This is a genomic window from Streptomyces sp. SP17BM10, from assembly GCF_036322405.1.
In the GTDB taxonomy this organism is placed as follows: domain Bacteria; phylum Actinomycetota; class Actinomycetes; order Streptomycetales; family Streptomycetaceae; genus Kitasatospora.
In genome coordinates, this window is the sequence record NZ_JAQYXB010000424.1 from 57,284 (window position 1) to 114,652 (window position 57,369).

The 57,369-nt window shown below is 73.9% G+C and carries 51 protein-coding genes and 2 pseudogenes (2 of these 53 only partly in view); 25 read left to right on the forward strand and 28 right to left on the reverse strand.

The features are described 5' to 3' along the window. The 3 genes and pseudogenes from PUR71_RS04255 to PUR71_RS04265 all read right to left on the reverse strand — a co-directional run. Window positions 1–21, reverse strand: a pseudogene (locus PUR71_RS04255) (phosphotyrosine protein phosphatase); its annotated part reaches 165 nt to the left of the window's first position; the annotation flags it as partial. Between the two features lie 150 nt (window positions 22–171). Next, window positions 172–2,811 carry a fibronectin type III domain-containing protein gene (locus PUR71_RS04260; protein ID WP_329924953.1) on the reverse strand — a complete coding sequence of 880 codons (2,640 nt, stop codon included), beginning with the start codon at window positions 2,809–2,811 and terminating at the stop codon, window positions 172–174. 611 nt (window positions 2,812–3,422) lie between these two features. Continuing rightward, a complete protein-coding gene (locus PUR71_RS04265; protein ID WP_329924954.1) occupies window positions 3,423–3,689 on the reverse strand; it encodes a hypothetical protein in 267 nt (88 codons plus the stop codon). Between the two features lie 96 nt (window positions 3,690–3,785). Between PUR71_RS04265 and PUR71_RS04270 the strand changes: the two genes are divergently transcribed. Both PUR71_RS04270 and PUR71_RS04275 read left to right on the forward strand, forming a co-directional pair. Then, window positions 3,786–4,082 carry a hypothetical protein gene (locus tag PUR71_RS04270; RefSeq protein WP_329924955.1) on the forward strand — a complete coding sequence of 99 codons (297 nt, stop codon included), beginning with the start codon at window positions 3,786–3,788 and terminating at the stop codon, window positions 4,080–4,082. A gap of 238 nt (window positions 4,083–4,320) precedes the next feature. Then, window positions 4,321–5,607: a pyroglutamyl peptidase gene (locus PUR71_RS04275; RefSeq protein WP_329924956.1), complete on the forward strand. Its 1,287-nt coding sequence runs from the start codon at window positions 4,321–4,323 to the stop codon at window positions 5,605–5,607. A gap of 57 nt (window positions 5,608–5,664) precedes the next feature. On the opposite strand, the gene PUR71_RS04280 is transcribed toward PUR71_RS04275, so the two are convergent. Both PUR71_RS04280 and PUR71_RS04285 read right to left on the reverse strand, forming a co-directional pair. Further along, window positions 5,665–6,249, reverse strand: a complete 585-nt coding sequence (locus tag PUR71_RS04280; protein WP_329924957.1) for a hypothetical protein — start codon at window positions 6,247–6,249, stop codon at window positions 5,665–5,667. Between the two features lie 106 nt (window positions 6,250–6,355). Beyond that, window positions 6,356–7,987, reverse strand: a complete 1,632-nt coding sequence (locus PUR71_RS04285; protein ID WP_329924958.1) for a hypothetical protein — start codon at window positions 7,985–7,987, stop codon at window positions 6,356–6,358. 148 nt (window positions 7,988–8,135) lie between these two features. On the opposite strand from PUR71_RS04285, the gene PUR71_RS04290 reads away from it, so the two are divergent. From PUR71_RS04290 to PUR71_RS04310, 5 genes are all read left to right on the forward strand, one after another. Further along, window positions 8,136–8,972, forward strand: coding sequence for an NmrA family NAD(P)-binding protein (locus PUR71_RS04290; RefSeq protein WP_329924959.1), 837 nt, complete (start codon window positions 8,136–8,138; stop codon window positions 8,970–8,972). A 71-nt stretch (window positions 8,973–9,043) separates the two neighbouring features. Next, a complete protein-coding gene (locus tag PUR71_RS04295; RefSeq protein WP_329924960.1) occupies window positions 9,044–9,748 on the forward strand; it encodes a VC0807 family protein in 705 nt (234 codons plus the stop codon). 559 nt (window positions 9,749–10,307) lie between these two features. Then, entirely contained in the window at window positions 10,308–11,753 is a 1,446-nt protein-coding gene (locus tag PUR71_RS04300; RefSeq protein ID WP_329924961.1) for a hypothetical protein, read from the forward strand. Between the two features lie 59 nt (window positions 11,754–11,812). Further along, a complete protein-coding gene (locus tag PUR71_RS04305; RefSeq protein WP_329924962.1) occupies window positions 11,813–12,946 on the forward strand; it encodes a hypothetical protein in 1,134 nt (377 codons plus the stop codon). A 149-nt stretch (window positions 12,947–13,095) separates the two neighbouring features. Then, window positions 13,096–13,899 (forward strand): DUF6424 family protein, encoded by an 804-nt coding sequence (locus tag PUR71_RS04310; protein WP_329924963.1) that lies wholly within the window; start codon window positions 13,096–13,098, stop codon window positions 13,897–13,899. 410 nt (window positions 13,900–14,309) lie between these two features. On the opposite strand, the gene PUR71_RS04315 is transcribed toward PUR71_RS04310, so the two are convergent. Both PUR71_RS04315 and PUR71_RS04320 read right to left on the reverse strand, forming a co-directional pair. Then, window positions 14,310–14,864 (reverse strand): DUF2165 domain-containing protein, encoded by a 555-nt coding sequence (locus PUR71_RS04315; protein WP_329925009.1) that lies wholly within the window; start codon window positions 14,862–14,864, stop codon window positions 14,310–14,312. Between the two features lie 126 nt (window positions 14,865–14,990). Continuing rightward, a pseudogene (locus PUR71_RS04320) lies at window positions 14,991–15,196 on the reverse strand (response regulator); the annotation flags it as partial. A 452-nt stretch (window positions 15,197–15,648) separates the two neighbouring features. Between PUR71_RS04320 and PUR71_RS04325 the strand changes: the two are divergent. Together PUR71_RS04325 and PUR71_RS04330 are read left to right on the forward strand one after the other, a co-directional pair. Next, entirely contained in the window at window positions 15,649–16,233 is a 585-nt protein-coding gene (locus tag PUR71_RS04325) for a DUF4190 domain-containing protein (RefSeq protein WP_329924964.1), read from the forward strand. A gap of 201 nt (window positions 16,234–16,434) precedes the next feature. Further along, complete coding sequence (locus tag PUR71_RS04330; protein WP_329924965.1) at window positions 16,435–17,103, forward strand: hypothetical protein; 669 nt, start codon at window positions 16,435–16,437, stop codon at window positions 17,101–17,103. A gap of 102 nt (window positions 17,104–17,205) precedes the next feature. Here the strand turns inward: PUR71_RS04330 and PUR71_RS04335 are convergent, their stop codons facing one another. Then, a complete protein-coding gene (locus PUR71_RS04335) occupies window positions 17,206–17,763 on the reverse strand; it encodes an RICIN domain-containing protein (RefSeq protein ID WP_329924966.1) in 558 nt (185 codons plus the stop codon). A 312-nt stretch (window positions 17,764–18,075) separates the two neighbouring features. Between PUR71_RS04335 and PUR71_RS04340 the strand changes: the two genes are divergently transcribed. The 6 genes from PUR71_RS04340 (at window position 18,076) to PUR71_RS04365 (ending at window position 21,887) form a co-directional block, all read left to right on the forward strand. Beyond that, entirely contained in the window at window positions 18,076–18,789 is a 714-nt protein-coding gene (locus PUR71_RS04340; protein WP_329924967.1) for a DsbA family oxidoreductase, read from the forward strand. A 347-nt stretch (window positions 18,790–19,136) separates the two neighbouring features. Then, window positions 19,137–19,568 carry an ester cyclase gene (locus PUR71_RS04345; protein ID WP_329924968.1) on the forward strand — a complete coding sequence of 144 codons (432 nt, stop codon included), beginning with the start codon at window positions 19,137–19,139 and terminating at the stop codon, window positions 19,566–19,568. A gap of 10 nt (window positions 19,569–19,578) precedes the next feature. Continuing rightward, window positions 19,579–20,682: a helix-turn-helix transcriptional regulator gene (locus PUR71_RS04350; RefSeq protein WP_329924969.1), complete on the forward strand. Its 1,104-nt coding sequence runs from the start codon at window positions 19,579–19,581 to the stop codon at window positions 20,680–20,682. A gap of 280 nt (window positions 20,683–20,962) precedes the next feature. Further along, the gene (locus PUR71_RS04355) at window positions 20,963–21,418 is read left to right on the forward strand and encodes an SRPBCC family protein (protein ID WP_329924970.1); all 456 of its coding nucleotides are present in this window, start codon (window positions 20,963–20,965) and stop codon (window positions 21,416–21,418) included. 152 nt (window positions 21,419–21,570) lie between these two features. Next, a complete protein-coding gene (locus PUR71_RS04360) occupies window positions 21,571–21,711 on the forward strand; it encodes a hypothetical protein (RefSeq protein WP_329924971.1) in 141 nt (46 codons plus the stop codon). Between the two features lie 47 nt (window positions 21,712–21,758). Further along, complete coding sequence (locus tag PUR71_RS04365; protein WP_329924972.1) at window positions 21,759–21,887, forward strand: hypothetical protein; 129 nt, start codon at window positions 21,759–21,761, stop codon at window positions 21,885–21,887. A 127-nt stretch (window positions 21,888–22,014) separates the two neighbouring features. On the opposite strand, the gene PUR71_RS04370 is transcribed toward PUR71_RS04365, so the two are convergent. The 10 genes from PUR71_RS04370 to PUR71_RS04415 form a co-directional block, all read right to left on the reverse strand. Further along, complete coding sequence (locus PUR71_RS04370; protein WP_329924973.1) at window positions 22,015–22,389, reverse strand: transglycosylase SLT domain-containing protein; 375 nt, start codon at window positions 22,387–22,389, stop codon at window positions 22,015–22,017. Window positions 22,390–22,874: 485 nt separating this feature from the next. Further along, a complete protein-coding gene (locus PUR71_RS04375; protein ID WP_329924974.1) occupies window positions 22,875–23,720 on the reverse strand; it encodes a patatin-like phospholipase family protein in 846 nt (281 codons plus the stop codon). 190 nt (window positions 23,721–23,910) lie between these two features. Next, a complete protein-coding gene (locus PUR71_RS04380; protein WP_329924975.1) occupies window positions 23,911–24,249 on the reverse strand; it encodes a hypothetical protein in 339 nt (112 codons plus the stop codon). Between the two features lie 131 nt (window positions 24,250–24,380). Next, the gene (locus PUR71_RS04385) at window positions 24,381–25,193 is read right to left on the reverse strand and encodes a hypothetical protein (RefSeq protein ID WP_329924976.1); all 813 of its coding nucleotides are present in this window, start codon (window positions 25,191–25,193) and stop codon (window positions 24,381–24,383) included. A gap of 145 nt (window positions 25,194–25,338) precedes the next feature. After that, entirely contained in the window at window positions 25,339–25,536 is a 198-nt protein-coding gene (locus PUR71_RS04390; protein WP_329924977.1) for a hypothetical protein, read from the reverse strand. Continuing rightward, window positions 25,533–25,997, reverse strand: a complete 465-nt coding sequence (locus PUR71_RS04395) for a hypothetical protein (RefSeq protein ID WP_329924978.1) — start codon at window positions 25,995–25,997, stop codon at window positions 25,533–25,535. The genes PUR71_RS04390 and PUR71_RS04395 overlap by 4 nt, the downstream gene beginning before the upstream one ends. Window positions 25,998–26,178: 181 nt before the next feature. Further along, a complete protein-coding gene (locus PUR71_RS04400; protein WP_329924979.1) occupies window positions 26,179–27,717 on the reverse strand; it encodes a sensor histidine kinase in 1,539 nt (512 codons plus the stop codon). An 8-nt stretch (window positions 27,718–27,725) separates the two neighbouring features. Next, window positions 27,726–28,448 carry a response regulator transcription factor gene (locus tag PUR71_RS04405; RefSeq protein WP_329924980.1) on the reverse strand — a complete coding sequence of 241 codons (723 nt, stop codon included), beginning with the start codon at window positions 28,446–28,448 and terminating at the stop codon, window positions 27,726–27,728. A 630-nt stretch (window positions 28,449–29,078) separates the two neighbouring features. Continuing rightward, window positions 29,079–29,579 (reverse strand): STAS domain-containing protein, encoded by a 501-nt coding sequence (locus PUR71_RS04410; RefSeq protein WP_329924981.1) that lies wholly within the window; start codon window positions 29,577–29,579, stop codon window positions 29,079–29,081. A gap of 52 nt (window positions 29,580–29,631) precedes the next feature. Beyond that, complete coding sequence (locus tag PUR71_RS04415; RefSeq protein WP_329924982.1) at window positions 29,632–30,033, reverse strand: helix-turn-helix transcriptional regulator; 402 nt, start codon at window positions 30,031–30,033, stop codon at window positions 29,632–29,634. A gap of 288 nt (window positions 30,034–30,321) precedes the next feature. On the opposite strand from PUR71_RS04415, the gene PUR71_RS04420 reads away from it, so the two are divergent. Further along, window positions 30,322–32,961: a SpoIIE family protein phosphatase gene (locus PUR71_RS04420; protein ID WP_329924983.1), complete on the forward strand. Its 2,640-nt coding sequence runs from the start codon at window positions 30,322–30,324 to the stop codon at window positions 32,959–32,961. A gap of 184 nt (window positions 32,962–33,145) precedes the next feature. On the opposite strand, the gene PUR71_RS04425 is transcribed toward PUR71_RS04420, so the two are convergent. Continuing rightward, complete coding sequence (locus PUR71_RS04425; RefSeq protein ID WP_329924984.1) at window positions 33,146–34,618, reverse strand: S53 family peptidase; 1,473 nt, start codon at window positions 34,616–34,618, stop codon at window positions 33,146–33,148. A 407-nt stretch (window positions 34,619–35,025) separates the two neighbouring features. Here PUR71_RS04425 and PUR71_RS04430 point away from each other — a divergent pair, with 407 nt between their 5' ends. The 3 genes from PUR71_RS04430 to PUR71_RS04440 are packed head-to-tail and all read left to right on the forward strand — an operon-like array spanning window position 35,026 to window position 37,477. Continuing rightward, window positions 35,026–35,970, forward strand: a complete 945-nt coding sequence (locus PUR71_RS04430) for a hypothetical protein (RefSeq protein ID WP_329924985.1) — start codon at window positions 35,026–35,028, stop codon at window positions 35,968–35,970. Between the two features lie 6 nt (window positions 35,971–35,976). Beyond that, entirely contained in the window at window positions 35,977–36,621 is a 645-nt protein-coding gene (locus PUR71_RS04435; RefSeq protein WP_329924986.1) for a hypothetical protein, read from the forward strand. Further along, a complete protein-coding gene (locus PUR71_RS04440; RefSeq protein WP_329924987.1) occupies window positions 36,608–37,477 on the forward strand; it encodes an inositol monophosphatase family protein in 870 nt (289 codons plus the stop codon). Before PUR71_RS04435 ends, PUR71_RS04440 begins: the two co-directional genes overlap by 14 nt. An 18-nt stretch (window positions 37,478–37,495) precedes the next feature. Here the strand turns inward: PUR71_RS04440 and PUR71_RS04445 are convergent, their stop codons facing one another. Next, a complete protein-coding gene (locus tag PUR71_RS04445; RefSeq protein WP_329924988.1) occupies window positions 37,496–38,686 on the reverse strand; it encodes an SLC13 family permease in 1,191 nt (396 codons plus the stop codon). 109 nt (window positions 38,687–38,795) lie between these two features. Here PUR71_RS04445 and PUR71_RS04450 point away from each other — a divergent pair, with 109 nt between their 5' ends. Further along, window positions 38,796–44,921: a TIR domain-containing protein gene (locus PUR71_RS04450; protein ID WP_329924989.1), complete on the forward strand. Its 6,126-nt coding sequence runs from the start codon at window positions 38,796–38,798 to the stop codon at window positions 44,919–44,921. A gap of 184 nt (window positions 44,922–45,105) precedes the next feature. Here the strand turns inward: PUR71_RS04450 and PUR71_RS04455 are convergent, their stop codons facing one another. From PUR71_RS04455 to PUR71_RS04470, 4 genes are all read right to left on the reverse strand, one after another. Next, entirely contained in the window at window positions 45,106–46,800 is a 1,695-nt protein-coding gene (locus tag PUR71_RS04455; protein WP_443077345.1) for an alkaline phosphatase family protein, read from the reverse strand. A 146-nt stretch (window positions 46,801–46,946) separates the two neighbouring features. Next, window positions 46,947–47,309 carry a hypothetical protein gene (locus PUR71_RS04460; RefSeq protein ID WP_329924991.1) on the reverse strand — a complete coding sequence of 121 codons (363 nt, stop codon included), beginning with the start codon at window positions 47,307–47,309 and terminating at the stop codon, window positions 46,947–46,949. 274 nt (window positions 47,310–47,583) lie between these two features. Further along, complete coding sequence (locus tag PUR71_RS04465; RefSeq protein ID WP_329924992.1) at window positions 47,584–48,405, reverse strand: hypothetical protein; 822 nt, start codon at window positions 48,403–48,405, stop codon at window positions 47,584–47,586. Window positions 48,406–48,583: 178 nt separating this feature from the next. Then, window positions 48,584–49,054: a lytic polysaccharide monooxygenase gene (locus PUR71_RS04470; RefSeq protein ID WP_329924993.1), complete on the reverse strand. Its 471-nt coding sequence runs from the start codon at window positions 49,052–49,054 to the stop codon at window positions 48,584–48,586. A 68-nt stretch (window positions 49,055–49,122) separates the two neighbouring features. Between PUR71_RS04470 and PUR71_RS04475 the strand changes: the two genes are divergently transcribed. Beyond that, window positions 49,123–49,497, forward strand: coding sequence for a hypothetical protein (locus PUR71_RS04475; RefSeq protein WP_329924994.1), 375 nt, complete (start codon window positions 49,123–49,125; stop codon window positions 49,495–49,497). A gap of 136 nt (window positions 49,498–49,633) precedes the next feature. On the opposite strand, the gene PUR71_RS04480 is transcribed toward PUR71_RS04475, so the two are convergent. Then, window positions 49,634–50,389, reverse strand: a complete 756-nt coding sequence (locus PUR71_RS04480) for a GbsR/MarR family transcriptional regulator (protein WP_329924995.1) — start codon at window positions 50,387–50,389, stop codon at window positions 49,634–49,636. Window positions 50,390–50,658: 269 nt separating this feature from the next. Between PUR71_RS04480 and PUR71_RS04485 the strand changes: the two genes are divergently transcribed. Further along, entirely contained in the window at window positions 50,659–51,321 is a 663-nt protein-coding gene (locus tag PUR71_RS04485; RefSeq protein WP_329925010.1) for a DUF4097 family beta strand repeat-containing protein, read from the forward strand. 149 nt (window positions 51,322–51,470) lie between these two features. After that, window positions 51,471–52,616: a serine hydrolase domain-containing protein gene (locus PUR71_RS04490; RefSeq protein ID WP_329924996.1), complete on the forward strand. Its 1,146-nt coding sequence runs from the start codon at window positions 51,471–51,473 to the stop codon at window positions 52,614–52,616. A gap of 110 nt (window positions 52,617–52,726) precedes the next feature. Here PUR71_RS04490 and thpR read toward each other — a convergent pair whose 3' ends face one another. After that, a complete protein-coding gene (gene thpR / locus PUR71_RS04495; RefSeq protein ID WP_329924997.1) occupies window positions 52,727–53,344 on the reverse strand; it encodes an RNA 2',3'-cyclic phosphodiesterase in 618 nt (205 codons plus the stop codon). 127 nt (window positions 53,345–53,471) lie between these two features. Here thpR and PUR71_RS04500 point away from each other — a divergent pair, with 127 nt between their 5' ends. Further along, window positions 53,472–53,969: a phosphoribosyltransferase gene (locus PUR71_RS04500; RefSeq protein ID WP_329924998.1), complete on the forward strand. Its 498-nt coding sequence runs from the start codon at window positions 53,472–53,474 to the stop codon at window positions 53,967–53,969. A gap of 315 nt (window positions 53,970–54,284) precedes the next feature. Then, complete coding sequence (locus PUR71_RS04505; protein WP_329924999.1) at window positions 54,285–55,907, forward strand: phosphodiester glycosidase family protein; 1,623 nt, start codon at window positions 54,285–54,287, stop codon at window positions 55,905–55,907. 51 nt (window positions 55,908–55,958) lie between these two features. Here PUR71_RS04505 and PUR71_RS04510 read toward each other — a convergent pair whose 3' ends face one another. Together PUR71_RS04510 and PUR71_RS04515 are read right to left on the reverse strand one after the other, a co-directional pair. Beyond that, window positions 55,959–56,492, reverse strand: coding sequence for a barstar family protein (locus PUR71_RS04510; protein ID WP_329925000.1), 534 nt, complete (start codon window positions 56,490–56,492; stop codon window positions 55,959–55,961). A gap of 230 nt (window positions 56,493–56,722) precedes the next feature. Further along, a protein-coding gene (locus PUR71_RS04515; RefSeq protein WP_329925001.1) for a terpene synthase family protein crosses the window boundary here: on the reverse strand, window positions 56,723–57,369 show its 3' portion. It continues 427 nt past the right edge of the window; 647 of the gene's 1,074 nt are visible here — the last part of the coding sequence; the start codon falls outside the window, past its right edge; its stop codon occupies window positions 56,723–56,725.

Consider the following 57,369-nt stretch of genomic DNA (forward strand, 5'->3'; position numbering starts at 1 on the left):
CAGGGTGATCACCACGTCGGTTGGAGGCCTCGGCGGAGGGAGCCGGCCCGGCCCCTGGGGCAGTCCCCGGCGATGCAGCTGATCAGCATCTCCCGCCCGCCGGGGGAACCTCAGGCGCGGCAGGCGAGGGGCGGCAGGGTGTGTTCCCTGCCGCCGTCTCGTCAGGTGGGGCTATCCGGCCGAGGCGGCCGGTGTCCGGGGAGCCCGGATCAGGGCGGAAGGCGGGTTGCCCTGCTTCTTGGTGTCCGGTGGCGAAGTCGCGCCCGTGGCTTTCGACGGAGGCCGCAATGCGATCACGCAGTTGGACTTACTGGATTCGGCTTCGCCGTTGATGGCGGTGACACAGAATTCGTAGTTCCAGACGCCGGGGACCAGGTAGGCGATGCCTCGGCCGGCTTCGTTGGTGACGTACTCGTCGGCCTTGGACGGGCTGCCGTCGTTGATATTGCGGATCCAGACACGGTAGCCGGCGGCCTGGCTGGACCCGGCCCAGGTCAACTGCACCGTGGTGGCGTCGGTGGAGGTGACCTCCAAGCCGCTGGGGGCTGGTGGCGTCCCGGCGCCGACGGTGACGGAACGGGCGACGCCCGGCATTCCGCCGCCGGCGGCATTCCACGTGGCCACCGCGACGAGGTAGTGGTGGCCCGGGTTCAACCCGTCGATGTGCACCGACTTTCCCTTGACCGCGGTGCTGTTGGTGAACGCGCCGGGGGTGTCCCTGTCCCAGGTGATGATCTCGTACCGGTCGATCGTGTCGGTGTACGGGCCGGTCGGCGCGTCCCAGGACACGTCCACGCCGGTGGCGGTGGCGCGGGTGACGATCCCCGTAGGCGCCGCGGCGGTCTTCGGGTGCGCGGTAGCACTGAGCGTCTCGGACCACCCGGACTTCCCGTCATCGGCGTTGTCGGTGCGGACCTGGTATTCCCACTCCCAGCCGTCGAGGGTCCAGGTGGTGTCGAAGCGGGCCGCTCTGACCGGCGTCTCGGTCCAGGTGCTGGAGCCCTTGATCCGGTGCCGGACGGTGTAACCACGGGCACCGTAGACCGGTTTCCATTTCAGGGTGATCCCGCTCGGTCCGGAGTCGACCCAGATCGTGCCCGGCGCGAGCGTCGGCCGGTCGGGGATGTGCGCGGGGATGCTGATCAGTTGACTGCCGAGACCGTAGCTGTCGTGCAAGGTGCGCACGAATGCCTGGGCGATCTGGTATTCGCCCAGGGCGTTGGGGTGCAGCCCGTCGTAGCCGGCAGGACAGCTGTTCCTGTCGCAGCTGTAGTTTCCCGCCCAGTCGACCAGGGCCACACGGGACTTGCCGGTGTTCCACGACGGGATCGCGTCCGCGAGCATGCTGTTGTACTTCGTGGTGTTGCCGGGCAGGTCGTCCCGGCCACCGATGAACGTCCGCTGCGGAACGTTGGCCAGGGCGAAATTGAGGTCCGGTTTGACGGCGCGGGCCCGGTCGACCAGCGTCCGCATACTGTCCACAGTGCCTTCCGGGCCACTGACGAACCAGCCCATGTCGTTGAACCCGAGCCCCACCAACAGCAGGTCGGGCTGGTACTTCGCCACCTGTTCGGCGATCAGTTTCTGGTCCTGCGCCGCCTGCTGGCCCCAGACCGCGAAGTGGTCGGTGTCGAACTCCGCCGCGACTCCGTCGGCGTACCCGCCCGAGGTGACGGGAGCGCTCTCAGCCGGTTGCGGGGTTTGCCCCTGCAGTGGCGGCACGGGCGGGGCCTGGGGGGACGCCTGCGGCCGGGTTCCTTCGTACGGGCCGACGAAATCGACGTCGATGCGCTCCGTCTTGAACCATTCCCACAGGCGGTAGCGCCAGGTCCAGTCACCTTCATAGCCCTGAGTCATCGAATCGCCCACCACCATGACCTTCAGCGGCACCGCGGACTGGCCGACACCGCGGGAAAGCCTTTGCAGGGCCTCGTACAGGTTCGGCCCCATACCGTGGAGGCTGTCGGCCATGAATCCGAGGACGTTGCCCATGTTCCCCAGCTTCGTCGCGAAGCCTCGCAGGCTCTTCTGAGCATTTGCTATCAGGGAGGAGGTGCCCGCAGTAGCCCATTTCAGCAGCTGGCCGCCGAGGCCGCCGTTGACGCCACCCCACATCGCGACGGCAAGCGCCTCCTTCCACACCTCGGCGTCACCCAGCGAACGGTCGTCGTAATAGGCGTTCATCAGCTCACCGACGAGTGCGCCCATCGCCCCGCTCACCGCTCCGCACACCGGGGCCGCCGCCGGAGCCCCCACGTTGAACGCGAGCAGGCACACGGCCCCGGAGACGATGGTGACGCCGAGGGCGACGCCACCGGCTATCGTCTTCTGCCACCAGTTCGCCGTGGTACCGATCTCCGCCTTGGGCACCACGAACACGAGGCTGTCCGCGACGGAGACCACGCGCACGTCGTGGTCGGTGGCGGTGCTCCAGTCCTTCGGGGGGTAGATCCCCACGCTGTTCCGCTGGAGCCGCTTGGCCACCGACTCACCCACGGACATGCCCGCGTCCTGGTCGGCACGTATCGAGTCGGCCCAGCTCGACTTGACTTTGTCCAGTTGCTCCTGTCCCTCGGGGGGAACGTGGAAATCGAAGGCGATGATCAAGTCGTCATCGGCCTTCCCCAACTCCTGGAGCGCCCCGGCGTCACGGGCGCATCCCATACGGAGCGTCACGGGCGCGTCCTGTTCGGCGCTGAAGGACGTGGCGTGCGCGCCGCACGCCCCAACAGGCCCCTTGACGGGCCCCTGCGCCACGGCGGGTCCTGCGGACCCGACCATCAGCAACGCCACCGTCAAGGTGAACGCCATGAGGCAATTGCTGCGCCGGCGCCTGTGCCACCTGCGCCCGCCGGGACGTGTTCTCGCCATACCTAATCCGGCCATGCCGCCCATCACTCCTCACCAGCGAAGGATCCCGGAACGCGAAATCACGTGCCGGGGCAGCGTTTCGGGCACTCCGCACCGTCTGAGGGGCGAAGAGCGCCGATTGGGTGATCATGTCGTACACGCAGAGTGCCTACAAGGGTTGAATTGCAAAGCTCATGACAGCAAGTCACCTGATGCCACGTCACATCGACGAAGCGGATGCTTCACCATGTGAGGCCCACCATCGCCTGCGCAACAACCGTGCCTGACCCGGGGAATGAACGATGGCCCTGTCGCTTGAGCGGCAGGTCGAGGTGATGCGGCTTCATGGGTGGGTGGCGTCGGCCCGGCTCAGCAGGGCCTGGAGCGGCCGGCCCCTGCGGCTTGGGCTCCTTCGCGGCGAGGCAGGACGCCGCCTGTGGTGACGCGGCGGGTATCACCCTTGGGAAGGCCATGTGGTCGCGGACCACCCGGTGGCCGATGACCTCGCCGTGGGCGCTGTGGACGCGGGCCCTCCGCGGCGGGACCCAGGTCCCGGAGGGGGCATCGTCCGGTCAGGACCAGGGCGTGGAGGTCCGGCCGTCGGGTTCCAGGCCGTAGCGCAGCAGTTGGGCCCAGTGCGGATCGGCGGAGCGGCGTTCGGCCAGTGCTTCCAGGGCCTGGCTCCGTCCGGCGTCGGCGGCGCGGCGGCAGGCCTCCTCGGGCTGCTCCGGTTCCGGTGCCGGCCCCGGAACGGCCAGGCCCCTCTCGTAGCCGTCCGTGGTGATGGCCCACAGGGCGATAGCGCTTCCCCGGTAGGCGCCTTCGGGCAGCTTCTCCACTCCGCCCTGAGCGCCGCTCGGCCCGCGATGCCGACCATGCCAGCCGTACCCACGGGCCCGCCGTCACCGCCCCCTCCCCCGCCGTATGCGCCGCCCATGCCACCGCGTCCCCGCCCGCCCAAGGGCAGGACCGCCACCGTCTGGCTACTCGGCCTGCCCCAGTTCGTCGTCGCCTACATCGGCGCCGGCCTGGTATCCCGGCAGGATTCCCTGGCGTCCGTCTACTACCTGATCCTCGCCGCCTCCCTCGCCCTCCTCGTCACCGGGATCATCCTGGGCGCCACGTCACTGGTCCGGTCGACCAGCCGCATGTTGATCGCAGGAATCGCAGTCGACATCCTGCTGCTCCTCGACCTGTTCCGGCTCATAGCCATGAACCCGGGAAACACGTAAGCCCCGAACTTCGCCCGGCGGGCCTTCGCCGGGTAGAGCTCGGCGTGCCGGACCCGGTCCTCCCACCACGGGTCATGCCCGACGCTCCACCGCGATCGCTGATTGCCATGGAGCAGGTCGCCTACCGTCTCGTTCAACGTGACCAGGGCCTCCAGCTCCAGCACGCTGAAGTCAGGCCGGGATCCTCCGCCGCACGCGTGCTGGTGCCCCGTCAGTGCCATGTGTAATGTCACACGCCATGATGCGGACTTCTCGTACACCCCGCCGGGCCTCCACGGGCGCGCTCGCCCTCCTCGGCGCCGTCACCGCTCTCGCCGCCCTGCTCGGGCCCGGCGCGGGTCCGGCCGTCGCCGACGGCGGATGCCGCACCGATGTCACCGTGACACCGGACCAGGAACAGGCCCGGCTCTCGGACCCCCGTACCGCGGCGCTCGTGGACGGCGGCGGGTTCGGCGACTTCGTGCGCCGCTTCCCCGCCGCCCTGTGCACCGCCCGCACCGCCGCCGAGGCGCAGCACCTGCTCCGGGACTGGGGCGAGGCCCTGTGGACGTCGGCCGTCGACCGCGCCCAGGGCCGGCGCCCCGCGGGCACGCTGGCGGCCCAGGACGACCGGCCGCTGTACTGGACCCGGGTGGCGATGAGCCTCCGACTCGCGCAGTGGCAGCCCGGGTTCCCGGTCGACCGCGCCGCCCTGCGCCGCGGCCTCGAGGACGCCTCCCGGGGCCTGGTCGACAACGACTTCCGGGGCACCCCGGGCGTGCGCCGGTACTTCGTCAGCGGCTTCGACCCCTTCGGCCTGGACTCCGAACCGCGCGGGGCCAACCCCTCCGGCTCGGCCGCCCTGCAACTCGACGGCCGCCAGGTCACCCTGGCCGACGGCGGCCGGGCCGAGATCCGCACGGTCGTCCTGCCGGTGCGCTACACGGACTTCGACCAGGGCGTCGTGGACCGGGCCTTCGCGCCGCGCCTGGGCGCCGGTCCGCACGCGGCCGACCTGATCACCACGGTCAGCCAGGGCTACCCCGGACTGTTCACCCTGGAGGCCTGGGCCGGCCGGGCCCGCTCGGCCGATCCCTATCCCGACAACCTCGACGCCCTCGGCGGCGGCAGCCCCGACCACCCCGCCGACCCGCCCGGCCTCGCCCCCGGCCCCGAGTTCATCGCCACCAGCCTGCCGACCGCCACCATGGCCACCGTCCAACAGCCCTACCCCGTACGGCTCAACACCGACGTCACCGAGATCCCCGCCGGCGGCACCCGGCCCGTCCACCGCGAGGACGGCCCGACCCCGGGCTCACGCTCCGTCGAGGGCGGCGGCGGTGGATACCTCTCCAACGAAGTCGCCTACCGCTCCAACCTGCTCCGGCTGGCCCTGGCCCCCCGGATCCCCGGCGGCCACCTGCACACACCCGTGCTCACCGGTCTGCCGGCCGACCCCGCGCAGCTGACCGCCCCCGACTTCGAGCACGCCGAGGCGGCCATCACCGGCGAGGTGCTGGACGTCCTGCGCCACACCACGAGCTGACCGCGGGCCGCCCCTCGGGGGTCTCCCGGGGGGGCGGCGTCGTGGCGGACACACCTGTCATCCCCCGGGCGTCGCGGGCAGCCGGTCGGCCGGTCGCGGTCCGGACCGTACGCGGCGCAGCCAGTTCGGGACGGCCACGGGTGCCACGGCGAGCAGGAACAGGTCCAGGCACGCCAAGGTGCCTGCCGCGATGGTCCTGAGGACGATTCTCGCCACGGCGGTGTCGACGAGGTTGCCGGTGGCCGGGTCCAGCGCGGCCGTCACGACCTGGCCGTCCGGGTGGATCTTCCGGGCGTTGCGCTCCTCTTGCCTGGGTTGTCCCTGGAACGACCAGTGGTAGAGACAGCGGTAGGTCGACGACGTGTCGCCGGCGATCTCGCGGCATCCGTCGACGGAAGCGGCGACCGGCACGGTCGGGATGCGGGTGGCCTGCCACTCGTGCGTCGCGTCCCGGGCCGCCGGCAGGCCGATCGCCAGGGCCGCGATGAACACCGCGGCGTAGCCGGCCGCCTCGCGGCCTTCGGTGCCGTCCCTGCCCCGGAAGGGCCCGCGGTCCAGGGCGAAGGCCAGGGCCCCGACCGCGGCGGCGACGGCGAGGTACGCCGTCGCCGCCGCCCCCAGCCGATACCGGGTCCTCCCCACGGCCACAGCCGGAAGCCGGCCGCGCACGCGAGGCCGACCGGCAACGCCACCAGAGCGGCCCACGCCAGGGAGCGGACCGCGGACCGGGTCCGTCCTCCCCCGCCGTTCACGCTCTCCCCCTTCTCCCGAAGCGTCCTCGCCGTTGCGCCTCCTCCGTGGCGGGAGGGTGTGCCTCCCACCAGGCCATGACCTCGTCGGCGATGGCCAGTGCGCCACCGGGGGCGATCTCCTCCAGGTCGTGGAGGACCGTCCAGCCGCCGAGGAACACGGCCCGGGCGGCCAGCCTGCGGGCCCGGACCGGGTCCGACACGTCCACCAGGGCGGCCAGGGCGCGGGCCCGCGTCTCGCCGAGGGGGATCGTGTGGGCGAGTTCCTCGGCCCGCTCCGGTTCGCCCTGGCGGGCCAGCGCGGCGACGACGTCGACGAGTGCCTCGCCCCGCCCCCAGCGGTCGGGGATCGCGGGGACGAGGGCCTCGGCCCGGTCCGTATCGCCGCGCCGGGCCAGCTCGCCGACGACGGCCATCAGCGCCCGGCTGCGTGCCCAGCGGTCGGTGAAGGCGCGGGCCAGGGCCTCGGCGCGGTCCGTGTCCCCGGACCGGGCCAGCGCCTCCACCGACTCGGCCTCGCGCGCCGCGCGCAGGTCGGGCTCGACGATCCGGTCGGCCAGTGCCATGGCCCGCTCGGCCTGCCCGTGCCGGGCCAGCAGCAAGGCCACGGCCTCCCGCAGGCCGAATCCGGCGTCGTGGTGGAGCAGTCGCTCGACCCGGTCGGCCACCGTGAGCGCCACCTCCCGGTCGGCGGTCTCGGCGACCTCCTCCAGCAGCTCGGGCACGAGCCTCGCGTCGAAGGGCGGGAGCGGGCGGCGCTCGGCAAGGATCGTGAGGTACAGGGCGTCGGGGTCGAAGGCGGAGTCGACGTCGGTCTCCTGCGACTCCGCCTCCGCGGCAGCGGCGGCGCGGGCCAGACTGCGCAGCACGGCGTCGAGCCGGTCCAGGTCGCCGCCGCGGGCTTCGAGGGCCAGCAGTGCGACGAGGAGCGCGCGCTGTCCGGTGCCGTTGATCCGCTCGCGCCGGACGAGGTCCTCCACGCGGTCGGCGAACGTGCCGGCCAGGACGTGGTCGCCGGCGGCGTGCGCGATCTCCACGGCCGTGAGGAGCACGCGCCCCAACTCCCCGCCGGCGGCGCACTCGGCGGCCCTGGCGGCGTACCCGAGCGCGGCCGGGAAGTCGCCGCCCTCCGCCGCCGCCTTCGCCAGCCCGGCCCAGGCCTGCGGCCGGTTGTGCGGGTAACGGACCGTCTCCACCAGGGCGACGGCGCCCTCGTGGTCACCGGCGCGCGCCACCGCCGGGATGCGGGCGACCAGGGCGCGGTCCCGGTGCGAGCGGTCGGTCAGCGACTCGGCGAGCGCCCGCGCACCGTCCAGGTCTCCGGCCTCGCCCGCCGTGCGCACCAGCCGGACGAGGTCCTCCTCCGGCCCGGAGCGGCCCGCGCCCGCGCGCACCAGCTCGACCGCCCGCGCGAGATGGCCGGCTCGCACGAGCCCCGCCGCCAGGCCCATGCCGGCGCCCCGGTCCGCCTCCTGGTGCGCCGCCAGCCGCAGGACCGTCAGCAGGCAGGGGGCGAACCCGCTGCGCAGCAGGCCCCTGTCGGCGCTGCCCGGCGGGGCCGGTCCGAGGCGCTGGTCCCGGGCCCTCGTCACGTAGAGCCCCGAGCCCAACTGGGCCAGCCCCTTCGGCATGTGCACTCCCCCTCGCCGGCGGCCGCTCCTCGCACCGCGCGAGGCGGCCGCCGTGTGAGCCGACACGATAGTCCGACAGGCCGACAGCGCGTGCGGAGCCGGCCACAGGGCTGGGCATAGGGCGGGGCCGTCCGGTGTTCGGGCGGTCATGAGCAGGATTCTGGTGATCGGTGCGAACGGCAGCGTGGGCCGGCACGTCGTGGCCTCGCTGGCCGAACGCGGCCACGCCGTACGGGCGTTGGTGCGGGACGTCTCGACGGCCGTGGTGCCCGCGGGGGTCGAGGCCGTGCAGGGCGATCTGGCCGTGCCGGAGAGCCTGGAGCGTGCGCTGGGCGGCGGGGTGGAGGGCGTGTACCTGATGTGGCCCGGGATCCCGGTGCGGCCGCGGGTCGTGGAGCTGATCGCGGAGCACGCCAAGCGGGTCGTCTACCTGTCCACGGACGTGGCCGACCTCGCGGACGGCGAACCGCCGGTGACCTTCCACCAGGAGATCGAGCGGCTCATCCGCGCCTCCGGCCTGCGCTGGACCTTCGTCCGGGCGATCGACTTCGCGGGCAACGTGCTCGGCTGGGCCGACCAGGTGCGCCGGGGCGTCGTCCGCTGGCCGTACGGCGGGGCGCGGCGCTCCCTGGTCCACGAGCGGGACATCGCGGACGTCGCGGTCGCGGCCCTCACCGAGGAGGGGCACGACGGCGCGAAGTACGTGGTCACCGGGCCCGAGTCGCTCTCGCACGCCGAGCTGGCGCGGATCATCGGTGAGGAGGCCGGCACCGGGGTGCGCTGGGAGGAGCTCGCGCCGGAGACGGCCCGCGCCGAGCTCACCGCGGCCTGGGGGAACGCGGCGTTCGTCGAATCCCGGCTGCGGGCCTGGGAGTCCTTCACCCGCGAGCCGGAGCGCGTGACGGACACCGTGCGGCAGGTGCTCGGCCGCCCGGCGCGCAGCTTCCGCTCGTGGGTGCGGGACCACGTGGAGGACTTCCGGTAGGTGTCGTCCGTGAGCGGCCGGACGCGGCCCCGTCCGGGTTTGGCCGTCGTCCGGTAAGGAAGGGGTTCCTCGTGCAGGTATCAGGTGGCGGTCGGGACGGGCGCCGACCTCCGGGCGCGACCGCGCCGCGGCCGAGCGGCCGGCGCCTGCTGCTCGGTGTCGTCCGGGACATCGTGGTCCCGATCGCGCTGTACTACGGCCTGCGCGCCGCCGGAGTGAGCGTCTTCGTCGCGCTGCTGGCCGGTGCCGTCCTGCCGGCGCTCACCACGGCGGCGCAGTGGCTGCGCACCCGCAGCCTGGAGGGCATGGCGGGCTTCGTCGCCGGGACCATGCTGCTCGGCGTCGCGGCCGCGCTGGTCAGCGGCAGCCCCCGGTTCCTGCTGGCCAAGGACGGCTGGCTGACCGGCGTGGCCGGGCTCTGGTTCCTGATGTCGATCAGGGCCAGGCGCCCGCTGCTCTTCCACGGCGGCCGCCCCCTGCTGGAGGGACGGTTCCGCTCCGACGGCACCTCCTGGGACGTCCTGTGGGAGCGCGAGCCGGCCTTCCGGCGGATCTGGCGGGTCTCGACGGCGATCTGGGGCGTGGCGATGCTGCTCGACGCCGCCGTGCGGGTCGTCATGGCCTACACCCTGCCGGTGGACGCGGTGCCCGGCCTCGGCGCGCTGCTCTGGCCGGTCACCCTGGTGCTGCTGCAGGTGGTGAACGGTGTCTACTACGAGGTGGCCGGACTCTGGCGGCTCACCGCTGGCACGGCCCTGAGCCCGCCGGCCAGCTGAGTGGTCCTCACATGTGCGTGGGGGCTCACCGCCGGTGCCTCGACCAGTCGCCCCGGACGCATCGAGCGCGGCCGCCACGACCTCCTTCAGCCCGCCGGGAACGACGTCCTCGTAGTACGGGGCGCGCCGGCCTGGTCGGCCGGTGACGGGCCCGGCGTGACGGGCGTCGCGGAGCGGGCCTGCCGGTTGGGTGGAGAGCGATCACGGCGGCGCGCCCGGACTGGTCCTGACGGACCGGCGGACGCGGGCGGGTGGGCGCGGTCCGGGTGCGCGCTGGGCTGCGCGGGTGGTGCGCGGTGGCGCTCCCGCGAGATGACGCGGGAGGGGTGGAAACGCGCCTAGGTTCGTAGGCGCTCCGCTTTCGTTCACGCCGAAGGGACCGGGCCCGGTGCAGGAGGAGTTCCACGAGCGTCGTCGCGCCACGGCCTGGACGAGGCCGCTCACCGGGTCGACCGCGCCGGACGACGGGTCGGACGACGGGTGCGGCGCGGGTGCGGCGACGCTGGAGGCCGGACGTCTCCACCGCAGGGTCAGCGGTGTCGATCGGCAGGCGCGTCCGGTGACTCCCGCGGAGCTGGCCGCGCTCGGCGACCCGATGGCGGTGCTGTTCTTCCGCCGGGGCGTCTTCCCCATGAACGTCCAGGACCTGCTCGCCGGTCTGCCCCAGCCGCCCGGCGGCCTGCCGAACGCGGTCTACCTCGTCGGCGAGGCCGGGCAGATCCCGCCGGACGCCTCGCCCGCCCCGTACCGCGACTTCCGGTTCGCCATCACCCGCACCGCCCTCCAGGACCGGGAGGTGGACCTGCTGATCAGCACCGGCGCGGGTGACGACCCCGCCACCACGTTCCTGCAGGTCGCCGCCTGGGACCCGGGCTCCGGGGTCTTCAACTACTACGCACGGATCAGCCCGGGCTGGGTGTGGTCCGGGGACTCGTGGTCGGCGCTGGCCCCGGAGTCGCGCGGCAGGGGGTGCTTCGACAGCCACGTCAACGGCAGCGTCGTGATGAAGGAACTGACCCTGCCGTGGAGCAACTGGCAGTCCCAGTCCGCGACGATCCGGCTCGCCGCCGACGACCCGCTGCGCTCCGACCCGCTGTTCGCCCGGGTGGTGGGCGCGGAGAACCTGGAGCCGACGATCCGTTCGCTGGTCGGCCGCTGGACGGCCGCCCGCCTGGCGGCCGTCACCCGCACCGGGACGGTCGAGCGGCCGGACCAGCTCATGCGGCAGCTGTTCACGACCACCTCGGTCAACCTGGCGAGCAGCGCCGTCCAGAGCTCGACCGTCACCGCGGCGAGCGACGACTTCCCCCTGCCCATCGGCTTCTGGCTGAACGGCCGGGCCCTGCTCGACGACCTGGAGCTGCCGGTCACGGCGTCCTTGCCGCGGGTCCCGGCGGCCGAGTACGCGGCGAGCCTGACCGAGTTCGGCTTCCGCCTCCAGGAACGGGCCAGCGGCTTCTCCCAGCCCGGCGACACGTTCTTCGCCTTCGTCTTCCCCGAGGCCGCGTTCGAGGACGACGACGTCGTCCGCCAGATGGTGCAGAGCGGGCTCATCACCGCGAAGTTCGCCGCCTGCGCCCTCATGGTCGACTTCACCAACCCGGTCTTCAGCCCCGACCGGGCACGGCTGATGGCGTACGTTCCGACGGGCGCCACCGCGGTGGACGGGCTGGCCGCGCAGATCGCCCGGGCGATCACGCAGGCCGCCACCGGGCTGCCGGCCACCAGTGCGGAGGCCCGGTTCGCCGCCGGCTGGGCCCTGGCCGACCCCGAGTGGCCGGGGGTCTTCGGCGGACGCATCGACGCCTATCTGGGCCGGGTGGCCGCCCGGATCGGCACCCCGGCGGGTTTCCGGGACTACGTGCGGCTGGCCGAGTCCCGCCGCCGGGACTTCCGGGCGATGAAGCTCAACGAGTTCGAGCTCACGCTCCCGGCCACGGACATCCCGCCCGACGCACCCCCTCTGACGATGCGCGAGGACGCCACCGTCGTTCCCCGGTCCTGACGTCCGGTCCACGCGGCGACACGCCGCGCAGAGGCCGAATCACCCGCAAAGGAATCGCCATGAGCAAGCTCGCCTCCTACGCCCCTCCCGGAAACCTCACCGATCTGGACGCGACCGGGGCCAAGGCCTGGGACGCCTTCATCAGCGACAGCGTGGACCAGGCCGTCAAGGGCCCGGACCCGAGCCAGGTGCTCCACGACAGCCCGCGCGGCCAGTTCTACGACCTCACCAAGACCGACACCGCCGCGGACGCCACGGAGGCGACCGTCACCTGGACGGCGTTCCCCCGCATCATCAAGATCAACTCGATCTCGGACCCCCAGCGCTGGCAGCGCGCGGACGCCAGCCGCGACGTCCAGGACGAGTACTGCGAGTGGAGCGTCACCCGCGACACCACCGGCAAGATCACCAAGGTCACCTTCACCTGCGAGGGCCCCGAGTACTGGTCCCTGCTCGCGCAGAGCGACCCCGGCACCGTCCTGGACCTCTACCGGAGGTTCGTCGCTCCCGACGTCCAGCACGGCGACCTGTTCGGCCCGGACGGCGCCTACCAGCCCCGCAACCGGTGGAACGACTCGACCTCGCACGGCGCGATGCACCTGATCCAGCGCAACAACACGCTCGGCGCGGAGATCGAACTCGCGGCCGCGGCCACCATCGTGCGGGTGATCGGCGGTCAGGAACTCGCAACCGAGCAGCAGCTGATCCAGTGCAGCAAGTACGGCCAGGCGGAGCGCAACAGCGACCCGCACATCGGCGGCGCCGTGAACGCGATCGCCCGCCAGAAGGCCGACGTCTCGCTCGCCGACCCGGTCGGCCTGTACTTCAACGACCTCTCCACCGACGGCTGGGCCGCCCCCGACAACTCCGACCCCAAGAGCTACTGGACGTACGTGCGCGGCGACGCCGCCCACCCCGTGCGCGCGGTCTACGAAGTCCCGCAGGGCCGCGGCTTCACCGTCGGCGACATCACCATCGGCGGCAAACCGATCCGGTTCGGCGCCCAGATCGCCGACTTCATCACCATCAAACTCACCGCCGTCGCGTGCCGCTTCGGCCAGAGCACCACACCGCCGCAGACCGCCTGCGTCGAGTTCCCGCAGCCGGCCCCCACCGTCGCCCACCTCGCGGCCGGCGCCGCCCGGTCGGCGAGCCGGCTGGCCACGTCCACCGTCGCCACGAACCGCCGCTGACCCGCACGACCGGAGGCCCCCGCCTGGGGACAGGCCGGCCTGGGCACATGTTGACCCGTCGTGGCCCGGGGCGCAGGCTGGAGATACACGGTAAACATCCGCTGTAGATCCGCGTGCACCGCACACGCAGAACACCATCGGAGGCTCACATGACCACCGATGTCACCGGCGATCCGACCCAGCCCCACACCGAGTCCGAGGACCTCGGCTGGGAGATCAACATTCCGGGACACCCGGCCCGGAAGGACTCTCCGGAGTACCAGAAGTCCCGCGCCCGGATGAACCAGATAGTCGAAGGCCTGGAGGACCCGTTCTACGGCCCCGAACCCGTGGAGGACCACCACGGCGGCGCGCTGTGGCTCAAGGACGACGACGGCTGGTTCATGGTCCGCAACCTTGCCGGCATCGAGTGGTCCGCGCAGTTCTGCGCCGACCCGGCCAAGGTCGACCTCCTTCGGCGGAACGCCCGGCGCCTCTACGCGCTCTGCCCCGACGCCGTGCAGGAACTCGGGATCCGGGAACTCCTGGACACCGAGATCACCGATGCCGCCGGGGTCCAGCGCTGGACCGACTCGATCTGCAACGCCAGCGTGCCGCTGCCGCACGCGGTGCACTCCGCGGCACTGCCCGCCGGAGGCGGCGTCCACCACTACCCGAGCCCCGTCACCGAGATCGTCTTCTTCAAGAGGGACGACTTCCAGCTGTGGGTCACCGACCAGGGCGGCCACGACGTGGCCGTGGCCCCGGTCGCGGCGCGGGGCTCGCAGGACGGGCGGGTCCAGGTGCTCTACGCGCCGGAGCAGTCCACGCTGCGGCCCCGGCTGGACGAGGCCCAGGCCGGCGGAAACGTCCTGCTGCTCGACGCGGACCACCCGGTGGCCCGGGCCGCGTTCGCACGGCAGTACGCCGAGGACTCGCCCACGGCCCGGGCGGGCCGGACTGACTCCGGGTGACCGTAGGTCCGTGGGAGTTCGGACGATACCTCCGTGGCACCCGGCACCGGGCCGCCCCGAGCGTCGATCACGGCGCCCACCCTTTCACCGGAAGCTGCGGAGGCGCACCGCTGACCGTCGCCCGTCTGACGTCACCCCGGAGCCGCAGAGAAGTCCGCCGCTTCGCGACTCCAGGCCAAGGACGCGCTTCACCCCCGCCCTGAAAGGACGGAACACTGCGCAAGATCAGAGGTAGATCATCGGGTCGGCCTGGCAAGGGACCCAGGGCGGGATCGCGCCCGGCGGGCGGCAGCGGCGGTTCGCCGCGCGGCACAGCCGGAGCGGACCCGGCCTCCGGTGGCCGGAGCGTCACGTCCGGCGCACCTTGCGCAGGCCGCCTCGCCGGAGTGCCACCACCGGCACGGGCAGGCTCACTCCGAGGGGGTGTGCGGGCGGTGGGGCAGGTTCACCACCACCAGGGCCAGGCCCGCCAGGGTGACGTTGCGGATCGCCGCGTCCAGGCCGTTCCACGTCTTCGACTGCCACATCGCGAACCACTCGCCGCCGATCCCGATGAACCCGGCGCCGAAGAGCAGCAGCATCAGCAGCAGGCCGAGGGTGCTGAGCCGGCGCGCCGCCTGGGGCCGCAGCCACCAGGCGAGCGTCCCCGCCGCCAGCACCAGGGCGCTCAGCGCCTCCCAGGCGATGATCGCGACGTACGCCGCGTTCTGCAGGCCCGGGGAGGTGATGGAGCGCCACATCAGGTTCGTGTCCTTGAAGGTGGTGTCCATCGCCAGCACGTGCTGGACGAAGTGCTGGTTGGTGGGGAAGTCGGTGACGTTCCCGAGGACGACGAGCAGCAGGTAGAGCGCGTTCGTCCCGGTGAGCACGGCGGCCGCCGCGGGCAGCGAGCCGAACGCGAGCACGCGCTCGCGGACAGTGGTGGGGGCGGTAGGGAGCTGGCGTGCGGAGCGGGTGATCGGCATGCGGAACAGGCTAGCCCCTGCGGGCAGTTGGCCGCCGAAGCGGACGGGGCGCGGGCGCCCGGCACAGCCAGCCGCCCGGCGTGACGAGGCGGCTCTCGTGGGCGAAGACCACGGCCTGGAGGCGGTCGCGGAGTTGCGGATCGCGGTGAGCAAGTTCCCGGGACCTGGGTGTTCTTCAGCAGGAAGCCCGAGGCTCCGACGTGGAGTCCGGCGAAGGCGTAGGCGTCCAGGTCGAAGGTCGTGAGGATCGGCACCCTGCTGTGCGGGGAGTGCGTGACGATCCGCCGGGTGGCCTCGATGCCGTCGGTGCCGGGCATCCGGACGTCCATCAAGGCTTCCCGTACCACGCGGTAGACGGTGAGCCGGGCGGTGGCGCGCCACCGGGCTGCCGACCCGCCTCGACGTCCACGGCGGCCACACCCACGTCCCAGGGTTCGAGACGTTCAGCCTCTCTCGCGGCGATACCACCGCGCCGGCCATGCCGGCTTTCGGCGATCAGTCGACGGCGATTCAGAAATCGGCTTCGGAAGTGACCACCGTGGTACGCGTGGGACCACGATCCTGGTCACCTCTGAAATCGGCACGAACAGCGATTTCCACGTGAACACCATGGAACTCCTCACGCGCCTGGCCTGCCGAATCCTCCTGGACGGGCCGCCCGCGATGTCGGGTCGGGTCTGATTTGACCTGGTTTTATGGCCGTCGTAATTACTGAGAGTTGCCAGGGGGGGCTGACTTCCGGTATTCGTATGCGGCCACCCCCTGTGTCCCCTTAAGGATTGACGTGTCCATACCCCCTCAGCAGCCCGACAGCGCGCCGCAGCAGCCGTACGGCTACCCGGCCCCCCAGCAGCCGACCGGCTCGAACGGCTTCGCCGTCGCCGGTCTGGTCCTGGCCTTCCTCTTCTCCCCGCTGGGCCTGATCTTCAGCATCATCGGTCTGGTCAAGTCGAAGAGCACCGGCAAGGGCAAGGTGCCGGCGATCATCGGCCTGATCCTCTCGGTGCTCTCGATCGCGGTGGGCATCACGCTCTTCGTGGTGATCGGCTCGAAGGTCGTCAAGGCCATCGACCCCGGGTGCACCAGCGCCACCAGCACGGTGACGACCTACTCGGACAAGATCTCCGCCGACGCCGGCAACCCCGACGCGCTGAAGGCCGACCTCAAGGGCGCGGCCGACCAGCTGAACGCCGCCGCGGCCAAGGCCGGCAACGCCGACGCCAAGAAGGCGATCAGCGCGCTGGCCTCCGACTACCAGCAGATGTACACCGCGGTCAGCACCGGCACCCCGCCGAACCCCGACCTGCAGTCCAAGATCGAGACCGACGCCAACAAGGTCGACTCCGCCTGCGGCCACATCGGCAGCTGATCCCCGGGGATCACGGCGCCGGCGGCATGAACCCGACGCCCGCCGCCGGCTGACCCGCCGCCAGCGCCCGGCACACGTTCCCCTCCCGGGGGACGTGTGCCGGGCGCTCGCGGTTGCGAGGGCGGAGGGGCTTGTGGGACTGGTGGGGGCCAAGGCCCTAGGCTCGCCCGCATGGGTCGTGACGGGCGGAGGAGTGACAGCGTGATCCGGGTGCCGGTGCCGCCGTTGGGCGACTACGAGTCCGGCCGGCTCTTCCACCGGCTGCTGCAGCTCTTCCTGCGGGACCTGAAAGAGGCCGGGCAGCCGGTCGGCAGGCACCAGTACCTGCTCGGCGGCGTGGTGCAACTGCACGAGCCCGCCCGGGCGGAGGACGGTGGCGCCGAGCCGCAGCAACCGCGCTGCGCGTGCTGCCGCACGCCCTACCCGTGCCGCACGGTGTTCGGCGTGGCGGTGAGCGCCGGGCTGCCGATCCCCTGGGACTCCCCGGCCGCCGTGGTCCCCGCGCTGCGTGACGCGGGGCTGGAGCCCAGGCCCGGGGGCGAGGTCACGGCGGAGCACGTGCGCTGGGTACGGGGCTGGGGCGCGCAGCGGACGGCGCAGGGGAGTTGGGAGATCGGCATCCCGGTCGACCGGGGCGAGGTCGAGACCCTGGCCGTGCCGGACGACGCGGCGATGGCCCGCTACCTGGCCGCGGCGGCGGTGGCCCTGGGCAGCCCGTACCCGTACGGCTGGGTCGAGGACGCGGCCGAGGCGGCGGCGGTGCGGCCGGCAGCGCACGAGCAGGCGGCGGACTGGCGGGAGCGGGTGCGCGTGCCCTACCTGGACGTGCACCGGGAGTACGGGGCAGCGGCCGGGGACGACGCGAGCTGACGGCGTCCCAGGGGCGCAGGTGGCCAGGACGGCGACGGCGGCGGAAAGTTGGACGGTCCGGACGAGAACGGGCCCGCCCGTTCTCGTCCGGACGGTCGTGACTCAGCCTCCGGAGGTGATCCAGATCTGGTTCGGGTGCCGGCCGCAGTCGTACTGGATCAGCCACGCGCCGCTGTAGTCCGCGTCGCCGGCGACGGTCAGGCACTTGCCGCTGCGGAGGTTGACCCACTCCTGGCTGTTGTCGGTGATCAGGATCGGGTGCCACAGCTCGTTGTCGGGCGCGCCCATGCAGCCCCACTCGATGATCGCGGCGCCGTTGCCGTGGCCGGCGCCGTCGACGTTCATGCACAGGCGGGTCGCCGTGTTCTTGAGCAGGTAGTAGGCCTTGCCGTTGACGGTGCGCACCTTCTGCCTGATCCACAGTTCGTTGGTCTGGCTCACGCAGTCCCACTGGTCGACGTGCGTTCCCCAGTGCTTCGAGTATCCGGGGGCGTCGGCGCAGAGCCGGGAGCTGGAGTTCACCAGCCACTCCCCCGTGTCGCCGGCGGCGGACGCCGTGCCCGTCGCGCCGACGCACGCTGCGGCCGTCAGCAGTGCGGCGCACAGCGGTGCGAGCAGCTTGCCGCGGGCCGACGGCTTCTTGCGCTTGTTGTCCTGCACGGTTGTTCCCCTTGCGTTCGCGTCCACGCCGCGCCGGGTCGAGCGGCGGCCACCGGTGGCGGCACCGACCACGCTGGCCCTGCGGGCATCCCGGCGGGAAGGCACGGGCCGCAGGTGGAGACGGCTGGGAAATTCCCAGCGCCGTGAGCTGGGCCGTGGGACGCCGCCGGGCGTGGACGGAGACGGGTACCGGAGACCTGTCGCGGGGCGACCGGTTCAAATATTTCTCGTCCTGAAATATTCAGGTACGCGAGCGCATTCCCCTAAGTACCGGCGCGGGACAGGCCCGCCCGGCGAGAGGAGTGCGGTCCCGTGCGCGTCGAGGTGTGGAGCGACATCAACTGCCCGTGGTGCTACATCGGCAAGGCCCGGTTCGAGCAGGCCCTGGCGGTGTTCCCGTACCGCGAGGAGGTCGAGGTCGTGCACCGCTCCTTCGAGCTGGACCCGGGCGCGCCGCGCGAGGCCCGTCCCGTGATCCCGCTGCTCGCCGCGAAGTACGGGATGAGCCTGGAGCAGGCCGAGGCGGCGGAGGCCCGGATCGCCGAGAACGCGCACGCCGAGGGGCTGCCGTACCTGAGCGAGGGGCGCGACGCGGCGAACTCCTTCGACATGCACCGCCTGCTGCACTTCGCCAAGGAGCACGGCCGGCAGGCCGAGCTGCTGGACGCGCTGTACCGGGCCAACTTCGCCGAGGAGCGCTCGGCCTTCGACGCCGGGCGGCTGGTCGAGCTGGCCGTCGGGGCCGGGCTGGACGGCGGGGCGGCCGCGGCCGTGCTGGCCGATCAGCAGGCGTACGCGGAGGCGGTGCGCGAGGACGAGGCGACGGCGAGCGCCATGGGGGCGACGGGCGTGCCGTTCTTCGTCCTCGACCGCCGGCTCGGGGTGTCCGGCGCCCAGCCCGCGGAAACGTTCACCCGCGCGCTGGAGCAGGCCTGGGAGAGCCGGCTGCCGGCACCGCTGGTCCCGGTCGGCGGGGGCGACGCGGAGGCCTGCGGGCCGGACGGCTGCGAGCTGCCCCGGCCGTAGGGCCCGTCCGCGAACTCCGGCCGTCCGGAGGGCGGGCGGGCGACGTCGTGGGGGGGGCAACCGGCGCGGGTGGCCGAGGTGATCGTCGAGGCCGCGGAGGCTGCTGGTACCTGAGCGCTGATGCCTCCCCCGGAGAGCAGCAAGTCGTCACGGACAGTAGCGACATGCCCGGTCCAGGTGACTTCCTGTCGGCCGTGGTCCGCCCCGGCCGCTCGGCCTTCGCGCACCTGCCCTCGGAGCCGCTGCCTCCGGAGCCGCTGCCCTCGGAGCCCCTGCCGGGCCGGTGCGGGCGGACACCCCAGAGAGTTGGGGTTCCGGCCGGGACCCGGCGGGTCGAGGATTTCGGCATGGACACCATCGAGCAGAACAAGCAGACAGTCATCGCGTTCATCGACGCGCTGTTCACCAAGGGTGACCTGGCAGCCGTCGACACCTACCTCGCCGACGACTACCTCGACCACGACCCGCCACTGGGCGGCAGCGCGGACCGGGAGGGGATGCGTGCCGCGGGCGCCCTGTTCCGAGGGGCGTTCCCCGACTGGCATTCCATCCTGGGACTCCTGGTCGGCGAGGGTGACCTGGTCGTCGAGCAGTTCACCGCCTCGGGCACCCAACGCGGCGAGGTGATGGGTGTCGCGGGTGACGGCCGCACGGTCGTGCTCAAAGGCATCAACATCTTCCGGCTCCGGGACGGCCTGATCGTCGAGCGCTGGGGACGACTGGACGACCTCGGCCTCCTGCGCCAGCTCGGGCTCGTGCCGGCCCCGGCACCGGCGTAGCGTCGAGGTCATGGCCACGGGCATCCGGCAACGGCGCATCGAGCGGCTGATCGACAGCTGCCACGCGGACCTGGAACTTCCCGGGCTCTCCGCCGAGGTGCTGCGCCGCCTGCCGGGCATCCTCCCCCTCGAAGCGGCCTTCTTCGCGACCGTCGACCCGGCGACCCTGTTGTTCACGTCGGTGGTGGCCCAGGAGCCGCTGGCCGGGGTCGGCCCGCTCTTCCTCGACAACGAGTTCGGCCGCGAAGACGTCAACAAGTTCGCCGCGCTCGCCCGGGGACCGGACGCGGTGATGTCGCTGGACCGGGCAACCCTGGGAAGACGGTCCGCCAGTGCGCGCTACCGGGAGATCATGGCCGGCCTGGGGCTGGGGGACGAGCTCCGGGCCGCCCTGATCGCAGGACGCGACTGCTGGGGAGTCCTGTGTCTGCACCGGGCGGATGCGGACGCCGGCTTCTCCGACCAGGATCTCGCCGCCGTCAGAACGCTCGCCCCGCACCTGGCCGAGGGCCTGCGGCGCGGCATGGTCCGGGAGGCCGTCACGCGCGACGGGCCCGGGGCACCGGGCGCCCCCGGCGTCATCGTGCTCGACCGGGAGCTCGCCCTCGTCTCGATCAGCCCGGACGCCGAACGGTGGCTCGACCGACTGCCGCCACCCAAGGTCCGGGGCCTGCCCTGGCCGGTCTACTCCGTGGCGGCCCGCCTGACGCGGTCCCCGGACGTGCGGGGAGCGGACGTGCGGGGAGCGGACGTGCGGGGAGCGGACGCACCGGACCGCCGGGGCCCGGTCCGGCTGCGGACCGTCGACGGTCACTGGCTGGCCCTGCACGCCACCCGCCTGCGGGGCTCCGCGGACGACCAGGTCTGCGTGGTCGTCGAACCGGCCCCCGCCGCCGCGATCGGCTCCCTGCTCCTGGCCGCTCACGGGCTCACCCCCGCGCAGAACCGGGTGGCCGCCCTGGTACTCCAGGGGTGCTCGACACGGGAGATCGTGGGCCGGCTCCACGTGTCCGCCTACACCGTCCAGGAACACCTGACAGCGGTCTTCGCCCGCTTCGGCGTGGCCAGTCGCCGCGAGCTCATCGCCGCGGTCCTCTCCTCCGCCGAGCGCTGAGCCGCCGTCGCCGCGCGCTCCTTCCACTGCGGGACGGGGGCCCGTGGTACGGGGAGGACGGGGCGAGCGGCCTGGCCCTCGCTCCCGATCCGGTGGCGGCCTCCGACCACCGGCCGCTCGCCCTCGCCGGAACGCGACCGTGGTCCTGGGCTCGGCGGGCGCGCCGGTTTGCCGTCACCCGGCACACGGCCCAGATTGGCAGGGACACCGCCCGCGCATTCGCCCCCTTGCGGCAGGCGCCCGGCGGGTCGGCCGGCAGGGCGACGTGGGAGGTGCGGCGATGAGCACGGTGGAGGAGTCGATCGACGTGGACGTGCCCGTCCGCGTCGTCTACGACCAGTGGGCGACCTTCGAGAACTTCCCGCGGTTCATGGACGGCGTGGAGGAGGTCAGGCAGCTGGACGGGCAGCGGGCCCACTGGCGGACCAGGATCGCCGGGCTGTCCCGGGAGTTCGAGACCGAGGTCGTCGAGCGGGTGCCCGACGAGCGGGTCGCCTGGCGCACCACCGGCGACAGCGTGAAGCACACCGGCACGGTCGCCTTCGAGCCGCTCGGCGCGGCCCGCACCCGCGTGCGGATGACCATGGCCTTCCAGCCGACCGGACTGGCCGAGAAGGCCGCCGACAAGCTGGGCGTGCTCGGCGTCCAGGTCCGCGGCGACCTGCGGCACTTCAAGCGGTACGTCGAGGAGCTCGCCGCCGAGGCCGGCCCCGGGCCGTCGCCGGAGGGCGGCTGACGTCTGACGGCGGCTGCGCGCCCCGCTCGCACGGCCGCCCCCGGCACCAACCCCGCGCATCGCGTACGATCCTGATGATCATTTACGGGGACACGAAAGGTGTCACGCACGTGCGCAAGTGGGGGATTCCGGCAGCAGCCCTGGTTCTGGGTGTGCTCGTCGCAGGATGCGGGTCGGGCCAGGGGGACGGCGGCACGCCGGGCGCGGCGGGTGCGGCGCCGAAGGCCGAGAAGCTCGGGCCGGACACCGGGACGCGCTACTCGGAGGTCACCGTCCCCCAGCTGGCGGACTGACCTGCACCGAGGGCAACGGCGGCTTCAAGTTCGGCGACGACCTGGACATGACCGTCGCCGGGGTCGACTTCTACCCGCCGAACAACCAGCACGTCCCCCTGGACCAGGCAGCGGAGCGGACCCGCGCCTACGTCACCGCCGCCCTCGCCACCGCCTCCGCCACCGCCTCCCCCTGACGCGCCGCTCCTCACCCGGAACGGCACGAGGGCCCCTCCCGCTCGTTCGCGCGGGAGGGGCCCTCGTGGGCAGCCTCGGTGGTCCCTGTCCGACTCCCGAGGTGGGGGAGAGCCGAAAGGGGTCGGCTTAGTACCAGTGGTGACCCTGCCAGAAGGCCCAGGCGGCGTTCGGGCTGCCGTAGCGGGAGTTCATGTAGTCCAGCGCCCACTTGATCTGCGTGGCCGGGTTGGTCTTCCAGTCCGCGCCGGCCGAGGCCATCTTCGAGGCCGGCAGCGCCTGGCCCAGGCCGTACGAGCCCGAGCTCGGGTTGGTCGCCGTCACGTTCCAGCCCGACTCGTGGGAGATGATCTGGCTGAACGAGGCCAGCTGGTCCGCCGGGACGATCTGCGCGGCGATGGTCTGCGGGGAGGCGGTCGCGGCGTTGGCGGCGGCGGGGACCACGGCCGCACCCAGCGCGGTCAGACCGGCGGCACCGGCGAGGATCGCGGCAGACGTACGCATACGGAGCTTGAAAGCGGGCATGAAGAGCAAGACCTCAATCGGGTTGGGCCGACGTCACTCCCCGCCCGGGACCGCGGCCGGACAGGGGCCGAACGGTCGCGGGGAGTGAGTCGGCGTTTGGCCGCATCCGGCAGGACAGGAGCCGGTGTGGCCGACGACGAATGCCAAGGTGCCAGACCGCCAGGGCGCTCTCCAAGGCCCCCTCGCTACGATCCGCGGTCGTAGCCGGAGAGGCGGCACGGGTTCGATGGCGGGGCCGGACGGAGCCCCCCGGCCCTTCCTCCCGTTGGGCGAGCGTCCGTCGGCGTGGTCGCGGCATGGTGCGGAACGGGCCCCACTACCCGCCGTCGTGCCTGGCATTCGTGTGTGAGCGCACTCACCGCCCGGCCCTTGGCGACGTCACCGACCGGGCCCACGACCACCACGCTGAGTCGACACCGGACGGCCGCCATTGAGACCGCCGCCACACTCCTTCCCCTCCCGGTTCACGCCCTGGCCGGCCAGGTGCGGGCGACCGAGGCGGCGAGGGCCGCGCCCTGCCGGTGTCCGGCCCGCGCGGCGGCCGGGCGGCGGGCGTTGGCGGTCAGGTTGCGTCCCATCGCACGGCGGGCCCCGGCGTCCGGGGCGATCAGGGTGACGTGCGCGCCGGCGGCGCGCAGCTGTGCCGCCTGCTGTTGGGCGCTGGGATGCGGTCCGACGGCGGCGGGGACGGGCGAGAGGGCCAGCACCTGGCGGTGGCCGGCGGCCAGCTGGAGGTTGCCGGTGGAGCGGCTGCCACCGTCGATCCACCGCCGCCCCAGGGCGACGGCCGGCGGCCACACCAGCGGGACGGCGCAGCTGGCGGCGACGGCGTCCGCGAGGTCGAGCGCGGAGTCGGCGTCGAAGGCCTCGACGCTGCCGGTCCGCGCGTCCACGGCGGTGATCCGCAGTGTTTGCGCGGGCCAGGCGGTGGCGTCGCGCAGCAGGGTGCGCACGGTCGCGTGGAGGTCCTGGGCGGGGGCGGTGCGCGTGGTCAGGGCGGCGCGGCCAAGGCGCCGGATCGAGCGTTCCGGGTCGCGGGTGGCGAGGGCCGCCCACAGGAAGCGCAGGGTCTGTGCGGCGGTGACGCCCATGTCGACCCGGTCGAGGTCCGCCAGCTGGCGTTCGTACAGCTCGCGGGCGGGTTCGCCGCAGGCGAGGCGGGCCCCGAAGACGGCTCCGGCCGAGGTGCCGATGACGGTGTCGGCTGCCGTGGGGTCGATTCCGCCGTCGGCGAGTCCCGCAAGTACGCCGGTCAGCCACGCGCCGCCGACCGGTCCTCCGCCGCCCAGTACCAGTGCCGTCCCGTCCATGGTGTTCCTCTCCCCCGGCTCCGGACCACAAGAAGTGGGGAACTGTCCCCGTTTCTTGTCCGGGACAGTACACCGGCGGGGTCCGGTCCGCTATTCGCCTGGCCACCGGGGCCGACGGGCAAACGGCACGCCGGCTCACCGCGCGGTCGGCGGGCTCCTCCCCGGACCTCGCGGTCGCCCGCGCCGGGGCTCACGACATCAGGACCACCAGGACGGCGCCGACACCGCACAGGGCGGAGAGCGCGAACAGGACGAAGCGGGTGATCGTCCGGCGGCGGGTCAGGGGCATCGGCCAGGAGGCCAGGGCAAGGGCGAGTTGGGCGCAGCCGAGTGCGAGGGCGACATGCCGGTGGATGTCCTGGCTGTCGTGGCCGCATCCGGAGTGCAGGGCGCAGTGGCCGAACAGGGATCGGCCGGCCACGGCTGCCAGCAGGACCAGCCAGCAGAGCGGGGCCAGGAAGACGGCGGCCACCGGGTAGTGCCACCACGTCGGGTCGTGGGCGTCCAGGGTGTACTTCGTTGTGCTCACGCCGCCATTACGCCCGCCCGGACGGACTCCTGGCATGAGTACCGGTACTCAGATCCCGCGGCCACGGCCTCCCGGCGCGACGAAGGGGCAGGCCGCCGTCCCCCTTGTCGGCCTGGGCCGGCCGGGGTGGGTCAGGCGGACTTGGGGAAGTCCTTGCGCTTGATCTTGGCGCGGCGGCCGTCGGGGTGGTGGAAGACGATGCCTTCCGCGAGGGCGCCCGGGGTGTAGCGGCTCTCCATGTCGGCCAGGTAGTCGCGCAGGCCCGCGTAGCTCCGGGGCACGTCCTGGTAGACCGGCACCTGGAGGTTGAACGGGACGCAGTGGTGTTCGGTGACGCCGAGCGGGTTGCCCTGGATGCGGGGGCCGAGGGCCTCGCAGGAGTGCTCGCCGTCGGGCCAGGCGGTGGTGTCGGTGCCGTGGGCGGCGGCGAGGATCCACTTGTCCTCGGCGGCCTGCTCGTCGGTGTCGACGTACCAGCCGTCGCGGATGCCCTGCTGCTTCTGGGCCTTCGTCGGGTTGCGGCGCTTCTCGACCCGGACGAGCCGTCCGGCGCGCACGGTGAGGCGGACGTTGGTGCCGTCCAGCTTCTCGGTCGGGACCCCCTCGCCCTCGAAGACCCACGCGCATTCGGCGCGGGGCCGGTCGATGACGCGGAAGGCGTCGTCCCGGTCGAACAGCGTCGGGATCTTCTCCATGACCTGGATGCCCTTTCTGACGTGACCCAGCAGTTCCTCGTGCGTGATCGCCCCGGCGGCCAGCCCGCCCGCGAGCGCGCGGACGAGGTCGGCGACCGAGACCTCCGCCTCGACCGCGACGTGCTTGAGGGCCTTCTTCTCCTCGGGCGACACCCAGGCGACCAGCCGCGACCACCCCTCGGGGGGAGTCCAGCGCGCCAGTTGCGCGGGGTCCTTCCTGGGGCGGCCGCGCTTCTTGACCTCGTCCATGCCTGGAGACCTTAGGGACGGGACTGAGGTTGTGTCAATTGGCATAACAGAAAATCGGCAGCGCTCGCTCCGGGAGCCCCGGTCCGCGACCGGCTCACGCGAGCGCCGGCCCGCTCGGTGAGCGGGCCGGCGAGCGGGTGGCACGTCAGTTGCCGTCGGCCGCCGCGTCGGTGTCGGCCTGGTCGGCCGCGCTGTCGGCGGCGTCGAGCTTGTGCCGCATGTCCTGCACCTGCCCGGTGTCGGCGGCGCCGGGGGCCGGGTGCCCGGCCGGGCCGCAGGAGGTGAGCAGGGCGGCCCCCGCGAGGGCCAGGGCCGCGAGGACGGCGCGCGGGCGGGCGGTCACCGGGACTTGCCCTGGTCGTGGGCGGCGCACCAGGTGGCGACGGGGCCGAGGTCGCTCTGGCGGGTCTGCAGGGTGGTGAGCAGGCCCTTGCGGGCGGTGAGACGGTCGTTGAGGAGCTTCTCGATCTCCGTGTGGCCGGCGGCCTTGGCGTTGTCGGCCCGCTGCTGCAGGCGCGCGACCGACCCCGCCACGGAGGCGTCGCCGTTCAGCCGGGCGAGCGCCTTCGTGACGCGCTGCTCCGTCTTCGGCAGCCGCTTGCAGACGGCCTGCGCGCCGTCGCCCGTGGGCGTGGATCCGGCGGACGGGGCCGCGGAGGGCGAGCCGCCCGTCCCGTCGGCCCGGGCGGGGACGGTGGCGAGCAGCGAGCCGGCGAGGGCGAGGGCGCCGAGGGCGGCGGCCCTGCCGCGGACGGCCCTGCGGCGGACGGACGTGGGGTCGGCGGACGTGCTGTTGACGGACATGGGCGTCCCTTTCTGCCGTGGACGGTCTCGGGACCGGGCCGGTGGTTGCAGGCCCGGTCCGGCCCGGTCGCCGGGAGCGTAGGACGGGTTCTTGTGGATTCCCTGTGGAACGCGGGGCGGAGGAACGCGGGGCCGGGGAACACGAACCGGGGAACGCCGGGTGGCGGCGTGCGCTCAGCGCTCAGTGCTCCCCGCCCGCGATCCAGTCCCGCCGCGCCGGGAGCCGGAGGGTCGGTGCGTCGGCGTCGGGCCGTGGCAGGCGGACCTCCACCCGGCATCCCCTGCCGCCCGGCGGCTCGGTGATCCGGACGGTGCCCCGGTGCAGTGCGGCCTGCTGGGCGACCAGGGTGAGCCCGAGCCCCGAGCCGGGACTGTCGCGCCGGCGGTGGAAACGGTGGAAGACCGCCTCCCGCTCGCCCGCCGGCACGCCCGGCCCGGTGTCGTCGACGGTGAGCAGCGCGAGCGTCCCGGCCGGGGCGAGCCGCACGGTCACCCGGGCCGGCTCCGTCCGTTCCGCTCCGCCGCGCCCGTGCACGGCGGCGTTGACCAGCAGGTTGACGAGCAGCATCCGCAGCCCGGCCTCCCAGCCGAACAGCCTGAGCTCCGGCGGGAGTTCGACGGTGAAGTCGGCGGCCGGGTGCCGGCGCCGGACCTCGGCGGCGGCCGCGTCGGCGAGTTCGGCGAGGTCGACCGGGCCGAAGGAGTCGACCTCGACGAGGTCGCCGCGCGCCAGCGTGCCGAGCGCGGTGAGCAGGTCCAGCAGCCGGGCGTGGTCGTCGCGCAGCTCGGCCACGATCTCGGCCCGTTCGGCGGGCGGGAGGTCGTGGTGGGCGGCCAGCACGTCCAGGTTGGTGCCCAGGCTCATCAGCGGCGTCCGCAGCTCGTGCGAGGCGGCCGCCGAGAACGAGCGCGCGGTCTCCAGCGCCTGGACGGTGCGCAGCGCCTGTTCGTCGTAACGGGAGAGCAACAGGGCCAGCGCGGTGGCGAGTTCGTCCACCTCGGCGGTGCCGCTGCGCTCGGCCGCGAAGCGTGCGGCGGCACCCGGGCGCCCCACGCGGGGCTCCCCTCCCCCGCCCGGTCCGCCGTCGCCATCGCCATCGCCGTCGCCGGGGGAAGCGGCCGGGTCGAGTTCCGAGGCGCGGCGGCTGAGCCGGCGCAGCGGTGCGGTGGCGCGCTCGGCGAGGACGAAGCCGATCAGGGCGGAGATCGGCGCCGCGAGCGCGGCCACGAACAGGACCCGTCGGCGCACAGTGGCCGTCTGGCTGCCCGCCAGGCCGCCGGACTCGCTGACCCACAGCGTTCCGCCGCTGCCCGCCTCGCCGCCGGGGACGCGGACGGTCAGTACCCGCCAGGCGGTGCCGTGGTCGCGGACGGTGACCGGTCCGCCCGGCGTGGTGGGGAAGGCACGGTCGTCGGCGGGCTGTGGTCCGCCCGCCAGCAGCACGGTGCCGTCCGGGGCGGTGACCCGTACGCCCGAGTCCAGGGCGGCGTCCAGGACCTTGCGCTGCTGGTTCTGTTCGGCCTTGGGCCGGCCCTGGGTGTCGGCGGCCACCAGGGTGCGTGCGCTCGGCAGGACGGCGGCGGCGCGCTCGGCCAGCCGGGCGTCCTGCTGGTGGCGCAGGTCCCGGCCCACCAGGGGCAGCAGGAGCAGCCCGGCCAGCAGGACCAGCAGCGGCACCACGGCGGCGGCCCACAGGGCGATCCGGGTGGAGAGTCTCACGGCGGCCGCTACCGCCCGTCGGGCAGTCGCAGCACGAAGCCGACGCCCCGGACGGTGTGGATCAGCCGGGGCCGGCCGTCGGCCTCCAGTTTGCGCCGCAGGTAGCTGACGAAGGTGTCCACGGCGTCGCTGCGCACCTCGAAGTCGTAGCCCCAGACCCGTTCCAGCAGCAGTTCCCGCGAGAGCACGAGGCCGGTGTTCCTGGCCAGGTGCGCGAGCAGCTCGAACTCGCGCCGGGTGAGCCGCAGTTCGTGTCCGTCGAGGTGGGCCTGCCGGGTGGCCGGGTCGATCACCAGCGGGCCGGCCAGCACCCGGTCGGTGGGCTGGGGCGGGCGGCGGCGCAGCAGGGCGCGCAGGCGCAGCACCAGTTCTTCCAGGGCGAACGGTTTCACCAGGTAGTCGTCCGCGCCGGCTTGCAGGCCGGCCACCCGGTCGGCGGGTTCGTCCAGCGCCGACAGCATCAGGACCGGGATGTCGTCTCCCCGGGCGCGCAGGGTCCGGCAGACCTCGGCGCCGCTGATGCCGGGCATCGAGACGTCGAGCACCAGGACGTCCGGGGCGGCGGGCAGCAGACGGGCGAGCGCCGTCTCGCCGTCCTCGGCCAGGGCGACGGTGAATCCGCTCAGTCGAAGGCCGCGTTCCAGGGTGCGCCGGATCGCCGCGTCGTCGTCCACCACCATGACCCGGCCGGCGCCGGGACCGTCCGCGCCTCCAGGCCCGTTGCCGTGCATCGGCTTCTCCTCGTGTTCCGGGCCGCCGACTCTCTCACACCCGCGTTTTGCGGCCGGCGCAGGGGGGCGTGAAGGGGGCTTGCCCCAGGGGTTCTGGTGGCGGGGCGGGCCGTGTTCAGCCGCCTCCGATCCGCCGCGGTTCGGTGACGGGCTTCGGCCGCCCCGCCCGGGCCCGCGGACGAGGGTGACGGTGGTCGGTGGTCGGTGGTCCGGGGACGGGGGCGAAACGATCCGGTGCACGCTCCGGACGGCGGAGCGGATCGCCAGTGCCCAGCCGATCAGGGGCACCGCTGCGCCGGCGGTCCCGGCGGCGGTCCGGACCGGCCCCCATCCCGTACCCGCGAACAGCATGACGACCGCCAAGGGGGTCGAGAGCAGCGCGCCCTGCACGAACAGCACCGGCACGGACAGCACCGACCCCATCGAGGTCAGGACGGCGTACCCGACCGATCCGCCGCGCTCCCGGAGCACCAGGTCCAGCGCTCCCGGTGTCGAACGGCTCACCCTCACAGGCTGCATGACGCAACGTCAGGCCAGGAGCACCGCCCGGTGGAACGGTCGTGCGGGAAGCCCCAGGGGGCCGGGTTCCGCGGGTGCCGGCGGCGGGTTCGGTTGTCCGGTGGGCGCCGGTTACGGGAGGTCGGGTTCCGGCTTGGGTGGCGTTCCGGAGGAGGCGGCGCCGTGGCCGGGCCCGGAGCCCGGCCGGGCCGGGCCGGCGAACAGGGGCGCGGTCTCGGTGATCTCCAGCAGCCGTGCCACGGCGGGGCTGAGCCCGGTCAGGACGAGGCTCTTGCCGGTGTTCGCCGCGTGCCTGCGCAGGTCCAGCAGGACGTGCAGCCCGCTGCTGTTGCAGAAGCCGACGGCGGCGAGGTCGACGTCCAGGCCGGTGCGGCTCTCCCCCAGGGTCGTGGCCAGGACCCGGCGCACCGCGGCGGCGTTGTCCATGTCGATTTCTCCCGACAGGGTCACGCACCGGCGCCCGTCGGCCGAGGAGGAGGTGGTGGCGGTGTACGCGCACAGGCTGGCGGCGGCACGCGGCGCGTGCCGCGTCGAGCGCTCCCGGTTCGGGAGGACGTCCGCGGCCTGAGGGGCGGGCGGCCCGGAGGTGAGCGCGGCGGTGTCGTCGTCCATGGCGGGTTCTCCCTCCCGGCCCCGGGCCTCGGGGGCCTGTCGGTGGCGGGCGTCATCGCGGCGCGTCAGGGGCGCGGTCCGCGTCCGGCGCCTCGGTCGAGGTCGTCGCGTGCGGCGCGTCGCCGGACGCGGGCCGGTCCTGGCCCGCGCGGTCCCGGCCGTCCAGTACGTGCAGGAGGACGTCGACGTCGAGGTGTCCCTCGGCGGGGTGGCGGAAGGGGGTGCCCGGCACGATCCGGTACCGGTTCCGGCGCCCCACCCGCTCGTGGGTCAGGTAGCCGGCGCGCTCCAGGTCGGCCACGACCGACCGCACGGCGCGCTCGGTGAGCCCGCACGCGGCCGCCAGGTCCCGCAGCCGGACGTCGGGGTCGCGGGAGGCCATCACCAGGATCCGTGCGTGCTGGGTCAGGAACGTCCAGCCCGTCCGGGGTTCTCGCTCCGCGTTCGAACTCACACCCGGAATATAGGATCTGGAATTCCGGTATCGCAACACCTGACTCCCACGCTCACGGACCCCCGCCTCCACCGGGCACGGGCCCCGAGCCGTCGGCCAGCCGGCCTGCAGCGGTCGGCGGCAGGCGGGTAGAAGCCGTACATGGGCAAGTTCCGTCCGATGTGGCCACCGATCCGCCGGATGCGCGGGTCCCGCCCTCCACCACCCCGGCCCGGCGGTGAACCGCGGCCGGGCGGCGACCGGGCGGCGCCACCGGCGCGACCGGTCCCGCGCTTCGGCCCGCGGAGCGTGGCCGGGCAGGCCTTCCTCTGGCAACTCACGGTTCTGCTGCTGCTCGCCGCGGTCGGGATGACCGTCCTGGTGCTCAAGACCGTGACCGACGCCCAGAACGACGCCCGGCACACGTCGCTCGCCGTCGCGACGGGCTTCGCCCAGGCCCCCGGCCTGGCCCAGGTGCTGCAGCAGTCGCCCGACCCCACCGCCGTCCTCCAGCCGCTCGCCCTGGCGGCCCAGCGGGGCTCGGGCGTCGACTTCGTCGACGTGCTCAGCACCGGCGGGATCCGCTACACCGACCCGGTGCCCGCCCTGATCGGCCAACGCACGCAAGGCGACATCGCCCGGGCGGCGGCCGGGCAGTCCTTCACCGAAGTCTTCAGCGGCTCCCCCCAGAAGGCGGTCCGGGCGCTCGTTCCCGTCAAGGACGCGCACGGCGACGTGGTCGGCCTGGTCTCCACCGGCGTGCAGACCACGGACATCAGCGCCACCGTCAACCGCCAGTTGCCGGTGCTGCTCGGCGCCGCGGCCGGTGTGGTGGTCCTCGCCGCCGGCGGTGCGGTACTGGTGAACACCCGGTTGCGCCGCCAGACCCGCGGCTTGGGGCCGATCGAGATGACCCGGATGTACGAGCACCACGACGCCGTCCTGCACGCGGTCCGCGAAGGCGTGCTGATCCTGGACGCCGACCACCGTCTGATGCTGGCCAACGACGAGGCGCGGCAGCTGCTCGCCCTGCGCCCGGACGCGCAGGGCCGGCGGCTGGACGAGCTGGGCCTGGACCCGGGCATGGCCGCACTGCTGGCCTCCGGGCGCAGCGTCACCGACGAGGTGCACCCGGCCGGCGACCGCCTGCTGGCCGTCAACCTCCGGCCGATGACCGCCCGCGACCGGCCCTCCGGTCTCGTGGCGACGCTGCGGGACACCACCGAACTGCGCGCGGTGGCCGGCCTGGCCGAGGAGGCCCGGGAGCGGCTGCGGCTGCTGTACGACGCGGGCGCCCGGATCGGCACCACCCTGGACGTCCCCGGCACGGCGCAGGAGCTGGCGGACGTGGCGGTGCCCCGGCTCGCCGACTTCGTCGCCGTCGACCTGCTGGAGGGCGTGGCGGACGGCGAGGAGCCCGCCGCCGGAGCGGTCGCCGACGGCGTACTGCGCCGGGCCGCGCACCGGTCCGTACCGGCGGGCGTCGCGGAGGCCTCGGTCCGCCCGGGCGGGATCGACGTCTTCCCGCCGGACTCGCCCCCGCTGCGCAGCCTGGCGACCGGGCGCTCCGAGCTGCACCGCACGCAGGACCGCGCCATCACGGCGTGGCTGGCCGCCGATCCCCCGCGGGCCGCCGGCAGCCGTGCGTACGGCTTCCACTCCTGGATCCACGTCCCGGTCACCGCCCGGGGCACCACCCTGGGCGTGGTGCAGTTCGTCCGCTTCCGCAACCCCGAGCCGTTCCGGCCCGAAGACCTGGCACTGGCCGAGGAACTGGTGGCCAGGGCAGCCGTCGCACTGGACAACGCCCGGCGCTTCGCCCGCGAGCGCGGCACGGCGCTCGCCCTGCGCCGCAGCCTGCTCCCGCAGCGGCTTCCGGAGCACTCCGCCGCCGCGGCGGCCTACCGGTACCTGCCGGCGGACCCCAGGCTCGGCGTGGGCGGCGACTGGTTCGACGTGATCCCGCTGTCCGGCGCGCGGGTGGCACTGGTGGTCGGCGACGTGATCGGGCACGGCCTGCGGGCCTCCGCCACGATGGGCCAACTGCGCTCGGCCGTGCGTACCCTCGCCGACGTGGACCTCGCACCGGACGAACTGCTCACCCGGCTCGACGACCTGGTCATCCGGCTGGCCTCCGACACCGCGGCGGCCCCGGACGCGCAGAGCACCGGAGAGGTCACCGCCACCTGCCTGTACGCCGTGTACGACCCGGTGTCGGGCCGCTGCTCGCTGGCCACGGCCGGTCACCCGGCTCCCGTCGTGGCCAGTCCCGGCCGTGACCCGGTCGTCCTGCGGATGCCGGCCGGTCCGCCGCTCGGGCTGGGCGGACTGCCCTTCGAAGCGGTCGAGACCGAACTGCCGCAGGAGAGCCTGCTCGCCCTGTACACCGACGGCCTGGTCGCGACCCGCCACCGTTCGATGGACGCCGGCCTCCACGCGCTGCGCAGCGCCCTGGCCGCCCTGGACGAGTCCCTGGAAGCCCGGTGCGAGCGGATCGTGCGGGCCCTGCCGCCCGGCCGCCCCGCCGACGATGCCACCCTGCTGCTCTCCCGGGTCCGGCGTCTGGACCCCGAGCGGGTCGCGACCTGGGCGGTGCCCGCCGACTTCGCCGCGGTCGCCGCCGTCCGCGCCGACGCCGTCCGCCGCCTGACGGCATGGGGCCTGGCGGACTGCGCCTTCGTGACCGAACTGGTCGTCAGTGAACTCGTCACCAACGCCATCCGCTACGGCAGCGAACCGATCCGCCTGCGGCTCATCCACGACCGCTCGCTCATCTGCGAGGTCTCCGACGCCGGCAGCACCGCCCCCCACCTGCGCCGGGCCCGCACCTTCGACGAGGGCGGCCGCGGCCTGCTGCTGGTCGCCCAGCTCACCCAGCGCTGGGGCACCCGGCGCAGCGGGAACGGCAAGACCATCTGGTGCGAGCAGGACCTCGGCGAGGACGCCTGACCCGGCCGGCCCCCGGGTCCTCGGCGGAAGTCCGTCGGCCGCCCGGATCCTGCCCTGCGGCCGGCCCCGGGGGCTGCGGGGCGTCGCCCCGCCGGGCAGCGGCCCGGCGGGGCGAGGTGCTCAGGGGCCCTGGTTCACCCGGGAACGGCCGGTGCGGCCGGGCCCCTCGTGCGGGCGGTGGGGCTCACCCGGTGCGGACGGCGCGGACCAGGTCGGGCAGCAGTTTCGCCGCGTCGGGCGTGCCGAGGCCGGTGATCGGGTCCCAGCCGCTGGTGGCGGGGTAGCCGGGCACCGTCGGGTCGGCGGTGTTGTTGCCGAGGGTGACATCGTTGAAGTCGGCCGCGTAGGTGGCGGGGGCGGCGCCCAGCCTGTACAGCGCGGGGTTGATCTGGCCGAGGCCACCGCCGTTGATCTGGTCCGCGATCGAGACCAGGCCGGCCCACTGCGGGCAGGAGAGCGAGGTGCCGCCGATGTCGTACCAGCCCGTGCTGCACGGGGTGCCACCGCAGCCGAGGCCGGACGAGCCGTCCGGCGGCAGGGAGAGGTAGACCAGCGCGCCGGTGCCGGGGGCCGCTTGCAGGGACACGTCCGGCACTCCGCGCTTGGCGCCGATCGGCGTGGAGCCGGTGGGCAGCGCGGACTGGTAGGCAGGCTTGTCGAAGACCTTGCTGAACCCGCCGCCCGCATAGGTCCAACCGACCTCGGCCGCACCGGGGTCGGCCTGGCACTTGCCCGGTGCGTCGGCGCTGTCCACGGACCGGCTGCCGGTCGCACCGGGGTCGGTGCACAGGTACGTGCCGCCGACGCCGGTCACCAGCGGGTCGGAGGCCGGCCATTCGACCGACGGGCCCGGGAGAGTGGTGCCGCCCGACTTCACCGGTGTCTTCTTCGAGCCGGCCGTGCCGTTGTCGCCGGAGGAGCCGAGCACCGTGACGCTGTTCAGGGCCGCCGACTTGAAGGCGTGGCGCAAGGGGTCGATCGACTGGGGGCTCGCGAACGCCCCCTCGTCGGAGGCGAAGGACTGCGAGATGACGTTCGCCAGGTGGTGGTCGATCACGTACTGCTCGGCGTCCATCATGGCGGGGAAGCCCTGGACGCCGAGCGTCTCGGCGGTGGGCGTGGTGACCAGCAGGATGTCGGCACCGGGGGCCATCGCGTGCGCGGTCTCGACGTCGAGCGCGACCTCCAGCGCCCAGGCCGCCTTGTCCTCCTGGCCGGTGCCCTGGCTGGTGGACGGCGGCGCGGTGGTGCCCGGCGCCCCCTGCACGTGCAGCTCGCTGAAGGTCGGCATGCCCGGCCCGCAGGCCACGCCCTCCTCGCCGCACATCGCGTCGATCCCGAAGGCCTGGTCGAAGACGTGCAGGTCGTGCGCCATGGTGTCGCTGCCGTACGCGTCGACGATGGCGATCGTCTGGCCCCTGCCGTTCTGGCCGCCGGCGTACAGCGGGCCGAGGTCGTAGGCGGCCCGGATCCCCTGGGGGGTGAAACAGCGGCGGCCCGCCGACTCGCACTGCGCCGGGGTCGGCGGCGTCGTGCCGGCCGAGACCTGCACGTAGTCGGCGACCGCCGGGCGCACCACCGGGTAGGCGGCGGCCACGACGACGCCGACCGTGGGCGCTGCGAGCGCCCCGGAGGCCGCGAGGGCCAGGCTGCTCACCCCCGCCAGGAGCGTCCGGCGTATGGTTGGTGCCTTCAAAGCGTCCTCCACGAGGGTTGGTTGGGGGACATCGGCCGGTGAGCCGGATCGGATCGAGCGACACCGGACACGTGGGGTATCCGTGACGGAAGGTCACGGACGGGCGCGAGTTTAGGGGTGTGAGTGGCCCGGCCTCAATGGCTTGGTCGCACATCGGTTCTCCGCCCGGTCCGCGCCGGGCGATGTGCCAGGAGCGGGCGGACCCGAAACACGACCGGACCGTGACGTGCCCCGGGTTCCGCGGCCGCCGCGCCGGTCGCGCGCCCCTCAGGCGCCCCGTGCTGTCGCCAACGCACCGTCGCCCCATGGCGGTTGACGCGTACCCGCCCCTACCATGAGGGTGCAGGCGGGAGGGGGCGTTGACCGGGATGACGGCAGAGCCGGGGCACCGCCTGGAGCGCGCGCTCGCCTGGGCGATCAGGAACTCGGACGGCGTCGTGGCGTTCACCGGCGCCGTGGTGGTCGGTCTGCTCGACCTGGTCGGCGACACGGTTGCGGAGCGGATCGGATCGGGCGCGACCCTGCTGGTGCTGGCCGCGCTCGTGTACGGGACGCTCGCGGACCGCAGGCGCCGGGCCGCCGACATCCGGGACGCGATGGCCGGGACCAGGCGCGCGCTGGAGGGCATGACGGCGGTCCGGGAGCTCGCCGGCTCCGAGGTCGAGCAGGCCCTCGCCCGGGCCCGGCAGGACACCGACCGGTGGGTGTTCAAGGGCGGCACCGGGACGTACCTGCGGGCCGTCACCCTGCCGGAGTGCGTCCGCGAGGCGCAGCGCGGGCGGCGTGCCCTGACCGTCAAGATCGACATCGTGCACCCGGGCGACGAGCGGGCCTGCCGGGCCTACGCGCGGTTCCGGCAGGCCTTCGGGCGCCCGTCGGACGCCGAGCCCTGGAGCACCGGGCGCACCCGCAAGGAGTCGCTGGCCACCGTGCTCGCCGCCTGCTGGTACCGCCAGCGGCTGGACACCCTGGAGATCGACGTCCACCTGTCCTCGGTGGTCCCGACGCTGCGCTACGACCTGTCGGCGTCCTGCGCGATCGTCACCCAGGACGACCCCGGCCGGGTGAGCCTGTACGTCGAGAAGGGCCGGGCGCTGTACGACTACTACGTCACCGACCTGCACCACTACCGCGAGCAGGCGGTCAAGCTCGACCTGCGCGACGCGGAGCCCCTGAGCGACGAACCGACCGTCGACGAGGTGCGCCGGCTGTTCGAGCGGCTGGGGCTGCCCCTGCCCGCCGACCTGACGGACCGCGACGTCGGCGAGATCGTCGACAAGGCGCTGCGGGCGGAGAACCCCTACCGGAGGTGACACCCCATGGACTTCGCCGTGCTGGAGCGGCTGGCCGGCCGCACCTCGGCCGCACCCGGGCTGCCCGCCGTGGTGATCCGGGAGCTGGAGGAGATCGCCTGCGGCGCGCGGCCGTTGAGCGCCGTGGTGCACCCGCTCGGCTTCTTCTGCCTGCCGGTGCTGCGCCAGGGCGAACTCGGCGTGTGCGTGCACGTCTTCGAGCCCGGCGGGCTGCAGGAGTCCCTGGCGCACTGCCACAGCTGGCAGTTGACCAGCAGTGTGCTGTACGGGCGGATCGGCAACACCCGGATCCGGGTGTCGGACGCGCCGGAGCGGCCGACGCACCGGCTCTTCGTCGTGGAGAGCGACGGCTCGGGGGTGGACGTGCTGCGGCCGACCCCGCGGCTGGTGCGCGGGGAGGTGGAGGCCCGGCACACGGGCGCCCGGGGCGACACGTACACGCTGGCCGCCGGGACCTTCCACACGACGGCCGTCCCGGACGGGGGCCCGGCGGCGACCCTGGTCCTCGCCCGGACCCGGGCCGACGGACAGAACCTGATGCTCGGCCCGGTGCACGCCCCGGCGCGGCGCACGGTGCGCCGCACCTGCGACCCGGCCCGCACCGCCGGGCTCGCCCGGACCTGTGCCAGGCGGATCCGTGAACGGGGCTGAGGGCGCGGGCGGGTTCGCCGCCGAGTGCCGGATCGCGGTGGACGCGGCGGAGCGGGCCGGTGCGCTGCTGCGCTCGCGTTTCCGGCAGGAGCACCGCGTGCGCCCCAAGGGTGGGCACGGCGACGTGGTGACCGATCTCGACCTGCTGGCCGAGGACCTGGTGGTGGCGCGGATCCGGGAGAGCTTCCCGCGCGACCGCATCCTCGCCGAGGAGGCGGGCCTGCTGGACGGGGACCGGCCGGGGCGGACCTGGCTGGTCGATCCGCTCGACGGCAGCAACAACGTGGTGATCGGCCTGGCCGCGTACGTCGTCGGCATCGCGCTGTGCGTCGAGGAGCAGCCGGTGGTCGGCGTGGTGCACGATCCGGTGAGCGGGGGGACCTGGAGGGCGCTGCGGGGTGGCGGCGCGTACGGTCCGCACGGGCGGATCTCGGGCGCGGCCGGCGGGCTGCCGTCCGGTGGGTTGCCGTCCGGTGGGTTGCCGTCCGGTGGGCCGGTGCTGGCGTGGACGCAGGGGCACGGGGTCGCGCGGGACGACCCGGGCGCGTGCGGGCTGAAGGCCGCGCTGGAGGCGGGCTCGCGCCGGCTGCTGCAGCTGTGGGCTCCGCTGCTCACGTGGTCGTTGCTGGCGCGCGGGGGCATCGACGGGTTCGTCGGCTACCGGCCGGAGGAGATCGACCTCCCGGCCGGCAGCCTGCTCGCGGCCGAGGCGGGGCTGGAGGTCCGGCGGCTGGACGGCGGGGAGTACAGCCACCGGATCGGGCGGTGCGCCGCCGAGCGCAGCTTCGTCGCGGCGCGGCCCGGGGACATCGGGTACCTGCTCGACGTGGTGGCCCGCGCCGGGACCACGCCGTAGCCGTGGCCCTCGCGCCGCTCACCCCGTGACCGCCAGCGCCGCCGTCGCCGCCAGCACCGCCGCGGCGGCCAGCACCGCGCCCGTCGCCGTCACCCGCCCGACCGGTATCCGGACGCCGAAGGCGCGGCAGCGCTCGTACCAGATCAGCGTGGCGAGCGAGGCCCAGGGCAGTATCAGCGGGCCGGCGTTGGTGCCCACGAGCAGGGCCAGCAGCTGGGTGTGGTTGCCGGCCGGCACGACGGCCTCGCCGGCCAGGTAGACCGGCAGGTTGTTGAGCACGTTGGACAGGCCCGCCCCGGCCAGCGACGCCCGGAAGAGCCCGGCCGTGCCGCCGTCGGTGCCGACGGCCGTGGCCAGCAGGTGGTGGAGCCCGTGCGCGTCGACGGTCTGGACCACCAGGAACATGCCCGGGACGAGGACCAGCAGCCGCCACGGCACGAGGGCGGGCCGCAGTTGCGCCGGGCGGCGCACGGCGAACGCCGCCACCGCGACGGCCGCGGTCGCGCCGGAGGCCAGCCACAGCGGCAGGTCGGCCGGCAGGACGGCGGCCAGGAAGACGGCGCAGCAGGCGGCGCAGATCCGGAACAGGACGGGGTCGGCGGGGCGGTGGCGCTGCGGGGGCAGGTAGTCGAGCGCCCCGCGCCGGCCCCGGCGCCAGTAGAAGACCCACAGGCAGGCCATGGTCAGGGCGACGGCGGCGAGTTGGGGTGCCCACATGGCGCGGGCCATGCCGGCCGGGGAGAGCGCGACGCGGTCGGCGGCCAGCAGGTTGGTGAGGTTGGAGACCGGCAGCAGCAGGCTGGAGGTGTTGGCCAGCCAGACGGTGGTCATGGCCAGCGGGACGGGGGCGATGCCCACCCGGGCGGCCAGGGCCAGCATGACGGGTGTCAGCAGGACGGCCGTGGTGTCGAGGTTGAGGGTCACGGTGGTGAGCGCGGCGAAGGCCACGCACAGGACGAACAGCGCGGCGTAGCTGCCCCGTCCGGCGCGGGCGACCGCGGTGGCGACGGCGTCGAACACCTCGGCGGCGCTGGTGAGTTCGGCCAGGACGATGACGCTGGCGAGGAAGGCCAGCAGCGGTCCGACGCGGGTCATCGCGGCCGCGGCCGCGGCGGTGGGCAGCAGGCCGCTCGCCACGCACAGCAGCCCGGCCGCGAGCAGTCCGGCCGCCACCCAGTCCAGTGCTTCCAGACGCCTCAGGAACGACACGGGCAGAAGCATCGCACGCGGAGGTGGGCCGGGACAGACGGCCGGGAGGCCCTCGGGGGACCTTCCGCTTCCCTCCCCAACTCCTGATGATCTGTCATAAAGTTGGTGTATGGGAGCCCTTGGCGCAGACAGCGGGGAACCTTCCGGTCCGCTGGACTTCTTCATCAGCTACTCGCCCGCCGACGAGCGGTGGGCGGTGTGGATCGCCTGGACGCTGGAGGAGGCCGGTTACCGGACCTTCCTGCAGGCGTGGGACTTCGTGCCGGGCACCAACTTCGTCGACTTCATGGACCGCGGTGTCACCGAGTCCGCCGCGGTGATCGCCCTGCTGTCGCGGCACTACGAGCGTTCGCGCTACGGACGGTTGGAGTGGCAGGCGGCGCTGCGGGCCGATCCGGACGCGCCGGAGCGGCGGCTGCTCACCGTGCGGGTCGAGGACGTGTCGGTCGACGGCCTGCTCGCCATGATCACCTACGTCGACCTGGTGGGGGTGGCCGATCACGAGCGGGCCCGCCGGCTGCTGCTGGCCCGGGTCGAGCAGGCGCTCGAGGGGCACGCCCGCCCGCGGCTGCGGCCCGGCTTCCCCGGCGGGTCCGCGCCGGCCGTACCGGGTGCACCGAACGCACCGGGGGCGCCGGCCGCGGGCGGCACGCACCTGGTGGACGGCGCCCCGGCGCCCTCGCCGCTGGCCCGGCCGATCGGCCTGACCGGCTGGAGCGGGCGGCGGCGCCCCTCCGCCCGGCCCGAGTACCCGCCGGCCGCCCAGGAGCGCGCGGGCCGCGGGTCCGTCACCGTCCTGCAGCTGGCCGGCCCGGCGTTCGGCCGCGGCCAGGACCCGGTCGACCTCCAGGCGGCGATCTGGGGCGACCTGGTCGCCCTCTCCGACGCCGGCGCGCCGGCCCCCGAACTCCTCGTCGTCACCGGCGACCTGACCGCCTCCGGCAGTCCCCGCGAGTGCGACCAGGCGCTGGCCTTCCTGACCGGCCTGCGCACCCTGCTCGGCCTGGAGCCGCACCGGGTCGCGATCGTGCCCGGCGGCCAGGACGTCAGCCTCGCCGCCTCCCGGGCCTACTTCAGCACCTGCGAGGCGGACGAGCAGCAGCCGCGCCCGCCGTACTGGCCCAAGTGGCGCCACTACACCCGGCTGTTCCAGGAGTTCTACCAGGGGCTGGACACGGTGTTCGACAGCGACCAGCCGTGGACGCTGTTCCCCGTGCCGGAGCTCGGCACGGTGGTCGCCGGCCTCAACTCCTCGCTGGCGTACAGCCACCGGCCCGACGACCAGTACGGCTGGCTCGGCCCCGAGCAGGCCGCCTGGTTCGCCCAGGCACTGCGGCCCTACGAGAGCGAGGGCTGGCTGCGGATCGGCGCGCTGCGCCACCCGCTCGCCGTCCCGGCCCGGCCGCCCGACACCGGCGCCGGCGCCGGCCACGGCAGCGGCCATCACCCCGGGGCGCTGCGCGACCTGGACCGCTTCACCCGGTTGACCGCGCCCCGGCTGCACCTGCTCCTGCACGGTCCGGCCGACGGCCGCTCGGGCGTCGGCGGCCTCTCCTCCCCCGCCGTCTCCGGCCTCCTGCCCGCCGACGAAGCGGCCGTCGCCCGGACCGCCGGGCCCGGCTCGCACCAGGTGCTCCAGCTCACCGCCGACGGCCTCACCCGCTGGCCCGGCCCCGACGGCGGCGCCCGCGAGCGGCTGCGGCGGCCCTGGCCGCGCTCCCGGCGCGCGTTCGGCCCCGGGGCGGGCCCCGACGAACCGGGCGGGCCCGGAGCCGGTGCGGCCAGGGAGGCCGGAGAGGTCCGGGAGGCCCGGGAGACCAGGGAGGCCCGGGAGGTGCCCTCCCCGCTGGAGGCGCTCACCGCGCGCGTCGCCGAGGTGTGCCGCACCCGCCACCAGGGCGCCCAGCTGCGCTCCGTCGGCGGCCCGCTCCCCCAGCTCCTCGTCACCTGGAGCGAAGCCGACTTCGTGCGCCAGCAGCGGGTCGCCGTCTGCCTCGGCACCCCGCGCGCGGAGGACATCGACGGCTTCATCGCCCAGGTGCACGCCGCCGAGACCGCGGCACCGGCCGGCACCGGCGACGCCGAGCTCGTGTACGAGGGACCGCCGCCGGGCCGCGCCCTGCGCGAGCACGCCCGGCGGCGCGGGGTGCGGCTGCGCAGCTTCGTCGAGTTCCAGGGGCTGCTCGACCTGCAGGACTACGTGGCCGCCCAGAGCGCGCGGCTGCGCTCCGACGACCGGTACCCGCCGAGCCTGTACCTGCCCCAGCGCTACCGCCGGCTCGACGCCCCCACCCCCACCTCGGGCGACGGCCTGGTGGACCACCTGCTGGGCCGACTCGACGGCGACCAGGGCCGGTTCGTCCTGCTGCTCGGCGACTTCGGGCACGGCAAGACCTTCGCGCTGCGCGAGCTCGCCCGCCGGATCCCGCTCGAACTGCCCCAGCTGACCCCGCTGTTCATCGAACTGCAGGCGCTCGACCGGGCGCACTCCTTCGACGAGCTGGTCGCCGCCCACCTGGCCGGGCACGGCATCGACACCATCGACCTGCGGGCCTTTCGCTACATGCTCCGCCAGGGCCGGATCGTGCTGCTCTTCGACGGCTTCGACGAGCTGGTCAACCGGGTCAGCTACGAGCGGGCCGCCGACCACCTGCGGGTGCTGCTGGACGCCTCGGTGGACAGCGCCAAGATCGTGGTCAGCAGCCGGACCCAGCACTTCAGCTCGCAGCAGCAGGTGCTCACCGCGCTCGGCGAGCGGGTCCGCCAGCACCCGCAGCGGGAACTGCTCGACATCCAGGAGTTCACCCCGGCCCAGATCCGCAGCTACCTGGCCAACCGGTACGGCGACGAGGCCGCCGCCGACCGCCGGCTGCGGCTCCTGCAGGACGTCCCCGACCTGCTGGCGCTGTGCCGCAACCCCCGGCTGCTCAGCTTCGTCGCCGAGCTCGCGCACGACCGGCTCCGCTCGGTGGCCAGCGCCGGGCGCGCCCTGAGCGCCGCCCGCCTCTACGAGGAAGTGCTCACCGCCTGGCTGGAGTTCGAGGAACGCCGCGGCCGCGGCGGCCCCGGATCCGTGCCCGGCCTGAGCCTGGACCAGCTCTGGGCGGCCGTCACCGAACTGGCCGTCCGGCTCTGGGAGAGCGGCCGGGACACCCTGCCGCTGGAGGAACTCACCGACCTGGCCTCGACCCTGGCCCCGCTCGCCGACGGCCACCAGCCCGCCGCGCACACCGCGCACGCCGTCGGCTCGGGCAGCCTGCTGGTGCGCACCGACGACGGGATGTTCGAGTTCATCCACAGCTCGGTGATGGAGTGGCTGGTGGCCCGCGAGGCCGCGGTGCGGCTGACCACCCCGACCGGCGACCGGCGCGGCGGCGACCGGCAGACCGGCGGGCTGCTCGCCCGGGCGCGGTTCAGCCGCCTCGCGGTGGAGTTCCTCTGCGACCTCGCCGACCACCGGGTGTGCCAGGAGTGGGCGGAGCACGTCCTCGCCGCCCCCGCCCAGGAGCCGGCCCGCGCCGCCGGGCGCCTGCGGCTCACCCGCAGGCCGGCCCCCAGCGACGAGACCGCCCGCGCCAACGCCCTGCGGATCCTGGCCCGGCTGCGGGTGCCCTCGCGCACCGACCTGCGCGGCGCCCTGCTGGTCGGCGAGGACCTCTCGCACCGCGACCTCTCCGGCGTCGACCTGAGCCACGCCGACCTCACCGACGCCCGCCTGGTCGGCACCGACCTCTCCGGCGCCGTGCTGCGCGGCGCCCGGCTGGTCGGCGCCCGGTTGTCCGGGGCGAACCTGTCCGGCGCCGACCTGTCCGGCGCCGACCTGCGCCGCGCCCGCCTGATCCGCACCGACCTGCGCGGCGCCCGGGTGGCCGGCGGCCACTGGCAGCGCGCCGCCGTCATCTCCGCCGCAACCGACCCCGACCTCCTCGCGACCCCCGAACTGCGCACCGCCGCCGTCGCCCCCGGACTGCCCGTCGAACCCGGCCTGCGCCCCTCCGAGGTCGGCGTCCCCTACGGCTTCGACCCGCGCACCAGCCGCCTGCCCGAGCCGGTCGCCTTCAGCACCGACGGCCAGCTCCTCGCCGTGGGCGGCGACGACGGCACCGTCCTGATCTGCGACGCCCTCACCGGCACCGCGCTGCGCACCCTGCGGGACCACGTCGGGCGGGTGTACGCGGTGAAGTTCGCCGAGGACGTCCTCGCCACCGGCAGCGCCGACGGCACCGTCCGGCTGTGGGACCCAGTGTCCGGCGCCTGCCGCCACCGCCTCGACGTCCACCCCGACGGCGTGTGGCCGGTCTCGCTGCGCCGGGACAGCCGGCTGCTCGCCACCGGCGACGCCGAGGGCACGGTGACCCTCTGGGACACCGTCTCCGGCCGCCCGCTGCACCACTTGCCCGGCCACACCGCGCCCGTCTACACCGCCGTGTACAGCCCCGATGGCACCCTGCTCGTCACCGGCGACGCGGGCGGCGACGTCCGGCTGTGGGAAGTCGACACCGGACGGCTCGTCACCGCGCTCGAACGCCACCACGGCCCCGTCTACCGCGCCCGCTTCAGCCCGGACGGCACCCTGCTGGCCACCGGCGACGGTGGCGACCCCACCGGCCCGGGGCCGACGGCGGACCCGGGCCCGGCCGTGGGCGGCCGGCACCCGACCACCGGCGGGACGGTCCGGCTGTGGGACACCGCCACCTGGCACCTGCGCCGCACCCTCACCGGCCACACCGGCCGCGTCTACACCCTGGCCTTCCACCCCGACGAACCGCTGCTGGCCAGCGGCGACACCTCCGGGCAGGTCCGGCTCTGGGACACCGCCGGCGGCGCGCCGGGCGAACTGCTCACCGGCTGCGCCGGCGCGGTCTACCAGGTGGCCTTCCACACCGCCCCCGACGGATCGGGCGCCGGGGCCCTGCTCGCGGCCGGGGACAGCGCCGGGACGGTCCGGGTCTGGCAGCTGGGCGGCGGGCACGGCGCGGCCACCGGGCCGGACGTGGCGGCCGCCGTTCCGCTGCGCCGTCAGCCGCAGGAGCACCACGGGTCGGTCTGGGCCTGCAAGTTCCGTCCGCACGGCGGCCCCGAGGGGTCCGACTCCGGGACGCTGCTGGTCACCGGCGGCAACGACGGGGCCGTCCGGCTCTGGGACGCGGCCACCGGGCAGAGCCGCCGGCTGCTGCGCGGGCACGGCCGGCGGATCGGCGCGCTGTCCTTCAACGCGAGCGGCAACCTCCTCGCGGCGGCCGGCAACGACGGGACGGTCCGCCTCTGGGAGCCCGCCACCGGCCGCCGGGTGCGGGAGATCACCGGGCGCAGCAACCGCCTCGTCTCGGCCGCGTTCGGCCCCTCGGGACCGGTCCTGGCCACCGCCAGCAACGACGGCGACATGTACCTGTGGAACGCCGCCTCCGGCGAGTTCCAGCGGCGCCTGGACGTGGAGACCGAGCACGTGTGGGCCGAGGCCTTCAGCCCCGACGCCACCCTGCTGGCCACCGCCAACGACGACGACACCGTCCGCATCTGGTACCGCTCCACCGGCGCCCACGTCGTGACCCTCGCCGAACACCGCGGCCGGGTGCGCTCGATCGACTTCGGCCCGGACGGCCGCCACCTCGCCACCGCCTGCGACGACAGCCGGATCCGGCTCTGGGACCTCTCGACCGGCCGGGTGCACGACACCCTGGAGGGACACACCGACCGCGTCTACGCCGTCGTCCACGCCCCGGACGGCTCCTGGCTGGCCAGCGCCTCCTGGGACGGCCTGGCCGTGATCTGGGCCGACGGCCGGCCCCGCCACCACCTGCGCGGCCACACCGGCCGCCTGTGGACCGCCGCCGTCCACCCCGGCGGCGACCGCCTCGCCACCGCCGGCGACGACCGCGTGATCCGCCTGTGGGACCCGCGCACCGGCCGCGAGAGCGACCGCCTGCCCGGCCACACCGGCCGCATCCTCACCCTCGCCTTCAGCCCCGACGGCTCGCTGCTCGCCAGCGGCGCGGAGGACGGCACCATCCGCCTGTGGACCCTCCCCGGCTCCGGTTCCCCCGCCGCGCTCCACGCCACCCTCCTCGCCACGCCCACCGGGTGGGCCGCCCTCAGCCCGTCCGGCGGCTACAAGTACGAGGGCGACCTCGTCGGCGAGTTCTGGCACGCCGTCGGCATGTGCCGCTTCGAGCCCGGCGAACTCGACACCCATCTCCCCGGCGTCCGGCGCCTGCCGCTGGAGGCTCCGCTGTGACCGCTTCCTACCGCGCGGCGCCCGCCCCGAAGCCCTCCTCGAAGCCCTCCTCGAAGTCCTCCTCGAAGTCCTCCTCGAAAAGGCCGCCGAGGGCCTCCGCCCGGTCCTGGAGGCCCTCGGCGACACCGCCGTCGAGTGCCGGGGCCGTGCCCGGGTGCGGGCACGCCCCCGGTGTGGTGGGCGGTCAGGAGACGGTCAGCGCGGTGTCGTCGATGACGAAGCCGGTCTGGTCGGCGGAGGAGTTCTCCGTGCCGGTGAACGTCAGCGTGACGCTCCTGCCGGCGTAGGCGGAGAGGTCGAGGGTGCGCTGCGTGTAGCCGTTGGCGGCGTCCAGGTTCGAGTAGGTGGCCAGGGTGCTGCCGTTGGCGGTGACGGTGAGCGTGTCGTCGGCGGTGCCCGTGGTCTTGGCCGTGTCGATGTGGAGCCAGAAGCCGAGCGCGGCCTTGCAGCCGGCCGGGACGGTGACGCTCTGGCTGAGCGTGTCGGTGTGCGAGGAGCCGTAACCGTCCAGCCAGGCGTCCCAGTTGCCGCTGTGCGAGGGCTCGCTGGCCAGGTCGTCGTTGATCACGCCGGAGGTCGCCTTCCACGGCGCCGGGCTGTTCCCGTTCTCGAAGCCCGGATTGCCGAGCAGCTGGCCGGGCGACGGGCAGCTCGTGCCGGCCGGGCTGACGGTCCAGGTGAACGAGGTGCTGCCGGAGGGGCCGGTGGAGTCGGTGGCGGTGACGGTGACGGCGGAGGTGCCGGCCGTGGTCGGGATGCCGCTGATCAGGCCGGTGGCGGCGTTGACCGACAGTCCGGCCGGCAGGCCGGCGGCGGTGTAGCTCAGCGTGCCCCCGGCGGTGTCGGTGGCCCGGATCTGGAGGGAGGCGGCCGTGCCGACGGTGCCGGTCTGGTTGCCGGGCGCGGTGACGGTGACGCTTCCGGTGGTGGTGCCGGTGTTCCAGGCGTCGGTGATCGGCGTGGCCTGGGCGGCGGCCCCGGCGTACGGCAGGCCGTACATGTCCTCGATGGTGCGCAGCACGCTGAAGTGGTCGATCTGCTCGGTGTAGGTGCCCGGTTTGACCTGCTGGCCGTTGAAGAAGGTGGCGATCTGGTTGGGGCCGGCGCTGTCGTCCTCGTCGAAGGTGGTGATCAGCAGGCTGTTGTGGGTCTTGGCCCACTGGACGTATGCGCCCAGGTTGTTCTTCAGCCAGGTGTCGCCGGTGGAGATCGAGCAGTCGTGGATGTCGTCGCAGAGGTCGGGGATCACCCAGGAGACGGTGGGCAGCTGGGTGAAGTCGGCCGGGAAGCTGGTGAACGGCACGCTGGCGGAGGCGGGCACGTTGGTGAAGTCGGCCCACGGGACGTGCTTGCGCGCGTACGTGCCCGAGGTGCAGACCGTCGAGCCGACCGAGGGCAGGCCTTCCGAGTAGCCCTTGAACGTCAGTCCCTTGGCGATGAGTTGGGCGCCCTCGTTGTCGGCGGCGAAGCTGTGCGGGCAGGAGTCGTCGGTGACCCCCTGGTTGGAGCCGGAGAACAGGTCCAGGTAGTTCGGCTGGCTGGGGTGCTCGATCGCGAAGGACTTGGTGAAGTTCGCGCCGCTGTTGGCCAGTTGGTTGAAGTACGGGGCCTGTGAGTTCCCGACGATGGAGCTCTCCGAGGTGTTTTCGAAGAGCACCACCACGACGTGGTCGGGCCGCGGGACGGCGGCCGTGGCCGCGGCGGGCTGCACCGCGGGCGCGGCGCCGGCGGCGCTTGTGGCGCTTGTGGCGCTTGTGGCGCTTGCGGGAGCGACGGCACCGGTGGGCCCGCAGAGCAGGGCGACGGTGGCGGCGAGGCCGGTGGCGAGGCGTGACAGACGCACGGATTCTCCTCGAGGGAGCGGGTGATCGGCCGTCACTGTCCCGCAGTTGACGATGCCCTCACAAGAGCCGCGTCGGCGAAGGCCGGGTGAACGGGAGGTCGCTCGCGCCCGCGCCGGGCCGCACCGGTTCCGTCATGGGCCCGTCCCCCGGGGCGGGCCCATGACGGGAGCGGCGGCGTCCGTCAGTACGAGGCGCTGGTGGCGCACCTGCCGGTGTTCCCGTTGCACACGACGACGTGCGAGGTGATGCCGGCGTCCAGGAGTTCGTCGGTCCAGGCCGGTGTGCGGGTGGCGGTCCAGTTGCTGGAGCTGCCGCCGTTGGACTGCTGGAGGACGACGCTACAGGGGTCGCCCATGGTGGAGATCGCGTAGCCCTGCACGTGGTCGTGCCCGTTGTAGAACCTGTCGACCATGCCCCCGGCACAACCGGGGACGTTGGCCGGGAAGGTGGTGTCGGCCGACGCCATCCCGGTGCTGAGGCTCAGGCCGACGGTGGCGAGGGCGGCGACGGCGGCGAGGCGGGTGGCGGTGCGCTTCCTGATCATCGGTTTCTCCTGGTGTCCGGCGGCTGGTTGCCTCGCCCCACCGTGCCCCCGGGCTCCGCCCGGAGGCCAGTTTCCCGGACAAGTCCACACAGCGGCAGGCGAGTTCGGGGGTGGGGTGGCCTTCGGGTGGTTCGGTTGGGGCCCGGACACTCGTGCCGCCGGCCGACCCCCGGCCTGCTGGTGCACGCTGATCGGGCACGGCTTGTCTGCCCTGCCCGCCGCTCCGCCCCGCAGGAGGCCCGATGCCCGACCCCGCCGGGGCGGCGGCCGCGGCTCAGGAGGCGGGGTCCGGGTACATCGTGACGAGGACCCGCGCGATTACGGCGTTGGTCAAGCACGCGTTGGCACCCGGGCTTTCGACGGTCTCTCCCGGAGGATCCGCGGGGCGGACGCGGTCGGGGTCGTACCGGGCCGACGTGTCGCCCCAGGTGGTGGTTTCCGCGGGCGTGCCCTTGCCGAGGTCGAGGGTCACGTCGACTCGTGCGATGCCGGCCCCACCCCAGCCGTTCATGGTGCCGTACCCCCCCTTGTTCAGATCGAACTCCGCCCAGACCAGGCCGCAGGCCGGGTCGTGGTTCGCCATCAGGTTCACCCAGCCGAGGACCCGACCGTCGGGCGCCGTCACCGTCTGGATCCCCGAGAAGCCCTTGGCGCCGGAACGGCAGGCGGCCCCGACCGTTTCGCCGTGACGGTCCGGACGGTTGGGCACGAAGGCGGGAATCAGCGCCGAGCCGGTTCCCCCGTGCCGCACGTCCGGCCACTTCCGGGACGGGGTGGGGGAAACGGCCAGGAGGAGCCCCGCGAGGACGGCGAGCGACAGGAGCGCGCCCGCGATCATCACCGTCCTGGGGCGTGGACCGGCGCGCCCGGCCTTCGGGCCCGGGCCCGAGTGGAGGTGTACGACATCGGCCTGGACCACCGTCCCGTGGATGGTGCCGCCCTCGATCCGGCTGCTGGTGCTGCGGGCACCGGACCCGGCGGACCCACCGGACAGGACGGCACCGTCGGGCTCGGTCGTCGCCGCACGCTCGGCGCCGGGCGAGCGACCGCCGTGCCGGATCGGAGTGTTCGGTCCGCCGGTGTCCTGCTCGTGCACTATCCGGCCCCCGGGTCACGTGTCCGTCTGCGCCCATCATCGCCCACACCCGACTGCCGTGGGCCCGCTTCCGGGAAGTCCGGTTCGCGCCGGATCGAGCGGTCAAACCTCGCCGGGGCGGGCTGACTTCGCCTGCCGGTCGATGTCCACCGGGATCCCGCGGAGTTGCAGCCGCGCACTACCGGCTGTGGGCAACCTGGTTGCGGCGGCGGCGCTTGACGGCCAGGGCGGTCGCGCCGACGAAGAGGAGCGACAGGCCGATCGCGCCGATCGGTCCGACGGGGCGGTCGGATCCGGTGTGCGCCAGTTGCGTCTGGTCCGGGGCCGGGACCTGGGCCGTCCCGGCGGGCGGCGCCGTGTCGGGAGCCGAGGGGGTCCGCAGCACGTCCGGCGGTGCTGCGGCAGCCGGGGTGGAAGGCGCGGCGTGCTCGTGCGGGACGGCCGTCGCCGCCGGAACGCGCGGCGCGGTGGCCGTGGGGGTGGGGATCGCCGGGTGATCGTGGGCGGCGGGGTGCACGGTGGATGCGGCGGTCGTGGCAGGAGGAGTGGTGCCGGTGCCGTCGAAGACGACGTCGGAGCAGGCGTAGAAGGCCTCGGGGCTGTCGGAGCGTTGCCAGATGACGTAGATCAGCTGCGTGCGCGCGATCACGGGGGTGCCGGGTGCGCGGACGATAATGACCGGGCTGCTGGAGAGTCGATGGAGAGGCGGAGAAACGGATGACCCTGGTGGAAGGCCTGCGCGTCAGGTTGGCCGAGGATCTCGCGCTCGGTGAGGCGCTCGCCGGGGAGGCCGGGGCCGTCGTCGGGTTCCTCTCGCTGGGGGCGGGGGTCGAGGGCACCGTCGAGCGGGTGGACGGCGAGCTCCCCGAGAGCCACGAGGTCCGCGAGTACCTGCGGCTCAAGGCGCTGTTCGAGGATTACGGGCACACCATGCCGGCGGCGAGCCGCGAGCGGCTGGAGGGCGAGATCGCCGCGCTGGAGCCGCAGTGGGCCGCTCACCGGGAACGGGGCAAGCAGGTGACGGTCCGGGTCCGCCTGGACAACGGCCTCGTCCTCGACGGGGCGCACCAGGACGTCCTCGCTCCTCTGTGAGGCCGGCGACCGCCGGGCTCTGGGGCGCCGGCCCCTGAGCGGGCGCCGGCGCCCGTAGCCCCATGCCGACCACCGCGGCAGCGCTCGCGTGCGACCCGATGCGTGCGGGGACATCGCCGCCCCCGTCCGAACGACCCTACGGGTGGTCCGAGCCCGGTTCGGCGGAGCCGTCCGGGCCCGTCCCGGTTCTGGCGTAGAGGACTTCGCGCCCCTGCTCCGCGGCGCGGATGAGCCCCTCGCTGACGAAGTCGAGGAAGCGGGCGGCGTTCTCCAGGCGGGTGGCGGCCGGGGTGCCGCGGCCGAGGACGCCGACGCCCTGCCGGGCGGTCTCGATGAACTGGTCGTTGGCCCGGGCGCTGCGGATCATCGACTGGTACCAGAGGTCGTCGTCGACGACGTACCGCTCGCGGCGGCGCTCGTCGCGTTCCCGGCGGACGAGGTCCAGGCCTTCGAGGAACGTGATCGCCTTCGAGATGGACGCCGGACTGACCTGGAGGCGCTGGGCGAGTTCGGATGCGGTGAGGCTGCCGCTGTCGACGGTGTAGAGGCAGCCCAGCACCCGGGCCATCATCTTGGGCAGGCCCGAGGTCATGAAGACGGTGGTGAGGGTCTCCTGATAGTCGCGCAGGGCCGCGGCGTCGCGTCCGTGGGCCTGCGGGAGCGCGGTCGGGTCGTGGGGCGCGGCCTGGGTGCGGCGGCGGGTGCGCTGCTGGGTGGCGCGGTGGGCCAGGTCGGCGCGGTAGCCGGCGGGACCGCCGTTGCGCATCACCTCGCGCGTGACCGTCGAGGTCGGACGGTCGAGACGTCTGGCGATCTCCGCGTAGGCGAGGTTGTCGGAGAGTCCCAGCGCGATCTGCTGGCGCTCCTGCTGAGTGAGCCTGCCGCCCGGCATCACGGCCCCCTTCTTCGTGCCCCACGGGTGCCCGGTGGGGCTGCTCGATGCTTCCTGGCGCCGCCACCATAGCGTTCACCTCCAATGCATTGCAACGAACAACCGCTCCACCGTTGCGTTAATTCGGAGTCCGTTGCAATGATAGTGCGTCATCTACCTGCACAGATAGGCCTCTTAAGCAAAGTATCCGTTGCCGCCATTTGGAAAGCAACGTAGTGTTTCCAGTGTTCGGAAACACCGGACGGCACACGCAACGGGAGACCACGATGATGCAGAAGTTCGACACCCCCACCCCCATCTCCGCCGTCCTGGACATCCCCGCGGGGCGCGTCCAGTTCATCGCCGCGGACCGGGCCGACACCGCGGTCGAGGTCCTGCCCGCGAACGCCTCGAAGGGCCGCGACGTGAAGGCGGCGGAGCAGACCACGGTCGAATACGCCGACGGGGTCCTGCGGATCGAGAACCCGGTGAAGAACCAGTACCTCGGCCCTTCCGGAGCCGTCGAGGTGACGGTCAAGCTGCCCGCCGGTTCCCGGGTCGAGGCCCGGGCGGCCGGCGCCGAACTGCGTGGCGTCGGGCGTCTCGGCGACATCGCCTTCGAAGGCGCCTACCGCCGGATCAAGCTGGACGAGGCCGCGAGCGTCCGTCTCACCGCGGTCGACGGCGACGTCGAGGTCGGCCGGCTGGGCGGGCCCGCGCACATCAGCACCGCCAGGGGCGACATCCGGATCGCCGAGGCCGCGGGCGGCGCCGTCGTGCTCAGCACCCAGTCCGGCGACATCACGGTCGGCGCCGCCGCCGGTGTGTCGGCGACCCTGGACGCCGGCACCGGCCACGGCCGCATCACCAACGCCCTCAAGAACGACGGGAGCGCCGCTCTCGACATCCGCGCCACCACCGCCTACGGCGACATCACCGCCCGCAGCCTCTGACCCGCCGTTCCGAAGACGCACCCCGGGCCACCGGCGCCCCGGTCCACGCTCACCCGCTCACACCACGCCCGCGGCGGCCGGCGCCGCCTCATCGCCGCCGCGGGAGCCATACCCTCCCGACCCCTCACGCAGCCACAAGGAGCACAGCCATGCCTCTCACCCCCACCGGCCAGGACCGCCCGGAACTGCGGAAGGCCGTCGAGGAGATCGTCGAGTCCGGTTTCGCCGGCGTGCAACTGCGCGTGAACGACGAGCACGGCGAGTGGGTCACCAGCGCCGGGGTGCGCAAGCTGGGCGAGAGCGCCGAGCCGCCGACCGACGGGCGGTTCCGGATCGGCAGCACCACCAAGACCTTCACCGCGACCGCGGTACTGCGGCTGGTCGCCGAGGGCAGGATCGGCCTCGACGACCCGGCGGACGACTACCTGCCCGAGTACGGGCTGGACCGGCGGATCACGGTGCGGATGCTGCTGCAGCACACCAGCGGGCTGTTCAACTTCACCGGCGAGTACTACGACGACGGGACGGTCGCGCCGGGGATCCCCTGGCAGGGCCAGGAGTACGTGGACCACCAGTTCCACACCTACCAGCCCCAGGAACTGGTACGGCTGGCACTGTCCAAGCCGGCGCGGTTCGAGCCGGGAACGGACTGGAGCTACTCCAACACCAACTACGTCCTGGCCAGGCTGCTGGTCGAGAACGTGACGGGCCGTCCGTTCGCCGAGGAGATGCACCGGCTGGTCCTGGAGCCACTGGGACTGACGGGCACCGTGGTGCCGGACGCCTCGCCGGAGATCCCCGGCCCGCACGCCCATGGCTACTACCGCTACGAGCACGCCGGCCAGTGGAAGGTGGTCGACGTCACCCGCTTCAACGTCTCCTGGATCTCCGCCGCCGGCGACATGATATCGACCACCAAGGACCTCCACACCTTCTTCTCCGCGCTCATGAGCGGCAGGCTCCTGCCGGAACCGCTGCTGGCCGAAATGCGCACGCCGCACCCCAAACTCGGCTACGGACTGGGGCTGTTCGCCGAGGAGACCGACGGCGGCACCGTCTACCACCACAACGGCGGCTTCTTCGGCTGGGCGGCGCTGATGTACGGCACGCCCGACGGCAGCACGACCCTGACCGCCTCACTGACCACCGGTGACGCCGAACTCGACTTCGCCGCCACGGCCCAGGCGTTCCAGAAGGCGCAGCAGCGGCTCGTCAAGGAGGTGTTCCGCGGCGGGAGGACCGAACCGGCCCGCAGGACTGCCGAGTCGGCCGAATCGGCCGAATCGGCCCGGTAGGGGTAGCGAGAGGCGCGGACCGGCCACGCCGTATTCGGCGTGGCCGGTTCACGTGTGTGGACCCCGGACCGGTCGGGTACGGGCCCGCTCCGCAGGCGTCCGCCGGGCGGCTACGGCGTGGCGGGAGTGCTGTCGCCGCCGGTGCGGGACGCGGTGCCGAAGCGCCAGGCCTCGATGTCGCGGTAGCGGATCGGGCCGGGGCCGCGGCCGGTGTTGCTGCCGACCAGGTGGAGGCGCTCGGCCTGCCACGGCCGGCCCTCGAACCCGGCGAGGCCGGCCGCGGCCTGCGGCACGCTGGTGGGGTCGTCGCGGCGGGCGCGGGCCAGGGTCAGGTGGGGGCGCAGCGGGCGGCTGCGGTACTCGATGCCGCAGGAGGCGACCAGGTCACGGACGTCGGTGGCGAGTTGGTGGAGTCCGTCCAGGTCGCCGTCGATGCCGCTCCACAGCAGCCTCTCGTCGAAGTGGCCTCCGCCGCGCAGGGCCAGATGCAGGGCGGGGTGGGAGGCCGCGCGGGCGGCGAGCAGTGGTTGCAGCAACGGCACTGCGGTGGAGGGGAGTTCGCCGAGGAAGGCCAGGGTGATGTGCCAGTCCTCGATCCGGTTCCAGCGCAGCCGCGGGTACCTGGCGTAGGCGGGCTGCAGGGCCCGGGCCAGTTCGGCCTTGGCGTCGTCGGGTGGGGCCAGCGCGATGAAGACGCGCAGGGTCGAGGGCTCGGGGGGAACGTCCACGAGGGATTTCTAGCACCCCGCCGGCGGCGAGCCGCGGGGTGGGGGCCGGGGCCGGGGCCCGGCCGGCCGGCGCTTTCCCGGCGTGCCGGGCTCGCCAGCCGGCCGGGGGACGGGGAGACTGGGCACTGTGACCGACGTGCGCGAGACCTTGACTTACGAGATGTTCGGGCGGGCGGTGCGCGAGCTCGCGCACACGATCGCCGCCGACGGGTTCGAGCCCGACCTCGTCCTGAGCATCGCCCGTGGCGGCGTGTTCGTGGCGGGCGCTCTGGCGTACGCGCTGGACTGCAAGAACATCCACCTCGTGAACGTCGAGTTCTACACGGGCGTGGGCACCACCCTGGAGATGCCGGTCATGCTGGCGCCCGTCCCGGCGGCGATCGACTTCACCGCCAAGAAGGTCCTGATCGCCGACGACGTCGCCGACACGGGCAAGACGCTGAAGCTGGTGCACGACTTCTGCGTCGGGCACGTCGCCGAGGTGCGGTCCGCCGTGATCTACGAGAAGCCGCACTCGCTCGTGAAGTGCGAGTACGTGTGGAAGAAGACCGACGACTGGATCGAGTTCCCCTGGTCGACGCAGGGGCCGGTGGTCAAGCGCGCCGGCCAGGTCCTCGACGCCTGACCGGGGCCGACCCGCGTTCAGCAGTGGGGCGGCCGTCCGCCGATCGGACGGCCGCCCCTTTCGCGCGCCCGGCGCCGGCAGCACATCGTCCGGCCACGCACAGTATGATCACGCGGCCGTCGAACGATCTTCACGTGGAGACCGTGACGGTCACTCACGACCGGCCCCGTGACGAGGTACCGCCTCGGAGCGCCCGGCCCCCGGAAAGGTTCGCCCGTGCCCCGCTGGACGCGTTTGCTCCCGTCCCTGCTGCTCCTCGGTTCCATAGTCGCGCCGTCGTCCGCCGCGGCCGACGCCCCTGCGCCGCTTCCCTCCATGGCCCACGGCGACCCGCTGTTCCTCGGCATCACCGGCCCGAAGGGTTACACCGTCTTCTCGCCCGGCCCCCTCCAGACGGTCGCGAACGGCGTCACGTACCAGGCCTTCGCCCAGGGCTACGCCAGTGACCAATGGCAGATCACCCTCCGCCTCACCAACGGCGACACCCTCACCCAGGACCGCGACACCACCGCGGCGGACTCCGCGGCGGACGCCCGCGCCAGGCTCTCCAAGGTGATCCCGGCCGACCGCATCGAGATCGTCACCCTCACGGCGCCCGCCACGGTCGGCAGTTCGCCCCTCCCCGGCGGACCGGTGGCGTACGCGGTGCGGATCAAGGGCTTCGACTCGGCCGCGGCCGCGCACACCGCCCTCGACACCCAGGTGGTTCCCGCCGGACTGGCGGGCAAGGTCCTCTACACGGCCCAGGACGGCGCCCCCAGCACCGGCCCGTGGAACATCCGCGTGATCTCCATCGCCCCGGATTCCCCCTACGCCCTGAAGGCGGTGCACGGCGCCGACCTGCGGACCCCGGAGACCCTGCGCGACCAGGTCCGGCTGAGCGGGGCGCTCCTCGGGGTCAACGCCTCCGAAGCCGTGCCGATCGACCAGGCCCCGAACTCCGTGTACCTGACGCCCGAGGACGGCAGGTACACGGGGATCCCGGAGGGCGTCGTGATGGAGGGCGGCAACCTGCTCAGCACGGCCAACGACGGGCGCAGCGCCCTGGTGCTCGGCCACGGCGCCCCTGTGGCCGACAGCGCCCGGATCGCGGAGATCTCCACCGCCGTCTCCGTCTCGGCGGGCGGCTCCTCGCACCCGGTCACCGGCATCGACCGCGTCCCCGGCTACGTCTACGGCTGCGGCATGCCGGGGCTGCGCTCGGCCGACCCGTACCGCAACCCCGGCGCCGCCTGGCGCAACGCGCCCTGCACCACCACCGACGACCTGGTCGCGTTCCGGCCCGAGTGGGGCGACAGCACGCCGCCCGCGGCCGACCCCTCGCTCCCCGTCCGGGAGGTGGTGATGGACGGCAACTGGACCGTCACCGACGCCCACACCTGGCTCGGCACCGCGATCCCCGCCGGCGGCCGCGTCCTCCAGGCCGTCGGCCAGAAGGCCGTCCAGTGGCTCACGGACCACGCTCCCAAGGGAGCCACCCTCCAGCCCTCCGCCTCCGTCACCGACCAGAACGGCGCCTCCGTCACGGCCGGAAGCCCGGACATGCTCGTCGGCGGCGGCCCCGCCCTGATGCGTGACGGCCGGATCTACATCAACGCGCGCGAGAACGGCATCCTCACCGACGCCTACACCGCCAGCAACACCCTGGCCGAGCGCATGCCCCGCACGATGGTGGGCATCGCCAAGGACGGCACCGTGCACCTGGTCACGGTCGACGGCCGCAACCCCGACTCCAGCGTCGGCGTCACGATGAGCGAGGCGGCCGCGGTCATGCAGTGGGTCGGTGACACCGACGCCCTCGAACTGGGCAACGGCGGCGACACCGCGATGATCATCAAGGACACGCTCTACAACACCCCGATGAACGACTGGGGCTCCGCTCCCAAGACGGGTTACGAGCGGAAGCTGACCAACGCGTTGGTCCTGGCGCCCCGTTGAGCCGGAGCCGGTAACGGGCCCTCCGCTGCGGCGGCTCGGCGGAGGAGGGGGTCAGCGCGGTTCGACGGTGATGCCCACGCGGGCGAGCAGGCGCAGGACGTCGTCGACGTAGGGCGTCTGGCCCTCCGTGTCCACGCTCACCGCGGCCAGCGCGCGGCGGGCGACCTCGGCGTCGTGCCAGACCAGGGTGAACGGCTCGGGCGGCGCGTCCCCGCCGCAGGGGCAGCCGCGCAGGGCGTGCCAGCACTGGGGGTAGTGGCCGCCGGGGCCGGCGACCGCCTCGCCGATGGCGCACACCAGTCCCGGCACGTCGGTGACGTGCCGGCCGTCGAGGTGGCGCACGGGGCCGGTCGGGAGTCCGCCGGTGTCCTGACGGGCGGCGGCGAAGGCGGACCACTCGGCCCGGCCCTCACTCGGGAACGCGGCCCACGTGCCGGGCTCGGCCGGCGGTCCCTCGAACCAGGCGTCCCACACCGGCCGGGCCGCCGGCACGATCAGCTCGTCGTCCCATTCCTCTTCGACCAGGACGTACTTGAGCGGCTGTGCGCGCTCCCAGGTCCAGATGGTATCCAGCGCCGGCGTCACGACCTGTGCCCCCTGTGTGTGCTGTGCCTGTTCACCGCCCCCGTAGCCTGCCACCGCCCGGGCCGGGCGCGGACGGCGGGGCTGTGGTCGGGGCGCCGTGGCGGGGTGTCAGGGCTGCTCCGCCCCCTGCCAGGGTCGGTGTGCCCTGGCAGGGGGTGAGCCGCCGCCCCGGGTCGTGGCCGGGACGGGCCCCGCGGCACCTGCCGGCGGTCGGCGCCCGGTGGGCGGGGTCAGCGGGTCGCGGCGGCGTTCGTCCGGGTGCGGCGGGAGCGCGGGCCGACGGCCTTCCAGGTGCGGACGGCGGGGCTGATCAGGACGTCGCGCAGGGCGCGGCGCGCCGGGGTGGGGGCGCCGGACACCGGGTACCGGGCGCTGGTGCCGGTCCAGGTGGTGAGGGCGGCGAGGAACCGGTCGAGGAGCAGGGCGAAGCGGTGGGTGTCCAGGACCTGGTCCACCGGGGGGCCGGCGGCGGCGCCGGCCTCGGTGGGCGGTCCGGCGTGGAAGCCGCGCCGCACCGCCGAGTGGAGCCAGTCGAAGCGGCGTTCCTCCGCGTGGAGGCGCTCGCTGACGTCCTGGCGGGCCTGCGCCTCGGACAGGCCGCCGTCGGCCATCCGGGCGGTGACGGCGTTGAAGGTCTCGTCCTTGCCGCCGCCGGCGAGGTCGTTCGTGAGGATCCCGCAGGTCGAGAAGGCATCGAGGAGGTCCTGCACCATGGGGTCGTCCCAGTGCGGCGTGATGCACTGGTCGGCGAGTTCGCACCACATGGCCGCCAGGAGCATGCCGCCGTCGGCCGGACGGAGCATCAGGTACTCGCGCAGCGTGGGCGTGCGTCCCGGCTGCACGTAGTGCACCAGCTTGTCGCGGGCCGCGACGATCC

Coding starts and splice junctions, on each gene's coding strand:
- PUR71_RS04345 (WP_329924968.1), top strand. CDS start 19,137: ATGGACACCATCGAGCAGAACAAGCAGACAGTCATCGCGTTCATCGAC.
- PUR71_RS04275 (WP_329924956.1), top strand. CDS start 4,321: ATGATGCGGACTTCTCGTACACCCCGCCGGGCCTCCACGGGCGCGCTC.
- PUR71_RS04435 (WP_329924986.1), top strand. CDS start 35,977: ATGGACTTCGCCGTGCTGGAGCGGCTGGCCGGCCGCACCTCGGCCGCA.
- PUR71_RS04490 (WP_329924996.1), top strand. CDS start 51,471: ATGCCTCTCACCCCCACCGGCCAGGACCGCCCGGAACTGCGGAAGGCC.
- PUR71_RS04405 (WP_329924980.1), bottom strand. CDS start 28,448: ATGCACGGCAACGGGCCTGGAGGCGCGGACGGTCCCGGCGCCGGCCGG.
- PUR71_RS04395 (WP_329924978.1), bottom strand. CDS start 25,997: ATGTCCGTCAACAGCACGTCCGCCGACCCCACGTCCGTCCGCCGCAGG.
- PUR71_RS04385 (WP_329924976.1), bottom strand. CDS start 25,193: ATGGACGAGGTCAAGAAGCGCGGCCGCCCCAGGAAGGACCCCGCGCAA.
- PUR71_RS04505 (WP_329924999.1), top strand. CDS start 54,285: ATGGCCCACGGCGACCCGCTGTTCCTCGGCATCACCGGCCCGAAGGGT.
- PUR71_RS04375 (WP_329924974.1), bottom strand. CDS start 23,720: ATGGACGGGACGGCACTGGTACTGGGCGGCGGAGGACCGGTCGGCGGC.
- PUR71_RS04410 (WP_329924981.1), bottom strand. CDS start 29,579: ATGGACGACGACACCGCCGCGCTCACCTCCGGGCCGCCCGCCCCTCAG.
- PUR71_RS04310 (WP_329924963.1), top strand. CDS start 13,096: ATGACCACCGATGTCACCGGCGATCCGACCCAGCCCCACACCGAGTCC.
- PUR71_RS04450 (WP_329924989.1), top strand. CDS start 38,796: ATGGGAGCCCTTGGCGCAGACAGCGGGGAACCTTCCGGTCCGCTGGAC.
- PUR71_RS04270 (WP_329924955.1), top strand. CDS start 3,786: ATGCCACCGCGTCCCCGCCCGCCCAAGGGCAGGACCGCCACCGTCTGG.
- PUR71_RS04460 (WP_329924991.1), bottom strand. CDS start 47,309: ATGATCAGGAAGCGCACCGCCACCCGCCTCGCCGCCGTCGCCGCCCTC.
- PUR71_RS04370 (WP_329924973.1), bottom strand. CDS start 22,389: ATGCGTACGTCTGCCGCGATCCTCGCCGGTGCCGCCGGTCTGACCGCG.
- PUR71_RS04475 (WP_329924994.1), top strand. CDS start 49,123: ATGACCCTGGTGGAAGGCCTGCGCGTCAGGTTGGCCGAGGATCTCGCG.
- PUR71_RS04285 (WP_329924958.1), bottom strand. CDS start 7,987: ATGCCGAAGGGGCTGGCCCAGTTGGGCTCGGGGCTCTACGTGACGAGG.
- PUR71_RS04355 (WP_329924970.1), top strand. CDS start 20,963: ATGAGCACGGTGGAGGAGTCGATCGACGTGGACGTGCCCGTCCGCGTC.
- PUR71_RS04260 (WP_329924953.1), bottom strand. CDS start 2,811: ATGGCGTTCACCTTGACGGTGGCGTTGCTGATGGTCGGGTCCGCAGGA.
- PUR71_RS04485 (WP_329925010.1), top strand. CDS start 50,659: ATGCAGAAGTTCGACACCCCCACCCCCATCTCCGCCGTCCTGGACATC.
- PUR71_RS04290 (WP_329924959.1), top strand. CDS start 8,136: ATGAGCAGGATTCTGGTGATCGGTGCGAACGGCAGCGTGGGCCGGCAC.
- PUR71_RS04305 (WP_329924962.1), top strand. CDS start 11,813: ATGAGCAAGCTCGCCTCCTACGCCCCTCCCGGAAACCTCACCGATCTG.
- PUR71_RS04480 (WP_329924995.1), bottom strand. CDS start 50,389: ATGCCGGGCGGCAGGCTCACTCAGCAGGAGCGCCAGCAGATCGCGCTG.
- PUR71_RS04350 (WP_329924969.1), top strand. CDS start 19,579: ATGGCCACGGGCATCCGGCAACGGCGCATCGAGCGGCTGATCGACAGC.
- PUR71_RS04315 (WP_329925009.1), bottom strand. CDS start 14,864: ATGCCGATCACCCGCTCCGCACGCCAGCTCCCTACCGCCCCCACCACT.
- PUR71_RS04365 (WP_329924972.1), top strand. CDS start 21,759: ATGACCGTCGCCGGGGTCGACTTCTACCCGCCGAACAACCAGCACGTC.
- PUR71_RS04430 (WP_329924985.1), top strand. CDS start 35,026: ATGACGGCAGAGCCGGGGCACCGCCTGGAGCGCGCGCTCGCCTGGGCG.